The organism is Sorangium sp. So ce836 (assembly GCF_028553905.1).
Taxonomy (GTDB): Bacteria; Myxococcota_A; Polyangia; order Polyangiales; family Polyangiaceae; genus Sorangium; species Sorangium cellulosum_D.
Genome location: NZ_CP102233.1, coordinates 11,038,512 through 11,094,782, shown reverse-complemented (window position 1 = coordinate 11,094,782; position 56,271 = coordinate 11,038,512). Strand labels below are relative to the sequence as shown.

50 protein-coding genes (1 of these 50 cut by a window edge) are annotated in these 56,271 nt (G+C 71.4%); 26 read left to right on the top strand and 24 right to left on the bottom strand.

From position 1 onward, the window contains the following. Positions 1-224 carry the beginning of a M23 family metallopeptidase gene (locus NQZ70_RS40440; RefSeq protein WP_129578986.1) on the bottom strand. It extends 1,246 nt beyond the left edge of the window, so the window shows 224 of its 1,470 coding nt (coding positions 1-224); its start codon is at positions 222-224; the stop codon falls past the left edge of the window. 516 nt (positions 225-740) lie between these two features. Further along, the gene (locus NQZ70_RS40435) at positions 741-2,273 is read right to left on the bottom strand and encodes a hypothetical protein (RefSeq protein ID WP_129578985.1); all 1,533 of its coding nucleotides are present in this window, start codon (positions 2,271-2,273) and stop codon (positions 741-743) included. 234 nt (positions 2,274-2,507) lie between these two features. Here NQZ70_RS40435 and corA point away from each other — a divergent pair, with 234 nt between their 5' ends. The 3 genes from corA (at position 2,508) to NQZ70_RS40420 (ending at position 6,837) form a co-directional block, all read left to right on the top strand. Continuing rightward, positions 2,508-3,707, top strand: a complete 1,200-nt coding sequence (corA, locus tag NQZ70_RS40430) for a magnesium/cobalt transporter CorA (RefSeq protein WP_237244489.1) — start codon at positions 2,508-2,510, stop codon at positions 3,705-3,707. Between the two features lie 304 nt (positions 3,708-4,011). After that, on the top strand, positions 4,012-5,082 hold the full coding sequence (locus tag NQZ70_RS40425) for a CehA/McbA family metallohydrolase (protein WP_237244488.1): 1,071 nt from the start codon (positions 4,012-4,014) through the stop codon (positions 5,080-5,082). 393 nt (positions 5,083-5,475) lie between these two features. Further along, positions 5,476-6,837, top strand: a complete 1,362-nt coding sequence (locus tag NQZ70_RS40420; protein ID WP_129578982.1) for an MFS transporter — start codon at positions 5,476-5,478, stop codon at positions 6,835-6,837. A gap of 22 nt (positions 6,838-6,859) precedes the next feature. Here NQZ70_RS40420 and NQZ70_RS40415 read toward each other — a convergent pair whose 3' ends face one another. Genes NQZ70_RS40415 through NQZ70_RS40405 form a run of 3 tightly spaced genes read right to left on the bottom strand, consistent with a single transcriptional unit; the run spans position 6,860 to position 10,213 of the window. Next, positions 6,860-7,741, bottom strand: coding sequence for a LysR family transcriptional regulator (locus NQZ70_RS40415; protein WP_129578981.1), 882 nt, complete (start codon positions 7,739-7,741; stop codon positions 6,860-6,862). A gap of 21 nt (positions 7,742-7,762) precedes the next feature. Then, positions 7,763-9,229 carry an MATE family efflux transporter gene (locus NQZ70_RS40410; RefSeq protein ID WP_129578980.1) on the bottom strand — a complete coding sequence of 489 codons (1,467 nt, stop codon included), beginning with the start codon at positions 9,227-9,229 and terminating at the stop codon, positions 7,763-7,765. 6 nt (positions 9,230-9,235) lie between these two features. Continuing rightward, positions 9,236-10,213 (bottom strand): phosphotransferase family protein, encoded by a 978-nt coding sequence (locus tag NQZ70_RS40405; RefSeq protein WP_129578979.1) that lies wholly within the window; start codon positions 10,211-10,213, stop codon positions 9,236-9,238. A gap of 443 nt (positions 10,214-10,656) precedes the next feature. Between NQZ70_RS40405 and NQZ70_RS40400 the strand changes: the two genes are divergently transcribed. Next, on the top strand, positions 10,657-11,703 hold the full coding sequence (locus tag NQZ70_RS40400; protein WP_129578978.1) for a PEGA domain-containing protein: 1,047 nt from the start codon (positions 10,657-10,659) through the stop codon (positions 11,701-11,703). A gap of 112 nt (positions 11,704-11,815) precedes the next feature. Here the strand turns inward: NQZ70_RS40400 and NQZ70_RS40395 are convergent, their stop codons facing one another. Genes NQZ70_RS40395 through NQZ70_RS40385 form a run of 3 tightly spaced genes read right to left on the bottom strand, consistent with a single transcriptional unit; the run spans position 11,816 to position 14,975 of the window. Next, complete coding sequence (locus tag NQZ70_RS40395) at positions 11,816-13,042, bottom strand: DUF790 family protein (protein WP_129578977.1); 1,227 nt, start codon at positions 13,040-13,042, stop codon at positions 11,816-11,818. Beyond that, positions 13,029-14,510 carry a DEAD/DEAH box helicase gene (locus NQZ70_RS40390; RefSeq protein ID WP_129578976.1) on the bottom strand — a complete coding sequence of 494 codons (1,482 nt, stop codon included), beginning with the start codon at positions 14,508-14,510 and terminating at the stop codon, positions 13,029-13,031. Before NQZ70_RS40390 ends, NQZ70_RS40395 begins: the two co-directional genes overlap by 14 nt. Positions 14,511-14,564: 54 nt before the next feature. Next, entirely contained in the window at positions 14,565-14,975 is a 411-nt protein-coding gene (locus NQZ70_RS40385) for a 6-carboxytetrahydropterin synthase (RefSeq protein ID WP_129578975.1), read from the bottom strand. A 164-nt stretch (positions 14,976-15,139) separates the two neighbouring features. Between NQZ70_RS40385 and NQZ70_RS40380 the strand changes: the two genes are divergently transcribed. After that, positions 15,140-15,736, top strand: a complete 597-nt coding sequence (locus tag NQZ70_RS40380) for a YqgE/AlgH family protein (RefSeq protein WP_129578974.1) — start codon at positions 15,140-15,142, stop codon at positions 15,734-15,736. Positions 15,737-15,895: 159 nt separating this feature from the next. Then, positions 15,896-16,363, top strand: a complete 468-nt coding sequence (locus NQZ70_RS40375) for a Dps family protein (RefSeq protein WP_129578973.1) — start codon at positions 15,896-15,898, stop codon at positions 16,361-16,363. A gap of 51 nt (positions 16,364-16,414) precedes the next feature. Here the strand turns inward: NQZ70_RS40375 and NQZ70_RS40370 are convergent, their stop codons facing one another. Next, positions 16,415-17,272 carry a S1 RNA-binding domain-containing protein gene (locus NQZ70_RS40370; protein WP_237244487.1) on the bottom strand — a complete coding sequence of 286 codons (858 nt, stop codon included), beginning with the start codon at positions 17,270-17,272 and terminating at the stop codon, positions 16,415-16,417. A 421-nt stretch (positions 17,273-17,693) separates the two neighbouring features. On the opposite strand from NQZ70_RS40370, the gene NQZ70_RS40365 reads away from it, so the two are divergent. The 13 genes from NQZ70_RS40365 (at position 17,694) to NQZ70_RS40305 (ending at position 30,240) form a co-directional block, all read left to right on the top strand. Next, the gene (locus NQZ70_RS40365; RefSeq protein WP_237244486.1) at positions 17,694-19,442 is read left to right on the top strand and encodes a hypothetical protein; all 1,749 of its coding nucleotides are present in this window, start codon (positions 17,694-17,696) and stop codon (positions 19,440-19,442) included. A 196-nt stretch (positions 19,443-19,638) separates the two neighbouring features. Beyond that, the gene (locus NQZ70_RS40360; RefSeq protein ID WP_129578972.1) at positions 19,639-20,598 is read left to right on the top strand and encodes a DUF4202 family protein; all 960 of its coding nucleotides are present in this window, start codon (positions 19,639-19,641) and stop codon (positions 20,596-20,598) included. A gap of 17 nt (positions 20,599-20,615) precedes the next feature. Next, a complete protein-coding gene (locus NQZ70_RS40355; protein ID WP_129578971.1) occupies positions 20,616-21,686 on the top strand; it encodes a glycosyltransferase in 1,071 nt (356 codons plus the stop codon). Between the two features lie 16 nt (positions 21,687-21,702). Then, positions 21,703-22,431 (top strand): nucleotidyltransferase family protein, encoded by a 729-nt coding sequence (locus tag NQZ70_RS40350; RefSeq protein WP_129578970.1) that lies wholly within the window; start codon positions 21,703-21,705, stop codon positions 22,429-22,431. Between the two features lie 11 nt (positions 22,432-22,442). Then, on the top strand, positions 22,443-23,279 hold the full coding sequence (locus NQZ70_RS40345; protein ID WP_207217609.1) for a TIGR04290 family methyltransferase: 837 nt from the start codon (positions 22,443-22,445) through the stop codon (positions 23,277-23,279). After that, positions 23,276-24,163 carry a glycosyl hydrolase gene (locus NQZ70_RS40340; protein ID WP_129578969.1) on the top strand — a complete coding sequence of 296 codons (888 nt, stop codon included), beginning with the start codon at positions 23,276-23,278 and terminating at the stop codon, positions 24,161-24,163. The genes NQZ70_RS40345 and NQZ70_RS40340 overlap by 4 nt, the downstream gene beginning before the upstream one ends. Positions 24,164-24,468: 305 nt before the next feature. After that, entirely contained in the window at positions 24,469-25,335 is an 867-nt protein-coding gene (locus tag NQZ70_RS40335; protein WP_165374408.1) for a PIG-L deacetylase family protein, read from the top strand. After that, complete coding sequence (locus NQZ70_RS40330) at positions 25,326-26,381, top strand: glycosyltransferase family 4 protein (protein WP_129578967.1); 1,056 nt, start codon at positions 25,326-25,328, stop codon at positions 26,379-26,381. The genes NQZ70_RS40335 and NQZ70_RS40330 overlap by 10 nt, the downstream gene beginning before the upstream one ends. Before the next feature lie 201 nt (positions 26,382-26,582). Then, on the top strand, positions 26,583-27,218 hold the full coding sequence (locus NQZ70_RS40325) for an HD domain-containing protein (protein WP_129578966.1): 636 nt from the start codon (positions 26,583-26,585) through the stop codon (positions 27,216-27,218). A 618-nt stretch (positions 27,219-27,836) separates the two neighbouring features. Then, complete coding sequence (locus tag NQZ70_RS40320; protein ID WP_129578965.1) at positions 27,837-28,124, top strand: RNA-binding protein; 288 nt, start codon at positions 27,837-27,839, stop codon at positions 28,122-28,124. Positions 28,125-28,431: 307 nt separating this feature from the next. Beyond that, positions 28,432-28,614: a hypothetical protein gene (locus NQZ70_RS40315; RefSeq protein ID WP_061628774.1), complete on the top strand. Its 183-nt coding sequence runs from the start codon at positions 28,432-28,434 to the stop codon at positions 28,612-28,614. A gap of 422 nt (positions 28,615-29,036) precedes the next feature. Next, positions 29,037-29,654 (top strand): sugar O-acetyltransferase, encoded by a 618-nt coding sequence (locus NQZ70_RS40310; protein WP_129578964.1) that lies wholly within the window; start codon positions 29,037-29,039, stop codon positions 29,652-29,654. A 10-nt stretch (positions 29,655-29,664) separates the two neighbouring features. Beyond that, positions 29,665-30,240 (top strand): TetR/AcrR family transcriptional regulator, encoded by a 576-nt coding sequence (locus NQZ70_RS40305; RefSeq protein WP_129578963.1) that lies wholly within the window; start codon positions 29,665-29,667, stop codon positions 30,238-30,240. A gap of 182 nt (positions 30,241-30,422) precedes the next feature. Here NQZ70_RS40305 and NQZ70_RS40300 read toward each other — a convergent pair whose 3' ends face one another. Beyond that, positions 30,423-31,226 (bottom strand): trypsin-like peptidase domain-containing protein, encoded by an 804-nt coding sequence (locus NQZ70_RS40300; RefSeq protein ID WP_129578962.1) that lies wholly within the window; start codon positions 31,224-31,226, stop codon positions 30,423-30,425. A gap of 275 nt (positions 31,227-31,501) precedes the next feature. Between NQZ70_RS40300 and NQZ70_RS40295 the strand changes: the two genes are divergently transcribed. Both NQZ70_RS40295 and NQZ70_RS40290 read left to right on the top strand, forming a co-directional pair. After that, on the top strand, positions 31,502-32,857 hold the full coding sequence (locus NQZ70_RS40295) for a hypothetical protein (RefSeq protein WP_129578961.1): 1,356 nt from the start codon (positions 31,502-31,504) through the stop codon (positions 32,855-32,857). A gap of 169 nt (positions 32,858-33,026) precedes the next feature. Continuing rightward, on the top strand, positions 33,027-33,704 hold the full coding sequence (locus NQZ70_RS40290) for an SIMPL domain-containing protein (RefSeq protein WP_165374407.1): 678 nt from the start codon (positions 33,027-33,029) through the stop codon (positions 33,702-33,704). A gap of 121 nt (positions 33,705-33,825) precedes the next feature. Here NQZ70_RS40290 and NQZ70_RS40285 read toward each other — a convergent pair whose 3' ends face one another. Then, the gene (locus NQZ70_RS40285; RefSeq protein ID WP_207217608.1) at positions 33,826-34,560 is read right to left on the bottom strand and encodes a hypothetical protein; all 735 of its coding nucleotides are present in this window, start codon (positions 34,558-34,560) and stop codon (positions 33,826-33,828) included. Positions 34,561-34,730: 170 nt separating this feature from the next. Beyond that, complete coding sequence (locus NQZ70_RS40280) at positions 34,731-35,735, bottom strand: SUMF1/EgtB/PvdO family nonheme iron enzyme (RefSeq protein WP_237244485.1); 1,005 nt, start codon at positions 35,733-35,735, stop codon at positions 34,731-34,733. A gap of 160 nt (positions 35,736-35,895) precedes the next feature. Here NQZ70_RS40280 and NQZ70_RS40275 point away from each other — a divergent pair, with 160 nt between their 5' ends. Both NQZ70_RS40275 and NQZ70_RS40270 read left to right on the top strand, forming a co-directional pair. Then, complete coding sequence (locus tag NQZ70_RS40275; RefSeq protein WP_129578958.1) at positions 35,896-36,534, top strand: YdeI family protein; 639 nt, start codon at positions 35,896-35,898, stop codon at positions 36,532-36,534. 180 nt (positions 36,535-36,714) lie between these two features. Beyond that, positions 36,715-37,326: a GNAT family N-acetyltransferase gene (locus NQZ70_RS40270; RefSeq protein WP_129578957.1), complete on the top strand. Its 612-nt coding sequence runs from the start codon at positions 36,715-36,717 to the stop codon at positions 37,324-37,326. Between the two features lie 24 nt (positions 37,327-37,350). On the opposite strand, the gene NQZ70_RS40265 is transcribed toward NQZ70_RS40270, so the two are convergent. The 9 genes from NQZ70_RS40265 to NQZ70_RS40225 form a co-directional block, all read right to left on the bottom strand. Continuing rightward, positions 37,351-38,664, bottom strand: coding sequence for an inositol-3-phosphate synthase (locus tag NQZ70_RS40265; RefSeq protein ID WP_129578956.1), 1,314 nt, complete (start codon positions 38,662-38,664; stop codon positions 37,351-37,353). A gap of 76 nt (positions 38,665-38,740) precedes the next feature. Beyond that, entirely contained in the window at positions 38,741-39,751 is a 1,011-nt protein-coding gene (locus tag NQZ70_RS40260; protein WP_129578955.1) for a UDP-glucuronic acid decarboxylase family protein, read from the bottom strand. 138 nt (positions 39,752-39,889) lie between these two features. Continuing rightward, complete coding sequence (locus NQZ70_RS40255) at positions 39,890-40,990, bottom strand: glycosyltransferase (protein ID WP_129578954.1); 1,101 nt, start codon at positions 40,988-40,990, stop codon at positions 39,890-39,892. Beyond that, positions 40,987-42,123 (bottom strand): glycosyltransferase, encoded by a 1,137-nt coding sequence (locus tag NQZ70_RS40250; RefSeq protein ID WP_129578953.1) that lies wholly within the window; start codon positions 42,121-42,123, stop codon positions 40,987-40,989. The genes NQZ70_RS40255 and NQZ70_RS40250 overlap by 4 nt, the downstream gene beginning before the upstream one ends. Continuing rightward, on the bottom strand, positions 42,120-43,256 hold the full coding sequence (locus tag NQZ70_RS40245; RefSeq protein ID WP_129578952.1) for a glycosyltransferase: 1,137 nt from the start codon (positions 43,254-43,256) through the stop codon (positions 42,120-42,122). The genes NQZ70_RS40250 and NQZ70_RS40245 overlap by 4 nt, the downstream gene beginning before the upstream one ends. 3 nt (positions 43,257-43,259) lie before the next feature. Next, positions 43,260-44,438 carry a glycosyltransferase family 4 protein gene (locus tag NQZ70_RS40240; protein WP_129578951.1) on the bottom strand — a complete coding sequence of 393 codons (1,179 nt, stop codon included), beginning with the start codon at positions 44,436-44,438 and terminating at the stop codon, positions 43,260-43,262. Further along, positions 44,431-45,732, bottom strand: a complete 1,302-nt coding sequence (locus NQZ70_RS40235; protein WP_129578950.1) for a TIGR04295 family B12-binding domain-containing radical SAM protein — start codon at positions 45,730-45,732, stop codon at positions 44,431-44,433. Before NQZ70_RS40235 ends, NQZ70_RS40240 begins: the two co-directional genes overlap by 8 nt. Beyond that, a complete protein-coding gene (locus NQZ70_RS40230) occupies positions 45,729-46,847 on the bottom strand; it encodes an SDR family NAD(P)-dependent oxidoreductase (RefSeq protein WP_129578949.1) in 1,119 nt (372 codons plus the stop codon). Before NQZ70_RS40230 ends, NQZ70_RS40235 begins: the two co-directional genes overlap by 4 nt. After that, positions 46,844-47,962, bottom strand: coding sequence for an NAD-dependent epimerase/dehydratase family protein (locus tag NQZ70_RS40225; RefSeq protein ID WP_129578948.1), 1,119 nt, complete (start codon positions 47,960-47,962; stop codon positions 46,844-46,846). Before NQZ70_RS40225 ends, NQZ70_RS40230 begins: the two co-directional genes overlap by 4 nt. An 801-nt stretch (positions 47,963-48,763) precedes the next feature. Here NQZ70_RS40225 and NQZ70_RS40220 point away from each other — a divergent pair. From NQZ70_RS40220 to NQZ70_RS40210, 3 genes are all read left to right on the top strand, one after another. Then, entirely contained in the window at positions 48,764-49,120 is a 357-nt protein-coding gene (locus NQZ70_RS40220; RefSeq protein ID WP_061629153.1) for an antibiotic biosynthesis monooxygenase, read from the top strand. Between the two features lie 196 nt (positions 49,121-49,316). After that, positions 49,317-50,294, top strand: a complete 978-nt coding sequence (gene pssA, locus NQZ70_RS40215) for a CDP-diacylglycerol--serine O-phosphatidyltransferase (RefSeq protein WP_237244484.1) — start codon at positions 49,317-49,319, stop codon at positions 50,292-50,294. A gap of 154 nt (positions 50,295-50,448) precedes the next feature. Beyond that, positions 50,449-51,102, top strand: a complete 654-nt coding sequence (locus tag NQZ70_RS40210; protein ID WP_237244483.1) for a redoxin family protein — start codon at positions 50,449-50,451, stop codon at positions 51,100-51,102. A 38-nt stretch (positions 51,103-51,140) separates the two neighbouring features. Here NQZ70_RS40210 and NQZ70_RS40205 read toward each other — a convergent pair whose 3' ends face one another. From NQZ70_RS40205 to NQZ70_RS40195, 3 genes are all read right to left on the bottom strand, one after another. Beyond that, complete coding sequence (locus NQZ70_RS40205; RefSeq protein WP_165374406.1) at positions 51,141-52,757, bottom strand: glycoside hydrolase family 30 beta sandwich domain-containing protein; 1,617 nt, start codon at positions 52,755-52,757, stop codon at positions 51,141-51,143. A gap of 196 nt (positions 52,758-52,953) precedes the next feature. Next, positions 52,954-54,522: a lamin tail domain-containing protein gene (locus tag NQZ70_RS40200; RefSeq protein ID WP_272826550.1), complete on the bottom strand. Its 1,569-nt coding sequence runs from the start codon at positions 54,520-54,522 to the stop codon at positions 52,954-52,956. Between the two features lie 277 nt (positions 54,523-54,799). Next, on the bottom strand, positions 54,800-56,122 hold the full coding sequence (locus NQZ70_RS40195; protein WP_237244481.1) for an STAS domain-containing protein: 1,323 nt from the start codon (positions 56,120-56,122) through the stop codon (positions 54,800-54,802). Positions 56,123-56,271 lie beyond the last annotated feature (149 nt).

Genomic DNA, 56,271 nt, shown 5'->3' with positions numbered 1-56,271 from the left:
TCATCCCAGTTCCCCTGGTCGAGGGTGAATCCGCTGCCGGGACCGAAGGGCAATCGATAGAATGAGCTCGGCGACGGCGAGCAAGAGTTCAGCATGTCCTCGGTGCCTGTGAAGGCCTGCTGGGCGGTGGCGAGGAGCTCCTCGGACTGTTCGTCCTCGAGGGGCGCGCATGCCGCGTGCAGACATGCTCCTATGACGATCGATGACAGCATGCTCCTTGTCATGGAAAGATCCTTTCAAGCGCGCTCGAGGTAGATCGGCCTGGCCTCTCGCTTTCTTGCCGGCCAGCGCCGATCGTGGCAGCCAGCGCGCGCCCCCGTCGCCACCCGATCTTGCGGCGGCCGTCCCGTCAAGTAGCGATCATCGCCCCTGTGCGGGCCTGTTGCCGGACGGCAACGGTCGTCGTCCTGGTCGGCTCCGATGAAGCGCCGTGCTGCCACGGGTGACCGGAGGGCAATCCGTGAGCCACGGTCCTGGCGGACGTGATCTCGCCCGTTTATGCGGCGGCGTCGCTGGCGGAGAGCTCTTTCGGGCGTGACATGTCACGGTTCGAGCGCGACATGTCACGGTTCGAGCGCGGCATGTCACGGTTCGGCCTCGCCGTCCCGCTCCGCCGCTGGCCGGCTCTATCTTCTCCTGGCGTGCGTGACGCGGCGGCGGAGCCCGTCGCTCGTCCGAGCGCCGAGCCGATGGATGCTTCGCGGCGTGGCCGCCCGTCGTGGGGGCGCTGCCCGCGCCGCTCAGCGGTTCACGCTGGTGTCCGGTCCGGCGCCCTTCGGGGGCTCGTAGGGCTCGGGGCTCTTGCCGACGGTCCTGAGGTTCACGAGCTTGTTGAGCAGGTCGAACCAGAACGGCGCGCCGAGGGAGGCGGCGGCCGCGGTGATGAGAATGCCGGGGCTCAGGAGCCGGTCGAGCACCCCGCGGATCCAGGCGACGATGGCCTGGCCGAGGATGGCCGAGAGCGCGCTCCAGAACCTCGGCGCGCTCGTCTGCTCGGGGGCCTGCACGCCCCAGGCGATCTTGAGATCGAGCCCGGTGAGCTTGCCGTGCGCGCTCCCGCCCTGGGCGAGCGCGGCCATGAGGTCCTCGTCCTGGTCGAGGCCGCCCTCGTGCGGCGCGGCGCGGGGCGCCGTCTTCGCCAGCTCCTGCGCCGCGGCGATCATGTGGGCGCGGACCACGGCGTCGCGCGAGAGGGCGCCCGCGAGCTTGATGCTGTCGGCGTTGAACCCGATGCACAGGACGAGCGCCGTCGCGCTGATGATGAGCTGCGCGCGGCGCTTGTACCGCCCGGCGGCCCGGTCCATGGCGTCGTTGAACCAGCGCTCCAGCCGGATGTTGGCCTCGCGCATGTCCCGGACCGTGCTGTCGACGATCGTGGCGAGGGCGCGCCGGAGATCGCTCTCCCTGGGCATGCGCTCGATGATGCCCTTCAGCTCGTCGAGCGGCGCCTCGTCGCCGCCCGGCAGCGCGGCCCCGCCGCCCGGCGGAGCCGCCGCGGCGCCGGCCGGCGCGGGGGCGTCGCCGACCGCCGGCGGGGAAGGCGCGGCGGCGCTGTCCGGCGGTGCGGGGGCGGCGTCGCCGGCCGGCGCAAGCGCGGGGGCGGCGTCGCCCGCCGGCGCAGGCGCGGGGGCGGCGTCGCCCGCCGGCGCAGGCGCGGGGGCGGCGTCGCCGGCCGGCGAAGGCGCGGGGGCGGCGTCGCCGGCCGGCGCAGGGGTCGCGGCGATGGCGAGGGCGGCCCTCGCCAGCAGGGGCGACGAGGCGGCGCCCGCCTGGGGGAGCGACGGCGTCGCGGCGCCGGCCTGCGGGGGCGACGGCGCGTCGCTCGTGGGCCAGTCGATGTGCCGCAAGGTGTCGACGAGCGCGGCCACGAACGCGTGCGAGGGGATGTAGGACGGCCCCACCCACCCGTACTTGAGGTCCTTGATCAGCGGGTGCTGCCGGAGCGCATCGGCGAGCGGGCTCGGGGGCGGCCCCGGCATCAGCCGCACGCGCACGAGGTCGGCGGCGCGGCGGAGCACGCGCGTCGTCAACGGCTCGCCGGGGGCGGCCCCGCGCGCGGCGACGTCGCGCGCGGCGGCCTCGCGGGCGGCGAGCGACCGGAGCACGTGCGGGTCCAGCGCGTGATCGGCCAGCATGATCTCGATGCTCTGCGCGAGGTTGAGCGCGCGCAGCCGGAAGACGCCGGCGAGCGCCTCGTGGATGGCCGAGCTGAGGACGCTGAGCAGGAAGAAGACGCTGACGAGGCCGATCGCGATGTCGAGGGTCGTTCCCATGGGCACCCGGGTGGGCAGGGCGCGCGGCGGCGCGAGGCGCAGGCCGGCGCGCCTCGCGGTGCTCCCCCTGCCAGCAGGACAAGGAGGAAGACGTGGCCTTGCGAGCGCCCGGCCCCCTCCGCGGCCAGATCAGCATACGCCACGCGGCGCTGCGGAGCGAGCGCCACGCGCGCTCGGGAGAGAGCGCCAGAGCGCGCTCGATGCCGCGGGATCTTGGTCTACCATCCCGCCCCCGTGACGAGCACCACGCTACCCCCCGACTCGCAGCGCAGCAGCGACCCGCCGCTGCGCACCTCCTGGGCCCAGGAGCGGGCCGACCTCGACCGGACGCAGCGGCCGAGGCGCGATCGGCTCATGCACGAGCCGCCGCCGGCGTCGCCGCCCGGGACGCTCGTCATCGAAGACACGCGGCGGCCGAAGATCTTCGTCATCGACTACGACGCCGAGGTGGTCTCCGAGCAGGAGATCCAGACCCTCGACGAGTGCATCCCGTACCTCACGGACGACCGCCCCTCCATCACGTGGGTCGATGTCCGAGGGCTCGGGCACAAGGCCACCTTCGAGCGGCTGGGCGAGATCTTCAAGATCCACCCGCTCGCGCTGGAGGACATGGTCAACGTGCCCCAGCGGCCGAAGGCGGACGTCTACGGCGGCGAGCACGTCCTCATCATCTCCCGGATGGCGCAGGTCACCGAGCGCTGCGCGCTGCGCACCGAGCAGCTCGCGATCCTGGTCGGCAAGACGTTCGTCCTGACGGTCCAGGAAGAGGCCGACTGGGACGTGATGGAGGCCGTGCGGGAGCGCATCCGCACCGGCCGGGGCACGACGCGGATGCGGGGCGCCGACTACCTGGCCTACGCGCTGCTCGACGCGGTGGTCGACGGCTTCTTCCCGGTGCTCGAGCGGCTCGGCGAGCACATCGAGGACCTGGAGGTCGAGGTCATCGACGCGAAGCGCTCGATGTCGAAGCCGATCCACGACCTGAAGCGGGACCTGCTCACGCTGCGGCGCGCCATCTGGCCGCAGCGCGACCTCGTGAACGCGCTGCTCCGCGAGGACAACCCGATCTTCACGAAGGACACGAGGCTCTACCTGCGCGACACGTACGACCACTCGGTGCAGCTGATGGACATGGTCGAGACCTACCGCGAGCTGAGCTCGGGCCTCATGGATCTCCACCTCTCCGGGATATCGAACCGGATGAACGAGATCATGAAGGTGCTCACGATCATCTCGACCATCTTCCTGCCGGTCACCGCGATCGCGGGCATCTACGGGATGAACTTCCACCACGAGAGCTCGCCGTACAACATGCCCGAGCTCGACTGGTATTACGGCTATCCGCTCGTCTGGTGCCTGATGCTGGCGAGCGTCGTCGGGCTGCTCTCGTACTACCGCCGCAAGGGCTGGATCGGGAAGGACGACGGCCGCTGAGCGGCGGCGGCGCGGTGAGGGCGGGGCCGCGGCGTCGCGGCGGGAGAGGTCGTGGACGATGTGGGCGTCGGGGACCCGGATCCGAGGGGGGCGGCTCGCCTTCCCGGGTGAGCACCTCGTGGGTGGCGCCGACGTAGCGCCACCCGGCGGAGGCGCGCCCCTGGCGCGACGATTCGAGCAGGAATGAACGGACGGAGGACGGGCGCGCCGGAGCGCGGGTGAGGGGCGCGCGGAGGTGCGATTGCGCTGCGCCGGAGTGGTCGCGGCCGAGGCGTCCTGTATACTCTCCATCGTCGCTATGGGGATGCGCAGACGCTGGAATGCTCTCCTGGTCATCGGCGCGGCGGCCCTCCTCGCGTTCGCCTCCTGGAGGGAGCTCGCCTGGTCCTCCTCCGACCCCCCGGATCCCCCGGGCGGGCCGCCGGGGCGCTTGCGGTTCGAGCAGACGCTCGACGTGGAGGTGTTCCAGCGCGGAAATCTCCACACGCACACGTCGCTGAGCGACGGGGACAGCGCGCCGCGCAAGGTCGTCCGCTGGTACCGCGACAACGGGTATGCGTTCGTGGCCCTGACGGATCACAACCAGCGCGCCGATCCTGCGACGTTCCGGGATTTGGAGGTACCGTCGAAATTCGCCGTCCTCCCCGGTGAGGAGATCACGATGTCGGCGGAAGGGCGGCAGGTGCACGTGAACGCGCTCTGCACGCGGGCGACGATCGGGGGCGGCGATTTCCCGACCAAGGGCGAGGCGCTGAGCTGGGCGGTCGGGCGGGTGCGGGCGCAGGGGGGCGTGGCGCTCATCAACCATCCGAATTTCGACTGGGCGCTCACGGCCGGCGACCTCCTGGGGGCGCCTGCGGCGCAGCTCCTGGAGATCCACAGCGGGCACCCTTACGTGCACACCGAGGGTGACGCGGCGCGGCCGTCGCACGAGGCGCTGTGGGACACGGTGCTGACGGCGCGCGGCCTCGTGGGCGGGGGGATCGCCGGCGTGGCGGTGGACGACCTGCACCAGCTCGTGCCCGGGTCGAACGCCCCGCCCGCGGGGCCCGGCCGGGGGTTCGTCGAGGTGTTCTCGCGCGAGGTGTCGCGCACGGCGATCTGCAGCGCGCTCGCCGCGGGGCGGCTCTACGCGTCGTCGGGCGCGCGGCTGCGGCGGATCGCGATCGGCGGCGACGCGTTCTCGGTGTGGCCGGTGGCCGCGGGCGCGGTGGTCGAGTTCGTCGGGCGGGGCGGGCGCGTGCTGGAGCGGCAGCAGCCGCTGGCGGGGCGGGCGACGTACCGGCTCCGCGGCGGGGAGCGCTACGTCCGGGCGCGGATCACGCGGCCGGACGGGAAGCGGGCGTGGACGGCGGCGTACGCGACGGTGGAGTAGGGGCGGCGAGGGCGGGAGCTCGCGGCGCGGCGCCAGAGCGACCCGGGGACGATCGCCGGCGGGCTCAGGATGCCGGCGTCGGGGGGCGCCGCGTTCGGTCCAGGGTCGGGGGCCCGCCCGGCCTCGGCGGCCTTGCTGCGCCCACCTCAGCTTCCCTGAGGGCCGACCTACGAAAAGGCGATTGGATCGTTGGCGGCCCGAGGAGGCAGACTCCTTCCCATGCTAGAGCAGACCCTGCCCGACTCGAATCGACCGCCGGCCTCGCGAGGGCACGGCATGCATGGTCCCCGATCGGGCCCGTGTCGACCGCGTGGACAGAGCGATGAGGTGGTCGCTGGACGCGCTGAGCCGTCAAGCTCGGTTCGAGGGGCGCTGGCTGGCCTTTCGCTATCCATGTTGCTGTCCTCGCTCGGCACGAGCATCGCCAACGTCGGCCTGCCGACTCTGGCGCACGAGTTCTCCGCCTCTTTCCAAGAGGTCCAGTGGATCGTCCTCGCGTACCTCCTCGCCATCACCGCGCTGATCGTCACCGTCGGCCGACTGGGCGACATGACCGGACGTCGGCGGCTGCTGCTCGTCGGGATCTTCTGCTTCACGGCCGCCTCGGTCCTGTGCGGCGCCGCGTCCGCGCTGTGGCTGCTGATCGCCGCCCGAGCGGCGCAGGGCGTCGGCGCGGCCATGATGATGTCCCTCGCTGTGGCGTTCGTCGGCGAGACGGTTCCGAAGGCGAGGACCGGTAGCGCCATGGGGGTGCTTGGAACGATGTCCGCGATCGGCACCGCGCTGGGCCCTTCACTTGGCGGCGCCTTGATCGCCGCGGCGGGGTGGAGGGCAATCTTCTTCGTCCAGGTACCGCTGGGTGTCCTCGCGTTCCTCTTCGCGCATCGCTACCTGCCCCTCGACCGCCGGGGGCGGCGCGCCCGCTTCGACGTGGTTGGTACGCTGCTGCTTGCGCTGACGCTCGCTGCCTATGCGCTCGCCATGACGATGGGGCGCGGCCGTTTCGGCGCCGTCAACGTCGCGCTGCTGCTGACCGCCGCAGTCGGCGTGGGGCTCTTCGTGCTCGCCGAGGCCACCGCGACCGCGCCGCTGATCCGGCTCACGATGTTTCTCAGCGCGGGGCTGAGCGCGAGCCTCGCCATGAGCATGCTCGTCTCGACGGTGATGATGGCGACGCTGGTCGTCGGACCATTCTATCTCTCTCGTGCGCTCGGCCTCGACGCGGCGCTCGTCGGAGCCGTCATGTCGGCTGGCCCGCTCGTCGCCGCGTTGACGGGCGTGCCGGCGGGACACATCGTGGACCGCGTCGGCGCACAGCGCATGACCATCGTCGGTCTCGCCGGCATGGCCGCCGGCTCGTTCCTTCTGTCCATGATACCAGCGAGGCTCGGTGTCCCAGGCTACGTCTTCCCGACCGTCGTGAGCACCGCCAGCTATGCGCTGTTCCAGGCGGCGAACAACACCGCGGTCATGACGGACATCCACCCCGACCAGCGGGGGCTCGTCTCCGGGATGCTCAATCTGGCGCGCAACCTGGGCCTCGTCACCGGTGCATCCGCGATGGGCGCTGTGTTCGCGCTCGCCTCGGCGACGAGCGACATCACGAAGGCGAGCCCCGAGGCCGCCGCCTTCGGGATGAGGGTCACGTTCGCGGTCGGGGCGACTCTGATTGTCGTTGCGCTCGCAGTCGCGTTTGCATGCCGTGCCTTCGCGGCGCGCCCGTACGAGCCTGCTCGCCCTGGGGAGACGTCGTAAAGCGGCCGAGCGGCGAGCCCAATTACGATATCTCCCCCGCTCGAATGATCGATGCGGCGGCGGTCAGCAAGGGGTCGTGCGCACGGCTCGCCAGATGCGCGAACAGGACTCGCACCCATGTCGGGCACTCAAAGAGGAGCTCGACCTCTCCCCGGGCTTGGGCCTCCTTCGCGGTGTCGGCGTGCAGCAGGCCAACTCCGGTCCCGCCGGCGATCAGCGTCCGCGTGACGTCGTTGCGATCGACGCTGATGATCCGCTTGGGCCGGATTTGATGCATCTTGAACAGGCTCTCGGCGGCCCGCCCGCAGCAGGCGCTGAGGGTGGGATAGATCCACGGCAAATCCGCGAGAGATCTCCAGTCCGGTCGTCCGGAGATCGCGGCGAGCCCCGGAGGCGCTACGACGTAAATTCTGAATCGAGACACTTCGATGGTCGCCAGCTCCGGATCGAGCTCGCCGGATTCATTGTAGAAGCCGGCGTCCAGGCTGCCGTTGCGTATGCCGGCGAGTATATCGAGCGAAGTGCCGTGCTTGAGGACCACCTCCACTTCAGGGCAGCGCTCCGAGAGGACCGCGAGGAGCCTCCCGACCGCCTCATCGTTCGAGTTGCTGCCCGCGCCGAGGCGGAGCTTCCCAGCGAGACGCCCCTTGATGCGCGTGGCCTCGTCCATCAATTCTTGATGCGCGGCAAGCGCCTGTTCGGCCTTGGCGAGGAGCCGCTCGCCATCACGGGTCAGGCTCATGCCCCGAGCCGTGCGTTCGAACACGGCGAGGCCGAGCGCGTCCTCGATCGCCTTGATATGCGCGCTCACCGCGGGCTGGCTCAGGTGCAGCAGCGCTGAGGCGCGCGTGATGCTGCCTTCGCGAGCTACGGCGACGAAGGTCTTGAGCTGGTAGATGTCCATCTTATCCTGTTCTGGTTTCCCCTAGCCGTCCGACCGTGGGCGGTTGGGGGTCGTGGGCACGCCGCTGCCCGGTCGGGCACGCCGGCGCTCGCCGTGCCCGGTGACCATCCGGGACACCGGCGGGAGGTGCGACGGTGGAGCAGGGGCGGCGAGGGGGGAGCCCCAGGGGGGCGACTTCTTCAGCAGGAAGAAGGAGACGAGGCACAGGATCAGCTCCGAGCTCGCCTCCGCGGCCCAGATCCCGGTCAGGGAGAACAGGCGGGAGGCCAGCAGCAGCACCGGCAGCTTGACGAGGAGGATGCCCCCGAGGGTGAGCAGCAGCGCCTCCCTGGCCCGGCCGACCGACTGGAACGAGGCCGCCGTGACCATGACCACGCCGGTCAGGGGATAGGAGAGCGCCAGCAGCCGCAAGGCGGTCTGCCCTTCGGCGACGATCGCGCTTTCCTTGGAGAGCAGGGCGATGAGCACCGCCGGGTTCAGCAGGCAGACGCCGCAGACGAGCGATCCATAGACGACCGCGGCGCCCAGGGAGAGCCGGATGGTCTCCCGCACCCGCTCGAACTGCCGCTGGCCGAAGTTGTACCCCAAAAGCGGCTGCATCCCCTGGACGACGCCTGTCTGCGGCGTGATCAGCCCGGAGTAGAGCCGGCTCACGATCGCGAACACGCCGAGGGCGCTGTCGCCGCCGCTCATCCTGAGCAGGTTGTTCGTGGCGATGGCGACCAGGCTGACGCTGAAATTCTTGATGAGCGAGGGGAGCCCGATCGTCAGCACCTGGGTGATGATGGGCCAGTCCGGCTTGAAATGAGCCGCCTTGATGCGATAGGAGCGGTTCTTTCTGAAGAAGAAGAAATAGACGCTCATGCCGGCCGAGATGGTCTGGCCAGAGACCGTCGCCAGGGCGGCTCCCGAGACGCCGATCCGCAAGACGATGATGAAGAGCCAGCACAGGACGATGTTGACGCTGACGGGGATGATCCAGATGGCGGTCGAGTACCTGGCGTTGCCGTCCGCCCTGATGATGGCCGAGTAGCCGGTGCTGGTGATGGCGCCCAGGAAGATGATCCGCCCGTACTCGATGGCATAGGGGGCGATGCTGTCGGTGGCCCCGAGCAGGTAGACGATCGGCTCGATGAAGGCCGAGCCCAGGACCGTGATGGCGAGCGCCGCCGTCCAGAAGATCAGGAACGTGTTCGCGACCGTCCGGGAGGCCTTCTCCACGTCCTGCTCGCCGAGCGCCCGGGAGACCACCGAGGCGCCGCCGGCCCCGACGGTCGTGGAGACGGCGCCGAGGGCGATCAGGACCGGCGAGACGATCGAGGCCCCGGCGGCCGCCAGCGAGCCGATGCCCACCGAGAGGAAATAGATGTCCGTGATGCTGTAGGCGGCATAGACGAGCAGCGAGAGGGTCGTCTGGGAAGACATCTCCACGAGCAGCTTCCCGATCTTCTCCGTCCCCAGGCGCTCGACCCTGGAGTTGCCGACCATGATCGTTCAGCTGGCCTTCAGCCAGTCCATGCTCGCGCTGATCATCTGCCTGGAGAGGTTGTAGACGGAATCGGTGTCGTAGTTCCGGTAACAGCACTCCGTGTTCATGACCAGGGCGAGGTGCAGCGAGTACAGGCAACATCTTTGTTCCTCTTCGCGGGTGAAGGAGGTCTTGCCGTAGCCGCGCATGCTGTTGGTGATGCCGTCGCTGAAGAGCGACCGGAACTGGGACTCCATCAAGGGATCGGCCCAGAGCACCCTCTCGAAGTCGATGATGCCGGTGACCCTGCCGTTCTTGACGAACAAATTGGGATCCCATGCGTCCCAGTGGACCAGGCGGGGCGTGGTGATCTCCTCCAGCGCGGAGGCGTGCTTGAGGACGGCGGCGCGGATCTCGTCGTAGCCGTGGTCGTACGCCACGTTCTTCCTCGCGCCGTCGTCGAGCACCGACTCCATGATCTCGAGGAACGCCTCTCTCCAGGTGCTCGCGCGCAGGTCCGGGTTCCCGTCATAGCCGAAATAGGTGCCGGTGAAGCCGTTGATCTCCCGGATGATCTCGCCGACGTGCCGGTCGACGGACGCCTGCGCCTCGGGGGGCAGGCTCGACCTCACGTGCTCGAGGTTGTCCCCGGCGATCTTCTCCATGAAGAAATAGTCCGAGTCGCAGAGATCGCGGGCGTCGTCGTAGAAGTAGACCTCGGGCACCGGAATGGCAGGGTTCTGCCGGACCAGGCGCATGGCGGCGACCTCGGTGGCCATGATGTTCTCCTCGTACGACATGACCTCCGCGCCCCTCGGCGGCGCGATCTTGAGGATGACCTCGCGGCCGTCGGCGAGCCGGACGTCGTAAGCCGCGTTGAACCAGCCTTCCTTCAGCTCGCGCACGGCATCCTCGCCGTCCGCGAGCGCCGCGCCGCCAAAGGCCCTGGCGGCCATGGCCGCGATCTGCGGGCGTGTCTTCGTGTTCTTTGTCTTGCTCTCCACGGCTTTCCCTTGGTCGTCGACGGCCGGTGTGATCAGCGCAACAGTGCCCGTCGTGCTGGACTTGGGCCGCTGTCGGGGCGCGGCCGGGAGTGTACCAGGGCGCGGAGCAGGGGGACCGGCTCTTTGCGGCAAACCATGGGTGCTGCGCGTGCGCGCCGGTCGCCGGGAGGGGCTCCCGGACCCAGCCTTCTCGGTGTGGCCGGCGGCGGCGGGCGCGTGCTGGAGCGGCAGCGGCTCCTGACCGGCCGCGCGACCTACCCGCCTCCGCGGCGGCGAGCGGCGTGTGCGGGCGCGGATCACACAGCCGGAGGGGACGCGAGCGTGGACGCAGGCCTACGGGACCGTGGAGCGACGAAGCTGCCAATTGACTTGGGATCGCCGCAGCAAGTATCTCAGAGTGCGTGCGTCGCTCGATCTCCTGGCTGCTGCCATGTGCTCTCGGGATGTCCGTCGCTGGTGTCGGGAATGCGGCGAGCGCGGACGAGCCCTACGCCGATCCGGACGCGCGCGCGGCGTCGATGACGGCGGGGCTGCTGCGCCGCGCCAGGCAGGCGCAGGCGGCCGGGCGGCAGGTGGCGGCCGCGGCGACCTACGAGCGGGCGCTGGAGGCCGCGCAGGGGGCGTGGACGACCGACGCGGAGCGGGCGACGATCGCCGGTGAGCTCGGGCTGGTCGAGCTCGCGCTGGGGCGGCATCGGGACGCGGCGACCCACCTGGCGGAGTGCCTCCAGCACCGGGGCGTGATCAGCGGGTGGCTCCGCGGCCAGGTCGATGATGGCCTGCAGCGCGCCGCGAAGCGCGTGGCGACGGTCTACGTGACGACAAATCCGCCGGGCGCCGAGGTCCTGATCGACGGGCAGGCGCTCTACCCGCCGGAGCCGGTCCACGAGGTGTTCGTGGAGCCGGGAGAGCACACCGCGCGGGCGCGGCTCGAGGGGCACGAGGAGGCGGTGAGCTCGTTCACCGCCGAGGCTGGCCTGACGCACCCGATCGCCCTCAAGCTGCGGCGCCTTCCGGAGCGCGTCGCGCGCGCGCCGGAGGCGGCCCCTGCTGCGCCGCTCTCGGCGGCTCCGGCTGCGCCTCCGGGGTCGACCTTCCCGCTGGCGGAGCTGCGCATCGGCGGGGTGGCGCTCACGACGGCGACGGTGGCGGCCGGCACGGTCTTCCTCCTGCGGTCTGGCGTCCTCCGCGACGACCTCGCCGCGCAGGAGGCCGCGCTCCGCCGCGGGGGAGGGGACCCGTCCGCGTGCGGGGGGGCGGACGCGCCGCTGGCCTGCACCGAGCTCCGCGACACGGCCGAGGCGCGGGACCTGTTCCACGGGCTCGGGGTGGGGACGCTGGTGGCGGGCGGCGTCTTCGCGGCCGTGACGGTGGCCGCGTTCCTCACGGATCCGTCGTACCTGGCGAGCGAGCCGGCCCGCCAGGGCGTCCGCGTCGTGCCGGTGATGACGGCAGAGCGGGCAGGGGTCTTCCTTCAGGGCACGTGGTGACAAGGCACGTCCTGCAGGGTACGGAGCTCTGTATCGGTGACTGCGCCGTTGGCAGGCGACGTTCCACGTTGAACCATCGGAGGTTCCCCCTCGGCTCTCCCCCCGGGCCCCCTCAGCCCTCACGCCCCCCGCGCTTGCCGTCCAGCCGCGCCAGCACCGCGCGCGGCGACATCGTCGCCCGGTACACGTAGATCTCCCCCGCCTCGTCCTCCCCCAGCACCTCCTCGCTCACGCGGAGCTGCTTGCCGACCGCGAGCAGGATCCTCGCCGGAAACCCCTTCCGGATCAGCTCGACGCGCCGCCACACCGCGTCTCGGCTCCAGAAGCCGAACGCCTCCAGGTACACCTCCTCGCCGGTCTCCGCGTTCAGGAACACGAGGTCCGGGGCGCACACCACCTCTCCGGGCAGCGCGAACAGCCGCTCGTTCGGCGACACGGTCCAGGGCGATCCGAGCTTTTTGAACCCCTCGCAGAACGCGTCCAGCTCCGGCGTCGTGTCCGCGAGCTCGCGCCCGTGGAACACGAGCCCGTCCGACGGGCCCATCTCGACGGCGAGCGGCTCCTTGTCGCGCCCCCAGCGCAGCTCGGCGCGCAGCCGGAACGAGGCGCACGAGAGCACCGACGGCAGGAACATCGCGAGCCGCAGGCCGTAACGCTGCACCGCATCGAACAGGCTGAACGGGCCGTCGAGCACGATCGTGTAGCCGGAGACCGGATCGCCCTGGACCACGTGGATCAACCCGTGAAACCGGGCCGCGCGGAAGATCCGCCGGTACCGCGGGGCGCTCTCGCCCTCGATGCGGATCGTCACCTGCGTCGCCTTCAGCAGGATCGACTGCGCCAGCGACAGGTTGTACCGGTCGAGCAGGATCTCCGGCGCGTCCGCGGCCGCGCGCCGGAGGATCTCGGCGCCGCGCAGGTCGGCGTAGAGGCCCGCCTCGATCGCGGCGGGCGTCGTGCCGAGCCGGGCGGCTACCTCGTCGAGCACCGCGGCGCGGTCGAAGCGGGCGCGGACGTCGAGGGCGCGGTGCGCCGCCGCCGCGGCCAGGAACAGCTCCCGCCGGAGCGCCTCGGGGTCGACGCCCTCCTGCACCTCGTACTCGCAGCCGTCCTCGAGCACCTTCCGCAGGCCGAGCGCGGCGACGCGATCCCGCGCGGGGACCTCGACAGCGTCGAGCGCGGCCTCGACGTCGTCGCGGCGCTCGCCGACGCGCTGGGACAGGATGTCGATGTACGCGCGCGCGACCGGGAGCAGCCGCTCGGCGGCGGCCCCGCGGAGGTACTGCGGGACCAGCAGCCCGGCCCGGCGGCGGACGCGGACGAGATCACTGGTAAGCAACGTGCTCCCGGCGCTTGTCGCTCACGCGCTGCTCGCTCGTGCCGAGGGCCACGAGCTCGTAGAGGATCGCCGTCTTGTTCTCGCTCCGCCGCAGGATGCGGCCGAGCCGCTGGACGTGCTCCCGCACCGAGCCGCTGCCCGACAGGACGATCGCGACGTTCGCCTCGGGCACGTTGACCCCCTCGTTCAGCACCTTCGACGTGACCACCGCCGACAGCGCGCCGCGGTTGAACGCCTCGAGGATGGCGCTGCGCTCCTTCACCTTCGTCTGGTGCGTGATCGCCGGCAGCAGGAACTGCCGCGAGATCTGGTAGACCGTGGCGTTGTCCTCGGTGAAGACCAGCGTGCGATCCGCGCGGTGGGCGTGGAGCAGCCGCGCGAGCACGTCGATCTTGCCGGGCGCGCAGAGGGCGAGGCTCCGCTGGCGGCGGTACGCCTCGAAGGCGCGGCGGCCGGCGTCGGACTGCGAGCTCAGCAGGATGAACTGCCCCCACCCCTCGGGCATGCGGATGCCGTTCGCGCGCAGGAAGCCGATGTACACGGCGCGCGCCGCCTCGTACGCGGCGCGCTCGTCCTCCGAGAGCGGGACGTCGAGCCGGACGACGTCGTAGGCCGCGAGGTACTGCCCGGAGAGCTCGGTGATCTCCCGGCGGAAGACGATGGGACCGATGAGGTCGTCGTAGCCCCGGCCGTCCGCGCGCTCGGGGGTCGCGGTCAGGCCGAGGCGGAAGGGCGCGAGGCACATCTTGGCGGCGAGCGCGTACGACGGGCTCGGCAGGTGGTGGCACTCGTCGAAGATCACGAGGCCGAAGCGGGCGCCGAGCCGGTCCATGTGGGCGTGCGCCGAGTCGTAGGTGGTCACGGTCAGATCGAGGACGTCGTGGTAACCGCCGCCGAGCAGGCCGATCGGGACGCCGAACGCGGCGGAGAGCCCGTCGTACCACTGGTTCAGGAGATCGAGCGTCGGGACGACCACGAGCGCGCTGCGCTGCCGCGCGGCGATCGCGAGCGTCGCGACGAACGTCTTGCCCGCGCCCGTCGGGAGCACGACGACGCCGCGGCTGCGGCGCCCGGCCCACGCCTCGAGCGCCTCGCGCTGGTACGGGAAGGGGTCGTGCTTGGCGAGCGGCTCGAGCGGCAGCGCCTCGTACTTGCGGGCGGCGTCGGTGAAGGGGACCCCGCGGGCGCGGAGCCGGAGGACGAGCTCGGCGTAGTCGATGGCCGGCACCCGGTAGACGCGCTCGCGCGCGTCCCAGCGGCAGGACGCGGGCAGGCACGCGGGGTCGAGCGGCGCGCCCTCCGCGGCCGAGCCCGGCGCCCCGTCGCCGCCCGGCGCCTCCGCCGGGAGGGCGCTGCCGTCGAGCTCGCCGGCCGGCGCCAGCGCGGGGCGCGGCGCGACCCCCTCGATGCGGAGGGTGCCGCCCTGGAAGCTCAGGACGATCGGCGCTGTGCGGACCGGCTCGGTCATCGGCGCCCTCTTTTGCCGCGGGCGGGGCCGCGTGCCAAGCCCGGAGCGCGACGATCAGGCCAGCTCGGTCGGCATCATGGACGCGCCGCGGATCGGCGCGCGGTAGCGGACCCACACGAGCGGGGACTCGTGCAGCGTGATCGTGAGGGTGGTGCCGGCGTTCAGCGGGAGCCGGCGGCCGAGCTCGCGGTGGATGTGGCGCGCGATGAGCTCCGGGGTCGAGCGCTTGCCCTCGAAGGCCGGGTGCTCGTCGAGGTTGCGGTAGTCGATCTCGGCGAGCACGCCGCGCAGGCTGTCCCGCAGCACGCTCGTCTCGACCACCTGGCCGAGCGGCGACAGCTCCTCCCGGTCCACCTCCACGCTGACGGTGTAGGTCGCGCCGTGCAGGCGCTGCGCAGGGCCGAACTGCTCCCCTTTGAGGCTGTGGGCCACCATGATGTGATCGCGGACGCCGACCGTGTACATGCTCGCACTATACCCGTCGTTCCGGGGCTGGAGGGAGATCCCAATCGCCTGCCGCGGCGCGCGGGAGTAAGGTGCGGACGGGTCCCCGCTCGGCCCGGCGCGGCGGCGGGCGGGTTCGTGCGGGACGCAGTGACCGGTCGACCGTTTGCGAGGGAGGATCGCCGATGAACAGCGAAGCGAGCGTGCTGGCCCCTGGGTTCCTCATCGCGTCGCCGCCCCTGGGCGATCCGAACTTCGATAAGACGGTCGTGCTGCTGGCGGTCCACAGCGACAGCGGGGCGCTGGGGTTCGTGGTGAACCGGCCGGCGCCGATGACGCTCGGCGAGCTCCTGTCGTTCGCCGGCTACGGCAACGAGCTGAAGGACCCGGCGCCGGTCTACCTCGGCGGGCCGGTCCAGCCGAGCTCGGGGTGGATCCTGTGCCTCGATCCGGCGCTCGGGGCCGAGGAGACGGGCGTGATCCCGGTGGGCTCCCGGGTGCGGGTCACGTCGTCGCGGAGCGCGTTCGACACGCTCGCGGCCGACGCGGTGCGCGGCGCGGCCTCGACGGACCCGCGGAGGCGGACGGTGCTCCTCGGCTACAGCGGGTGGGGGCCCGGGCAGCTCGAGCGGGAGATCGCCGCGGGCGCGTGGCTGCCGGTGCCGCTCGACGAGCGGATCCTGTTCGACGTGGCCGCGGAGCAGCGCTGGGAGCAGGCGTATGGGCTGCTCGGGCTGCGCCCGATCGAGGTGCTGTCGATGCGCAGCATCGGAGAGGCGTGAACGCGGACGGCCGGAAGGCTCCTCCTGATTGACTCGGCCCCGGCGCGCACGAACCTTCCCGGTCGCGCCCCGCCCCCCGGGGAGGGCGCCGTGCGGGCCTTCACCTCCGCAGCGGCCGGCCCATCGATGCAGAGAGCACACGCCACGAGAGGAGCCATCATGGAGATCAACATCGGAATCGACGCCAAGACCCGCGAGCAGATCGGCGCTGGGCTCGGCCGTGTCCTCGCCGACACGTACACGCTTTACCTGAAGACGCACAACTTCCACTGGAACGTCACGGGTCCCATGTTCCAGACGCTGCACCTCATGTTCGAGCAGCAGTACAACGAGCTGGCGCTCGCGGTGGACCTCGTCGCCGAGCGCATCCGGGCGCTGGGCCTGCCCGCGCCGGGGACCTACAAGCAGTTCGCGGCGCTTTCCTCCATCAAGGAGGAGGACGGCGTCCCCAAGGCGACCGACATGATCAGGCGCCTCGTCGAGGGTCACGAGACCGTGGCGCGCACCGCGCGCGAGCTCTTCCCGGTGGCCGAGCAGGCCAACGATCAGCCCACCTGCGATCTGCTCACCCAGCGGCTGCAGGTCCACGAAAAGACCGCGTGGATGCTGCGCAGCCTGCTGGAGTAGCCCCCGGCCGCCCGGGCTCGGCCGGCGGCAGGGCGGGCCTGGGCGTCCGGCTCAGCGCCGGTGGGGGACGAGGAACCCCTCGGGGTCGACGGCCACCGCGCGCTGCTTCAGGAGGCGGCCCACGGCGCGCTTGAACGCCTTCTTGCTCAGGCCGAAGATCGCCCGGATCTCGTCCGGGCTCGAGCGGTCGCCGACCCGCGGCGCGCCCGGGCGGGCGAGCCGCGCGAGGATCGTCTGGGCGTCGTTCTCGAGCTCCTCGTGGGCGTGGCCGCGCAGCGAGAGCTCGACCTTGCCGTCGGACAGCACGCTCGTCACGCGGAACCGCGCCGCCTCGCCGCGCGCGAGCGCGTGCGGCTCGTCCGCGGGGACCAGGCCGACGAACCTGCGCTCGATGATGACGAACAGCCCGAGCTCCGGCTCGTTGCGCCACGCCTCGCCGTCGACCCACTCGTCCAGATCGAACTCCCCCTTGTCGCGCAGCATCTCGCTGACGCGCATGGTCCCCGCGAGGCGGCCGGTCCTGTCCAGGATGAGCCCCACCGGGTGCCGCTGACCGACCCGCAGCTCGCGGGTCTGCTCCGCGTGCGGGACGAGCAGCTCCTTCGGCAGACCCCAGTCGACGAACGCGCCGAAGCGCGTCACGTCGGTCACCTCGAGGAAGGCGACCTCGCCGAGCGCGACCTTCGGGCGGCGCGCGGTCGCGATCGGGCGATCCTCCGAGTCGAGGTGGACGAAGACCTCGATCTCGTCTCCCTCCTGCGCCCGCTCGGGCACCTCGCCGCCCGGCAGGAGGAGCACCGGCGCGTTCGGGCGCAGGTCGCCCGGGTCGGGCGAGAGGAACGCGCCGGGCGGGCCGAACCGCCGTATCGGCAGGGTGACCACGCGCCCGAGGAGATCGTCGTACGGCATCGGCGCGCAGTCTTGCACAGGCGGGGCGGCGCGTCGCCAGCGCGAGGGAGGCGAGCGGCTCGGACTCCCGATCTCCGGGGCGGGGCCTGGTGGCGTCACGACGAGCACGCGCACATCGAGCTCGCGCTCGCGGCCGGCGCCCCGCGCTGAGCGAGGCAATCGACGGGGCGAGGGAGCAATGGGGCGGCGCCGCGACAGGGCCCGAAGCGGCCGCGCTGCTGCTCGCGCCGCCGGAGGGCTCCGCGCTGCGGCACGCCCCGCTTGGCATCGGCCCCCGTCCGCCCCACGCAGGGCTGGCAGCCGGGAGACCGAGCACCATGCCGGTGCGCGGGCCGGGCTGCGCGCGCCGCTCCTCGCGGCTCGGGCGCGCTCCTGCGAGCCAGCCCGGCCCCTGCGAGCCGCTCCCCGCGGAACCTCCTCCATGACAGACAGCTCCGGATACCGCATGTACGTGTTCCGCAGCGGCCGCCGCGACGTCCCCGGGCCGCGGCTCGTCGCCGAGCTCGCGGACGACCTCCGGGCGCTCGCCGCCCCCGCGGGCGCCGATCGCGATCGCGGGGTCGTGCTCCGCGCCTTGATCCGCGCCGGCGAGCTCGAATCCATCCTCGCCGACGCCGGCGCGGTCGGCGCCTCCCTGCTGGCGCGGCTCACGGACGAGCTCGCCGTCATGCTGGTCGGCGGCGACGGCGCGGGCGCGCTCGCGATCCCGGACGGTCCGACGTCGGACCACGGACAGCCAGACGCCTGGCCACGGACGGCCAGCCGCCCGACCACGCCCGAGGCCCTCGCGGCGCTCGCGGCGATCGACGTCCCCGCGACGGTCCCGACCTCGCCGCCCGAAGGGTTCTCCTTTTACGCGCTCCACCCGCTCGATTTCGCCCGGCTCGCCGAGCGGCTCGCGTCCCCGCCGGCGCCGGTCCGGGTCGTCGGGATCCGCAGCATCGGCACCACCCTGAGCGCGGTGACGGCCGCGGCCCTGCGCCGGCGGGGGATCTCGGCCGGCCGCATCACCGTGCGCCCGTCCGGGCACCCCTACGACCGCCGCGTCGAGCTCGGCGCCCGGGAGCGCGCCTGGGTCGAGGACGGCATCGCCGAGGGGGCGCAGTTCTGGATCGCCGACGAGGGGCCGGGCCTCAGCGGCTCGTCGTTCCTCTCCGCCGGCGACGCCCTGGTCGGCGCCGGCGTCCCGCGCGGGAACATCGTTTTCCTCGGCTCTCGCGCGGCGGACCCCGACGCGCTCGTCGCGCCCGACGGCGCCCGCCGCTGGCGGTCGTTCCGCGCCGAGCGCGTCGTGGGCGGGAAACAGGTCCCGGCCGATGCTGGCGAGTTCATCGGCGCCGGGACCTGGCGCCGCCGCTTCTATGACGACGAATCGCGCTGGCCGCCCTCCTGGACGTCCATGGAGCGATTCAAATCGCTTTCCCGCGACGGCTGCCGGATTCTCAAGTTCGAGGGCATGGGTCGCTATGGGGCCGAGTGCCTGGAGCGGGCCCGCGGCGTCGCTCAGGCCGGCTTCGGTCCGGCGCCGCGCGACGAGGGCGAGGGCTTCCTCTCGTATCCATGGCTCCCCGGCCGGCCGCTCGAGGCCGGCGACCTCTCCGCCTCCGTGCTGGAGCGCCTCGCCGATTACTGCGCCTTCCGCGCCTCGGCCTTCCCCGTCCCGAGCCCCGCGACCGACGAGCTCATTGCGATGGCACGCACCAATTTCTCAGCAGAGATCGGAAATGAGCTCCCGGGGGAGCTCCACCTGGAGATCGCCCGTCCCGTGCTCGTGGATGGCAAGATGGATCCTCACGAGTGGCTCGGGTCGGCCTCGGGCGAGCTCTTCAAGGTGGACGCGGCCGGGCACGGCGACGATCACTTCCTCCCCGGCCCCACGGACATCGCCTGGGATCTCGCCGGGGCCATCGTCGAGTGGCGGATGGCGCCCGACGCCCGCCGCGCCTTCCTCGATCGCTACCGGCGCCGCTCGGGCGACGACCCCGAGCGGCGCTTGCCCGCATATCTGCTGGCCTACGCGCTCCTGCGCCTGGGATACGCCGCGATGGCCGCGGCGGTGTCGCTCCCGGACGAGGGCGAGGCGCGGCGCCTGACCGCGGCGCGGCATCGCTATCGCGCCGCCCTGCTCGAGGGCCTCGCCCCCGCGGCCTCTCGGGGCGCGCTCGGGTAGCGCCGATGGGCCGGCTACGGAACACACGTCTCTCGGTCCCTTCTTTCCTGACGCTGCTGTACGGAATTTCCGCGATGGTGCAAAGGTCGATGCGGAGATAGGTTCACGGCGCCGTATCCATGATTCGTCCGCGGCAGCCCTCGCGCGGAAGCTGGTTCGAGCTCGACGCCCGTCGCTGACCGAAGAACGCACGCTCATGCTCAAGCGCCTGATCCTCATTGCCGGCTCCTCTTCGAGCAGCGATGAACCATCGGCCCGCGGGACACCGCTGCTCTCCACTGCCGACAAGGCGGCGCTCTCCCGGGAGTTTCCCGGCGTGGAGATCGACGCGCCCTGTCCGCCCGGGAACGCGCCCCACGCCGCCGTCGACGCCCGCGCGTGGCGCGCCTCGCAGCTCGATCTGTGGGCGCTCGACACGCACCTGCACGCGCTCGACGCCCGCGGCCTCTTCGATCTCCGGCTCGAGGGGCTCGATCGCGGGAGCGCGGCGCGCACCGCCTACGAGGTCCTCACCCGCTGCCAGCGCTTCCTCCGGAGGAGGAACGTCGCCTCCGCGACCGCGGTCTTCGCCCGGGTCCTCGGGCGGCACCGGGAGCTTTACGATCTCGACAGGCCGCTCGTCCGGGCCGACTACGATCATGCGATCGACGTCTGGCAATGGATGCTCCGGCTCGATCCGCGCGCGTCGGTCGCCGCGCAGGCGGCGGCGCTGTTCCACGACGTGGAGCGGCTCGTCTCCGAGGCGAACGTCCGGATCGAGCACCGCGCCGCGGACTACCAGGCCTTCAAGGACGAGCACGCGCGGCGCGGGGCGGCCCTCGCGCGCGCCGCGCTCGCCGGGGTCGGGCTCCCGCCCGAGGTCCTCGATCGGGTCGGCGCGCTGGTGGCGTCGCACGAGCGGCCTGGGGACGACGCCGAGCTCGCGCTGCTCAACGACGCCGACGCGCTCTCGTTCTTCTCGCTGAACAGCGCCGGGTTCCTCGATTATTACGGGCCCGAGCACACCCGCGTCAAGGTGGCGTACACGCTCCGCCGCCTCCGGCCGGAGGCGCGGGCGCTCTTGCCGCGCGTCCGCTGCCGCCCCGAGGTGGAGGCGATGATCCTCGGCGAGCCGAGGCGGACGTCGGCGCCGGCCTCGGCGGAGACGCAGGCCTAGAGGAGGTCCGGTTCGCGATGAGGCTCGTCATCTTCGGTCTGACGATCAGCTCGTCCTGGGGCAACGGCCACGCCACGCTGTGGCGCGGCGTGATCAACGCCCTCGGGCGGGCCGGGCACCGCGTCACCTTCTTCGAGCGCGACGTCCCGTATTACGCCTCGCACCGGGATCTGTCGTCGCTCGCGCACGGCAACGAGCTCCGGCTCTACGGCTCGTTCGACGACCTCCTCCCCGAGGCCCGGCGCGCCGTCCGGGAGGCCGACGCGGCGATGGTGACCTCGTATTGCCCCGACGGCGGCCCCGCGACCGAGGTGGTCCTCGAGTCGCGCGGCCTCAAGGTCTTCTACGACCTCGACACGCCGGTGACGCTGGATCGGCTGAACGCCGGCCAGCCGGTCGGCTACATCGGCCCGCGGGGCCTCGTCGATTTCGACTGCGTGCTCAGCTACACGGGCGGCGCGGCGCTCGACGCGCTCCAGGCGAAGCTCGGCGCCCGGCGGGTGTTCCCGCTCTACGGCAGCGCCGACCCCGAGGTGCACCGCCCGGTCGCGCCGCGGGAGGAGCTCCGCGGGGACCTCTCGTACCTCGGGACGTACGCCGCCGACCGGCAGGAGGCGCTCTCCGCCCTGTTCCTGGAGCCGGCGAAGCGGCTGCCGCAGCGGCGGTTCGTCATCGGCGGCTCGCTCTATCCCGACGATTTCCCGTGGGCTGAGAACATCTATTACATGCGCCACGTGGCGCCGCCGGATCACCCGGCGTTCTACTGCTCCTCGCCGATGACGCTCAACATCACCCGTGGAGCGATGGCGGCGATGGGCTACTGTCCTTCCGGTCGGCTCTTCGAGGCGGCCGCGTGCGGGACGCCGATCCTGAGCGACAGCTGGGAGGGGCTCGACCGGTTCTTCACGCCGGGGGAGGAGATCCTCGTGGCGAGGACGACGGACGAGGCCGTCGCGGCGCTCTCGCTCTCGGCGGCCGAGGTCGCGGCCATCGCCCGCGCGGCGCGCGAGCGGGTGCTCGCGGAGCACACCGCGGCGCGGCGCGCGGCGGAGCTCGTGGCGATCCTCGAGTCGGTCTCGGCGCGATGAAAGGAGGCAAAGGGCGATGTGGGGAGTGATTCCGGCGGCGGGCCTGGGGAGCAGGATCCAGCCGCTCGCGTTCTCGAAGGAGCTGCTCCCGGTGGGCACGCGCCGGGACGGTGACGTGGAGCGGCCGCGCGCGGTCAGCGAGTACCTCATCGACCGGATGATCCTCGCCGGCGCGACGCGGATCTGCATGGTGATCTCGCCCGGCAAGTCGGATATCGTCGAGTATTACGGCGCGAGCGTCGGCCCGGCGCACATCTGTTATGTGGTGCAGCCGGTCGCCGCGGGGCTCTGCGACGCCATCTTCCGGGCGCTCCCCTGGATCCAGCCGGAGGAGGAGGTCCTCGTGGGGCTCCCCGACACGGTCTGGTTCCCGGAGCACGGGCTCCGCGCGCTCGACGGCGGGGGCCTCTCGTTCCTGCTCTTTCCGGTCGAGCACCCGGAGTTCTTCGACGCGGTGGTCACCGACGAGAAGGGCAGGGTGCTCGAGATCCAGGTCAAGCAGCGGGACGCGCGCTCGCAGTGGGTCTGGGGCGCCTTCAAGCTCACGGGGATGGTGATGCGCGAGCTCCACGAGCTCTGGTGCGAGCGCGGGCAGACGGACCCGTACATCGGGACGCTTGTGAACGAGTACCTCGCGCGCGGCGGCAGCGCGCGGGCGGTGCGGGCTGGCGAGGCGTACGTCGACGTGGGGACGCTGCATGGCTACCGCGAGGCCATCCAGCTCCTCAGCGGCGCGGCCGTGTGAACGGAGGAGCCATGGAGCGGAGCGTGGGGAGCGTGCGGGACGCGCGGAACGTGCAGAACGTCGATGACGCGACGAAGTTGACCCGGGAGCAGATCCAGGAGCGCGTGCGCGGGCTCGGGCAGTGGTTCCACAACATCGATCTCGGCGGGGTGAAGACGGCGCCGGATCATTTCCTGGGCGATTATCCCGCGTTCAAGTGGAAGGGCTTCGCCCACGCGATCCCGGCGGATCTCACGGGCAAGACGGTCCTCGACATCGGCTGCAACGCGGGCTTCTACTCGCTCGAGATGAAGCGGCGCGGGGCGGCGCGGGTGCTCGGGATCGACAGCGACGACGATTACCTGGCGCAGGCGCGGTTCGCCGCGGAGGTCTCCGGCGTGGACATCGAGTTCCGGAACCTCTCCGTGTACGACGTCGGGAGCCTCGGAGAGCGCTTCGATCTCGTGCTCTTCATGGGCGTCCTGTACCACCTCCGCCACCCGCTGCTCGCGCTGGATCTGCTGCATGAGCACGTGGTCGGGCACACGCTGGTCTTCCAGAGCATGCAGCGCGGGAGCGCCGAGGTGATGCCGCTGGACGGGGACTATCCGTTCTCGGAGAAGCGGATCTTCGACGAGGCGGGCTATCCTCGGCTCCACTTCGTGGAACACAGCTACTCGCACGACCCGACCAACTGGTGGGTGCCCAACCGGGCCTGCGCGGAGGCGATGCTGCGGAGCGCCGGCTTCGAGATCGTGAACCACCCCGAGCCGGAGGTCTACATCTGCCGCCGCCGCGAGCGGGCGGACGGCGTGCCCGGCGCGGTCTACCCGGCCAGGCGAGCCGGCGTGAATGGAGAGCAGGGATGATCGAAGCGGTGATGCTCTGGAACGAGCCCAACAACAAGTCGCACTGGGATTTCGAGATCGATCCCGAGTGGACGACGTACGGCGCGATGGTGAAGCTCGCCGCGGACGCGATCCGGAGCGAGCGCCCGCAGCTGCCGCGCGTGCTGGGCGGCATCTCGCCGATCGATCCTGCCTTCATCGCCAACATGGGTCGTCAGGGCGTGCTCGATCACGTCGACGTCGTCGCGGTGCACGGCTTTCCGCTCGACTGGAACCACTGGCAGATCCACGAGTGGCCGAGCAAGCTCGAGGAGATCCGCGCGGTGACCGACAAGCCGCTCTGGATCACCGAGATCGGCGTCTCCACGTTCGGCGCCGAGGAGGTGCAGGAGTTCGGCCTGAAGCGGAGCGCCGAGCTGCTCCGCGGCAAGGTCGATCGGGTCCACTGGTACAGCCTCTACGATCTGCCGCGCGCGTGGCCGGCGACGACGCGGCACCGCGAGGCCGAGGGCTCGTCGTACTACCGCCATTTCTACATGGGCCTGCTCCGCGAGGACGGGACGCCCAAGCGCGCGCTGCGGCTCTTTCCGGAGTACACGCCCGATTTCGGCGTGTGCCAGTGGTTCCATTTCGAGGACCACCGGCTGGACGACGCGGTGGAGTGGTTGAAGAAGCTCGGGGTGCGCCATCTCCGCACCGGCCTGAGCTGGGCTGACAGCTTCCGCCCTGGCGCGGACGCCTGGTTCGACCGGCAGATGAGGGCGATCGAGGCGTTCGATGTGACGCTGACCTACTGTTTCACCCCGGAGCACGCCGGGGTCCGGCCGCACCACACGAGTCCCCCGCTGCGGCTCGAGGAGTTCGCGGAGTTCTGCGCCCGCATGACGCGGCGCTATGTGGGGTAGGCGGCGGCCGTTCGGCTGCCGGAGCCATCTCTCCCTGCGCGGATGCGGCCTGTCCTGAACGCGCCGTCGAGGGGCGCCTGCTCGTCTGTCCGTGAATGACGCGCCCATCTGGCGCGCCGCGTAGCCGTTTGGTAGGCTGGATGTCGCGCGCGTTCTGTGCCCGGACGACCGGACGTCGCGCACGCCAGGTGGCTCATGTCGCACGTCACGAGCAGCCCGAAGCGAGAGAGACCCGAGGCGCACGGCGGCGCCTCGGGGGGCTCCGGCCGGCGCGGCAGGCGCGCGGAGGGGCGGGAGGCGCTGCCGTGAACCTCGCCTCGCTCCGCCGCCAGGGCCGCACCCCGCCGGACCTCGCGTGGCCGCCGTTCTCGTGGCTCTCGTCGGGCCGGCCGCCGCGCTGCCTCGTCGTGGTCGCCCATCCGGACGACGAGACCCTCGGGCTCGGCGCGCGCATCGGCCGGCTCCAGCCGATCGAGGTGGTGCACGTGACCGACGGGGCGCCCCGCGACAGCCGGTTCATGCCGGCAGAGCTCGCCGACATCGGTCGCGAGCGCTACATCGCCCTCCGGCGCGACGAGGTGACCCGCGCGCTCGCCCTGGGCAGCGTGCCGGCGTCGCGGCTCAGGTGCCTCGGCGCGGTGGACCAGGAGGCCATCGAGGAGGCGCCGAGCCTCGCCCGGAAGCTCCTCGAGCTGTTCGCCCGGACGCGGCCCGAGGTGGTGATCACCCACCCCTACGAGGGCGGTCACCCCGATCACGACGCGGCGGCGCTCGCCGTCCATGCGGCGGCGGTGCTCGCCCTCTGGAACGGCGTCACCTCGCCGCTGATCTTCGAGGCGGCCTCGTACCACGCCGCGCGGGGTCACCTCGTCACCGGCGAGTTCCTCGCGCAGCCGCGCGTCCCCGAGATCGCCCTCCGGCTCTCGGGCGACGAGGCGTCGAAGAAGCGCGCCATGCTGGCCTGCTTCTCCAGCCAGAAAGAGACGCTCGCCCCGTTCGGCGCCGAGGTCGAGCGCTTCCGGCCGGCGCCCGCCTACGATTTCCGGATGCCTCCGCACGAGGGGGCGCTCCATTACGAGCGCCTCGGCTTTCCCATCGACGGCGCGCGCTGGCGGAAGCTCGCCATCAAGACGCTGACGCTGCTCGGCCTCGATCGAGAGCGATGCCTCTGACGGTCCTGCACGTCGGCTATCCGCTCGCGCCCGTGGGTCCGGACGCCGTGGGCGGCGCCGAGCAGGTGCTCTCGATGCTCGACGAGGCGCTCTCGCGCGGCGGCCACCGGTCGATCGTTGTCGCGCCGGAGGGCTCCGCGTGCGCGGGGACGCTGGTCGCCACGCCGGCGCCGCCGCCGGGTGCCGTCCTCGATGAGGCCGCCAAGGAGCGGGCCTGGCGCCACCACCGGAGCGCCATCGCGCGGGCGCTGGATCTGTATTCGATCGATCTCGTCCACCTGCACGGCGTCGATTTCGATCGCTACCTGCCCGAGCCCGGCGTGCCCGCGCTCGCGACGCTCCATCTGCCGCCGAGCTTCTATTCGCCGGCGGTGTTCCGGATCGAGCGCCCGAGGACGTTCCTCCATTGCGTCTCCGCGACGCAGCGGCGCGCCTGCCCGCCGGGGGCGCGGCTCTTGCCCGAGATCCCGAACGGCGTCCGGCTGGAGCATTACCGGCCGAGGCGGTACCGGCGCGGCTTCGCGCTCGCGCTCGGCCGGATCTGCCCGGAGAAGGGGTACCACGTCGCCGTCGAGGCCGCGGTCCGGGCCGGGTCGCCGCTGTTCATCGCCGGACAGGCGTTCGGCTACGAGGAGCACACGCGGTATCTCCGGGAGGTCCTTTTGCCGATGCTGGGCGGCGCCGGGCCGGCGCGGCGCTTCCTGGGCCCGGTCGGCCTGGTCCGGAAGCGCCGGCTGCTCGCGGCGGCCCGGTGCCTGCTGGTGCCCAGCCTGGTCCAGGAGACCAGCTCGCTCGTTGCCATGGAGGCGCTCGCCTCGGGCGCGCCGGTGATCGCGCTCCGCGGCGCCGGCGCGCTGCCGGAGATCGTGGAGCACGGCCGGACGGGGTACCTGGTGGACGATGCCGCGGAGATGGCCGAGGCCATCGCGATGGCGGACCGGCTCGACCCGGCGGAGTGCCGCCGCGCGGCCGAGGAGCGCTTCTCGGCGGCGAGCACGGCGGCGGCGTATCTGGAGACGTACCGCCGGATCCTGCGCGAGGGGTGAGCGGGAGGCGCTGGGAGGCGCCCTGGGGTTCCTCACCTCTGTATTTCCGTTCTTCCGGCAAGGCACAGGCGGACCTGGTGAACAGCACATCGGGTGTGTCGTTGACCGCAGCTGGCGGATCCTTCCGATGGTGGTCACGCCTGGTCGCCCGCAGGTTGTTCGGCAAGACCGGGCTCGGCGCCACACGAAGGAGAGAGGACCGTGAAGAACGAGATCGCTGGCATCTGCATCCCTGACAGCCGCCTGGCCGCGGAAGCGACCGAGCTCGCGCGGGAGATGTCGGCGCCCTTCCTCTTCAACCACGTCATGCGCACGTACCTCTTCGGCGCGCTGCTCGCGAAGCGGCGCGGGCTCGAGCTCGATCTCGAGCTGTTCTACCTCGGGGCGGCGCTCCATGACCTCGGCCTGGTCGAGAGGTTCCGGGGCCCGGAGCGGTACGAGGTCGAAGGCGCAAACGCGGCGAGCGAGTTCCTGAAGCAGCACGGCGTGCCCGAGGAGGCGGTCGGCCTCGTGTGGGACGCAATCGCGCTGCACACCGTGAGGGGGGTCCCGCCCTACAAGCGGCCCGAGGTGGCGCTGCTGCACGTCGGAACCATCATGGACATCGCTGGCACGGACCTGAAGGAGCTCTCTGCGGACGAGGTGGATGAGGTGCTCCAGGCGTACCCGCGTCTCGATTTCAAGCGCGCATTTCCACAGGCGATCGCTGACATGCTCGCCAGCAAGCCTGAGACTGCCTTCTACAACTTCACGGCCGATATCGCCGAGCGCCTGATCCCGGGCTTCCATGCCCCCAATTTCTACGACGTCATCCTGGCGGCGCCGTTCAAGGAGTGACCGGACCCAGCGCGTCGAGATCTGTAGCCTCCGAGCGCCGCGCCCGCGAGCATCAGCGCCGCTGCGCGCAGATCGTGGCGCCGCTGCTGGACGCGGCGGCGGAGGGCGCCCCGTTGGGCCACACCAACCGTCGCCATCCGTCAGATCCTCCGGGATTTTGGGAGAGCCCACGCCACAGATCTCGCCGCTGCTCCCGTTCGCCAGCGGCGTCACCGTGACGTTGGGTACAAGGGAGTACTTCTGGAGCCCGGCCACGGCGGCGGGCTCATCACCGGCGGCTCGGCGCCGCCTTCTGCGAGGGCCGTCCGCGCCTTTGCCCTGACTTCTCGCAGATCATCCGGGACGCGCCGCGCATCGAAGAATCCAGCATGGTACCCCTTGCGCACCACGCCGTGCCGGAGTACCCTGCCTTCCTCACGACGTCACTGGCTCTCGACACGATGCTTTTTCTCCCTCTGCACGAGGGAGGCGTTGCTCGCGCGGATGACTGGACGACGCACCGTGTGCCTGCGCGGGATTCGCCGCGCGGCACGTCACCGTTCGATCCGCAACGGCTTCATCGAATGGCAGGCGAAGAGCGCTCACGAGCGCAGCTGCAGGCCGTGAAAGTAACGTGTCATGGGTAATCGTCTTTACGTCGGCAATCTCTCGTACAACACCACGCGCGAGTCGCTCGAGAGCGCGTTCGCCGGCAGCGGCGAGGTCCGCGAGATCTCGATGCCGACCGACCGCGAGACCGGCCAGCTGCGCGGGTTCGCGTTCGTCACGATGGGCTCGGCCCAGGATGCGAACAGCGCGATCTCGCAGCTCAACGGCTTGATGCTCGACGGGCGCGCGCTCAAGGTCAACGAGGCGCAGGAGCGCCCCGGCGGCGGGGGCGGTGGCGGCGGGCGCGGTCGTTACTGATCGCGCTGCTCGTCCAGTCGAAACAGGGCGGCGGACCCCCCAAAGGTCCGCCGCTTTTTTGCCACCCCGTGAGCCTGCGCACGAGCCAGCCGAGCTCGAGCGGGCTACCGAGCGCGCAGGAGAGGGCCTCTCCGCGTGCTCGTCTCGTCGAACGTGCCAGAGAAACCAGGCTGCTCGTGTAAAGTGTGGGACACGCTCCGGCACGACCGCAACCACATGTCGGTCTGTCCGGGCGTGCGCCGACAGATCTCACCGAGAAGCCTATTTCAGGACGCCCGATCAAAGGCGTCCTGAGGCTGGAGTCATCATGCAACGACAGACCGCGTTGAAGCGCCAGAAAGAGCGCGCCCGTATCGAGAAGCAGCGCGAGAAGACGGCGAACCGCCTCGAGCGCCGCAATGACAAGGGATCGAGCGGCGGTCTGGCGCCGGGTGAAGATCCGGACATCGCCGGCATCGTCCCAGGGCCGCAGCCGCCCGCCGTCGATTGAGCCCGGTCACCGCGCCGCGCTGCTCCGCGCGGCGCAGGTCGCGAGCCGATGCCCTGCCGGGATAGCCCTTCCTGACGGCTCACGCCCGGCTCCTCGCTCCAGCACAGGCTCTCACTTCCACCCTCTCGGCGGGTAGGAAGTCCAAGCGCTTTTGTGGAATTCATCTTCTCCAACCTCTAGGGCAGGTCGACCGGGCGACCGCCGCAAGGCTTTCGCGGGCGGCGAAGTCGTCGCGGCGCGGCTGAAGCTTCACGCCTGCGCCTGGACAAGGGTCGTGTCGACGCCCCGCCGATCGGGGTCGTTTCCTACTGGGGAATCCCGCATGTCGCCCTTGCAGCAACGGCTCGGTCGAGGCCGGTCGCGACCTCAAGGAGGGCCACGATGCGTGGACACCCGTTCCTCTCATGCGTACACTCGTCCATATGACGGACCCCGACGACACGCGATCCATGCGCGAGCGGATGCTCGCGGGAGACCCCTACATCGCCGACGATCCCGAGATCGCCGAGCGGAGCGCCGCGGCGCTGGATCTGATGGCGGCTTACAACGCGACCTCGGTGCGCCAGCGCCCGCTGCGCCGCCGGCTGCTGGAGCAGCTGCTCGGCTCGATCGGCGAGGGCACGGAGATCCGCCCGCCGTTCTATGTGGATTACGGCGCGCACATCACCATCGGGGCGCGCTGCTTCGCGAACTTCGGGCTGGTGGCGCTCGACGTCGCGCCGATCACCATCGGCGACGACGTGCAGATCGGGCCCAACGTGCAGCTGCTCACGCCGACCCACCCGCTGGACCCCGAGCCGCGGCGCCAGAAGTGGGAGGCCGCCAAGCCCATCACGATCGGAAACAACGTGTGGCTCGGCGGCGGCGCGATCGTGCTGCCCGGGGTGACGATCGGGGACAACACCGTGGTGGGCGCCGGCTCCGTCGTGACGCGCGATCTGCCGGCCAACGTCGTCGCGGTGGGCAATCCCGCGCGCGTGATCCGCACCCTCGACGGCGCCGCAGCCGCGCCGGCGGCGGCGGGCGACGCGCGCGGGTGACGGGGGCGCGATGGGCAGAGCCAGCGCGAGGCGCGCCGCGCCGGCGCGGAGGGCGCGCCGCCACGACCCGGGGCGCAGGGATCGGCTGGTGGCGACGGCGCTCGACGTCATCGCCGAACAGGGGATCGCTGGCGCCTCGCATCGCTCCATCGCGCGGGCCGCCGATGTGCCGCTCGGCTCGACCACGTACCATTTCGCGTCGATCGACGAGCTCCTCGCCGCGGCGTTCACCCGGCACGCGGAGGCCGCGGCGGCCCGCTTCGAGGCGCGGATGCGCGCCGCTTGCGACCGAGAGGCCGCGGTCGATCTCCTGGTCGAGCACCTCACGGCGGACCTGCTCGGCTCGCCGCGCGACCTCGTGCTCAGCGTCGAGCTCTACGTCGCCGCCGCCCGGCGGCCCGCGCTGCGCGCCGTCACCCAGGCCTGGATGCTGCGGAGCCGACGCGCGCTGGAGCTCCACTTCGACCCGGTGACCGCGCGGGAGCTCGACGCGCTGATCGAAGGCCTGGTGCTGCACAGCGCGCTGTCCACGGATCCGATGACGGCCGAGCAGATCCGGCACGCGATCTACCGGTTCACCCGGTGAGGACACGCATGCCGCATTCGAGGCATGGTCGCCGGAGCTCAGCGACGCACTCGATGGATCCAGGTCCCCGGCGCGCCGTCCTCACAAGCCCAGATCGCGCTCGATGCGATCTACCGCGTCGTCGATGTCAGCGCCCGGCGACTGCCCAGACAGAGCTCGACCTGCCCTTCGTTCAATCTCCGCTACTTCGCCGCCGACAGCCCTCTCGTGAGGTGGGCGCGCACGCTCTCCACGGGGTGGGCATTGCCCCACAGGATGTCGCCCTCAGGGCCGCCTGAGACATGCAAGCCGACAACCTCGCCTCCGGCGTTCACCACCGGTGCTCCGCTCGTCGCGCGCAGCTCGAGGGTGGTGTCCTCGAACTGGTAGGCGAGCAGCGTCGGCCTGGAATGGACCACCCGTGCCCGGTGCAGGCGCTGACCTGCGGACTTTCCGCCGAGGACCTCGGCCACGAGCCATACGTCCTCGCCCGGCGCCGCGTTCCTGGGCGCGAGGCGCAGCGCGCGGGCGGACAGGCTCGCGGGGGCGCGGAACGCCGCCACGTCGGTGGACCAGTCCCCGGCCTCCCGAGCATGGCCGGCCGACGGCAGCTCCACCATCGGGCCAGCCCGCAGCGGCTCCTCGTCGCCCGGGTCGATCTCGGACAGGTACACGGCCCGGACGAGCTGGCCGAGCTCCGTGGCGCTCATCTCCCGTTCGAACCCGCCGGCTGTACCAAACAGATGGTGGGCCGTGAGCCCGAGCGGGCCGGCCTGTCCTGGGATGGAGACGAAGAAGGCCGTGCCAGCGCTGATTCGCCCTTCTGCCGTGTCGAACGTGGGCCGCACGACGGAGCCCTGGGGCAGCGAGGGTGATGTCGCAGCCGCGGACAACCTGCCGGGGGCGGACGTCAGGCCCGCGTCGCTCTGCGCTGCCGGCGGGGGGGAGCTGCGGCAGGCGCCGAGGAAGGCGATGACGAGCAGCGAGAGCCAGGGCGTGGATCTCATGACCGCCCTTCTATCTCCAGGAGTCGAGCGCGCGTCAATGGCGCGTCGCTGCCCTGCGACAGGCCAGGGCGACGGCGCGGCCGTCAACCGTTCACCCCCGCCGCAGGGCCGCCTCCCGGGGCGCGCCTCGGCCCGCCGCGCCGGAGGAGGCGGGCTCGGCGGACCGCGCGGGATGTGTCCGAGGCGTCGAGATCTCCAGCGCCCACGATGACGCCGCCGTGTCAGCATGGCCGCCCGTTTGACACCCCCCCTTCGCGCGTCCAACAGATCCTCTCATGAAAACGCTCTATGCATTGCTCACGTTGCTCGTCCCGAGTCACCTCCTCGCCGAGGAGCCCGCCGCGAGCGCCCCGCCCGACAGGGCGGAGCCCGCGCGCTGCGGCTGCGCGGGCGACGGCCCTGGCCCGCTCGCAGGGCAGCTCGATCCCTCGTTCGGAGAGGCGGGGACCGGGATCGCGCGGGTGCGCTTCGGCGCCGACGACGACGGCGGCTTCTTCGATGTCGACGTCGCCGAGGATCGGATCATCGCGGCCGGATGGGGCCAGGGCGGGCTCGGCGCGACCAGGTTCCGCGTCGTCCGGCTGACCGGAGCCGGCGCGCTCGATTCCACCTTCGGCGACGGCATGGTGACCACGGGCTGGGCCAACTCGACCGGCGACCTGGCCTATCTGGCCGCCGCCGGCCGCCAGTACCGCGGCGAGGTCGTCGCCATCGGCTGGCGCGACAGGTTCCGGGGCGCCTCGGCGGACGTGGCGCTGGCGCGCTACGCGGAGGACGGCTCGCTCGACCCCGGCTTCGGCGACGGCGGCAAGAGCCTGCTCGACCTCGGCGGCGACGAGGAGATCCGGGGCGGCCTCGTCGCTCCGGACGACGGCATCGTGGCCGTGGGCCAGCGCGACGGGCGCCTGCTGATCGCGCGCGCCACCGCGGACGGGGCCCTCGACACCTCGTTCGCCAGCCCGCGCGGCTACCGGACCGTCGCGCTGGGCACGGCGTCGGTCGCCGAGGCGGTCGCTCTCGATCGCCGCGGCCGCGTCGTCGTGGCCGGCTCGGTCGAGCGGGACGGCCAGCGCGACATGATCGTGATCCGCCTGCGCCGAGACGGCGCGCTCGATCGCTCCTTCGGCCGCGGGGGCGCGATCGTCGCCGGCGATCCCGGGATCGACGAGCGCGCGGTCGCGCTCGCGGTGTCGCCCGACGGCGGCCTCGTGGTGGCCGGCGACGCGGGGGCCGAGGGGGCGCGCGACTTCCAGGTCCGCCGCTTCCACCCGGACGGCGCGCCCGACCTCGAGTTCGGCGACGGGGGCGTGGCCGCGTGGCCGACCACCGGCGGCGACGACGTGGCCGAGGACATGGCCCTGCTCCCGGGCGGCGCCGTCCTCGTCGCGGGCAACGGCGGCGAGCGCGGCGAAGGCGGCACGACCACGCCGCTGCTCGCGCGGTACACGTGCGACGGCGCGCTCGACCCGGCGTTCGGCGAGGGCGGCGTGCTCCCGGTCGATCTCGGCGAGTTCGGGCAGCTGCACACCGTGAAGGTCGTCTCGGACGACAAGGTCCTCCTCGGCGGCGGCGACGTGGGCATGTCCCCGGGGCCCGGCACCTACGGCGTCGTGGCGCGGATGTGGATGTGACGTCGCCGGCCGGCGCCGGAGAGAGCGCACCTGCGAGCCGCTCCCTCGTCCCGGATTCCACGCGTCTCCCTTTGTCCCGCCTGCCCTTGTTGCCACGGCGACGCGTCGAGCCTCCCTGAGCGAGCCTCCCGGCCTTAGGTTCTCCTCACGGAGGGGGCGGATGAACACCATGGCAAAGTCTACGGATCTGCAGGTCGTGGAGGTCGAGGGGGCCGGCACCGTCTCGCTTCCGCCCGACTCGCTTCGCACGAACGTGTCCGTGGAGGTCCGCTGCGAGAGCCTGGAGGCCGCGCGCGAGGAGGCCGCGGCCAAGACACGAGCGATCATCGAGGCGCTGGAGAGGCTCCAGATTCCGTCGCTCCAGGTCAGGAACGTGGATGTCTCGGTGAGCCCGATCTCGGAGGGCGAGACGGCGCGGGAGCGCGTCGCTCCGCCGCGGATCATCGGATACGAGGCGACGAGCACGGTCTCGGTGATCCTCGAGGGGGCGCCGATCGACGTGCTCCGCGTCGAGAGCTCGAGGATCCTCGAGGCGGCGCTGTCCGCGGGCGCCAACCAGACCAGCGGGATCCGCTTTTTCCTGCGCGCGCCGCAGGAGGCCTACCGAGCGGCGCTCAAGGCCTCGATCGCGGACGCCGAGCGCAACGCCGGCGCGATCGCCGAGGCGGCCAAGATCAAGCTCGTCGGGTGGCGATCCGTGTCGAGCGCGGGCGACGAGGACGGCGGGCGCGCCTGGCAGATGGCGGCCGGTCGCATCGGCCCGCGTTCGACCACGTTCCCGATCGAGCCCGGGGAGATCCAGGTGACAGCCACGGTGAGGGCCCGCTTCCGCTTCGCGAAGCGGTAGAGCACCCGTCGCCACCGAAGCTGATGCTCGCCGCAACATGGCCGGCCACGACCACCTTCCCGGCCGCGTCGACGGCGATGCCGGTCGCGCGCTGAGGGACATCGGAGCCGAAGCTCTTGCTTCAGAGGTGCTCCCCCCCGCAGGAGGCGTTCACGCCATCGCAGTTCTCGTCCGCCTCCGTGTGGCAGTCATCCGAGGTCGGGAGCACTTCGCCGATGCAGGGCCCGTAGCCGGTCCCCTGGGCGTTGCAGATCTTCGTGCCTCCCTTGCAGGTCCCGACGCCCGCGGTTCCGGGGGAGCCCGTATAGCACGGCGCAGCCGCGCCGGGGACACAGATACAGCCGGGGCCCTCCTCGTTGGCCTGACCATCGCAATCTTCGTCGGCCGGATCGATGCAGGTCTCAGCCGCTGGAGTGACCTCACCGATGCAGGCGCCGAGCTCCGACCCGTCAGCGCTGCAGGTCGCGACGCCCCGCCGGCAAATCCCGACATCCGCGGTGCTGGGCGCCGCCGTGTAACACGGGACTTGAGCCCCAGGCTCGCACACCGTGCCTCCCTCTCCACCGCCTCCCCCGTCGCCCGCGCCCGCGCTTCCGCCGTCGCCCGCGCCCGCGCTTCCGCCGTCGCCCGCGCCCGCGCTTCCGCCGTCTCCGCCCGCGCCCGCGCTTCCGCCGTCTCCGCCCGCGCCGAGACCTCCGCCGGATCCCGTTGTGGCGCCGCCCTCGCCGGCTCCGCTCTCGGCGCCGGCGGATCCGCCGCTCCCGCTGGGGGCACCGCCTGCGGCGCCGTGGCCGCCGCCGCCGTCGCCGTTGTCACAGGCAGAGCTCATCAGCCAGAGCAGCGCGATCCAGGCCATTCGACGAACCGTGAGCATCCCTTTACCTCCCTGAGCCGACGGCTTCCTTGGGGCCGACGCTCGAACGCTTGCCGCTCGATGCGACCCGCCGCAACCCCGTTCACCGCGCCACGTAAGATCCACCACGGCCGAGGCGAGGCGGGCGTCGCGTATCCTCGGTCCCGCGGCGCTCACGGCTCCCGCGCGCACCGGGCCCCGATGCCGGCCGCGCGGGTCGTCGGGGAGCGGTGATCGCGGGTGGAGAGGTGCAGCGCCTCCGCGGCGCTGCGCCAGCCGCCGCCGCGCATCACCCGTTCCGTGCCGCCCGTCGTGACGGCGCAGTCCACGCACTCGGGCGGGTAATCTCCATGATAATCCAGCATCCACTCCCACATGCCCCCCGCCAGATCCGCTTGCTCGAACAGCCCGTCTCCCTGCGGTGACTTCGACCCGACCGGCAGGAGGTCCTCGATCACGCACCCCGCCACGTCGCTGCCATTGCACGCATACACCGCGTGGTCCCGATCGAGCGTCTCATCGTCCGCCGAGGTGGACCACGGATACGGACGCTGCTCGGCGCCGCCGGCCGCTGCGTACCCCAGCTCCGCCTCGGTCGGCAGTCGGCCGCCGTCCCACGCGCAGAACGCAAACGCCATGTACCAGCTCAGGCAGTTCATCGGCAGGCGCTCGTTTGCGCCGGGCTCATCCGTCCACGCCCATGCAGTTTCCTCCGAATCGCAGAACAGCCCTTTCAGGAGCTCGGCCCGGTCCGGCGGCAGCCGATCTTCCCACTCCGCATCCCAACCGCTCCCCGGGATGAGCGGGTGCGCGCCGGCGCCCGCTGCCGGCCGGCTCCCGGGATACGCGTCCACGAACGCCCGGAACCGCCCCAGCGTGACCTCGAACCGGTCCAGCTGGAAGTCGCTCACCGTGGCCGGGAAGGCCGCGTCGTTGCTCCGGTTGAACGTACCCCCCACGACCAGCTCGCTCGCGCAGCAGCTCTCGTCTTCCGTGGGCCCGCACGTCGCAGGCAGCCCGGCGCAACGACTGCCTGTCTCCACGCCGCCGCCGCCGCCGCCGCCGCCGCCCTGGTCCTCCATCGGATGATAGGGCTTGTCCAACCCGACGACCGTCGTGCACCCGACGCCCGGCAGGCACAGCGCCGCCCACAGCCATCGCCCAGATCGTTGTCTCATGCTCCTCGTCTGTTACCGAGGCGAGAGTGAGGGATCAACAGAACGGCCGCTGGACGACCGGCGGAGCCCGCCGCCCGACCACATTGACGCAGCGCGGCCCCGGGGCTAGAGGGTCGAACGCCCCGGCGCTCACAGATGGACACGCTGCGAGGCAGGCTGCATGGCGCCGATCATCCCCGACAAGAAGAAGATCAAGAGCTTCCGCACCGAAGCCGAGCTCGAGGCGTGGATGGCCGCGAACCACGCGCAGGAGACGGAGCTGTGGCTGAGGATCTACAAGAAGGGCTCCGGCGTGCCGACGGTGACGCAGGCGCAAGCGCTCGACGTGGCGCTCTGCTGGGGATGGATCGACGGCATCCGAAAAGCCCTGGATGAGAGCTCGTTCTTGCAGCGGTACACGCCGCGCAAGCCGAGGAGCGTCTGGAGCCAGATCAACCGCGACAACGTCGCCCGCTTGACCGCCGCGGGGCGCATGACGCCCCACGGGCAGCGGCAGGTGGACGCGGCCAAGGCCGATGGCCGCTGGGATGCGGCGTACGCGCCGATGCGCGGCGCGACCGCGGCCACCCTCCCCGACGACCTTCGCGCCGCGATCGAGGCGAACCCACGGGCGCGTGAGACGCTCCAGCGGCTGGGGCGTCAGAACCTGTTCGCGCTGGCGTTCCGCACGAGCAACATGAAGACGCCCGCCGGCCGCGCAAAGAAGATCGCCGAGCTCGTGGCGATGCTGGCGCGCGGGGAGACCATCGTGCCGGAGCGGCGTAGAGAGCCGAAGGCGGCCCGGCCCCCCACGGAGTGAGTCGCCCTCCGCCCGATCTGGCCGCGCGCAGCCCGGCATGCCGCGCCCGGAAGGGCTCGGGTCAGCAGGTCAACCGGGGTGACGCTCGGCGCGAACGAACGGGCAGAGGCATTGTTGCGGCCGTCTTGACAAGCAGCCCCGTTGCGTGAAATGTAGTCGTTCCACCCAATAAGGAATTCCATGTCCTGGCCGGAACCCGTCACCTTGCGCGGGCGCCATGCCGCGCTCGAGCCGCTGACCCACGCCTACCATGATGATCTCGTCGACGCGGTGCGCGACGGCGAGCTGTGGGATCTCTGGTACACCTACATCCCGCGCCCCGAAGGCATGCGCGACGAGATCGAGCGTCGGTTGTCCCTCCAGCGCTCGGGTTCGATGCTGCCCTTCGTCGTGATCGACGCGCGGAGCGGACGCGCGGTCGGCATGACCACGTACATGGACATCGACGCAGCCAATCGGCGCGTGGAGATCGGCTCGACGTGGTACCGCAAGAGCGTACAGCGCACCGCGATCAACACCGAGTGCAAGCTGCTGCTGTTGCAGCACGCGTTCGAGGCGCTGGACTGCATCGCGGTGGAGTTCCGAACGCACTTCTTCAACCACCAGAGCCGGCGCGCCATCGAGCGGCTGGGCGCGAAGCTCGATGGTGTCTTGCGCAACCACCGCCGCGCGTCCGACGGCACGCTGCGCGACACGTGCGTCTACAGCATCATCGCTCCGGAGTGGCCCACGGTGCGCAGCCACCTCAATCATCAGCTCGCGAGGCCTCGCGAGCCGATGACCGCGCGCTGAGACCTCGGCCGCGGCGCCGCCGCCTCAGTCGTAGTACTCGTTCCCGAGGTGCGTGATGAGGTCTTCCCCCATCATCCACCGAAGCGTGTTCTTGAGCTTCATCGACTGGATGAACAGGTCGTGCTCCGGATAGAGCTCCGGCGCCGTCATCGGGCTCTTGAAGTAAAAGCTCAGCCACTCCTGCGTCCCGCTGAACCCCGCCCTCGCCGCGAGATCCAGGAACAGCGCCAGATCTAGCACGATCGGCGCCGCCAGGATCGAGTCCCGGCAGAGGAAGTTCACCTTCATCTGCATCGGATAGCCGAGCCACCCGAACAGATCGATGTTGTCCCACCCCTCCTTCGCGTCCCCGCGCGGCGGATAATGCTCGATCCGCACCTTGTGGTAGAGCTTCGAATACAGCTCCCTGTAGAGCTCCGGCTGGAGGATCTGCTCGAGCGCGCTGAGCTTCGAGGCCTCCTTCGTCTTGAACGAGTCCGGATCCTCCAGCACCACGCCGTCGCGGTTGCCGAGGATGTTCGTCGAGAACCACCCCGAGACGCCGAGCATCCGCGCCTTGAGCGCCGGCGCGATCACGGTCTTCATCAGGGTCTGCCCCGTCTTGAAGTCCTTGCCCGCGATCGGCACGCCGTGGCTGCGGGCGAGCTCCCAGGCGGCAGTGAAATCCACGGTCAGGTTCGGCGCCCCGTTGGCGAACGGGACCCCCTCCTTGATGCACGCCCAGGCGTAGATCTGCGAGTTCGAGATGGCCGGGTGGTTCGAGAGGAGCCCCGCCTCGAACGCGGCCGCCGACCGGTGCACCTCCGACGGCGTGATGAAGATCTCCGTCGAGCCGCACCACACCGCCACCGCCCGGCTCGCCCCGCGCGAGCGCACGAAGCCGCGGATGTCGTCCCGCACCTGCTCCACCATGTCGGCCTTGCTGCGGCCGGCCTTCACGTGCGGCCCGTGCAGCCGGCGCACGTAGTCCGGGTAGAACACCGCCTTCATCGGCGTGACGGCCGCGAGCTCCTCGCGGACGGCATCGAGGTGCGCCGCCTCGAGCACCTTCGCCTCCACCGCCGCCTCGTACGCGTCGTCGGGGAAGATGTCCCAGCCGCCGAACTCGAGATCATCGAGCGACGCCAGCGGGACGAAATCCTTGATCTTCGGAGAGCGGCTGTCCGTCCGCTTCCCCAGCCGGATCGTCCCGAGCTGCGTCAAGGCCCCCACCGGCGCGGCGACGCCCCGCCGCGCGAGCATCACGCCCGCGATCGTCGTCGTCGACACCGCCCCGAGCCCCGGGAGGAGCACGGCCAGCTTCCCCTGCGGTTTCGTCAGCTTCTGCGGCTGCTTCATCAGATCTCTCCTCACTCGCGACCAGCTCGGCCGCTCACGGCTCGTCTCGACGAACGCTCGGCGCGCGCGGCGCTGCTCAGCCGTTCGCGGCCTGAGGCAGCGGCGCGTCGCTCTCCGACGCCGCCAGCGCAGGCGCGTGCCGGCCCAGCCCGAGCACGCTCCGGAAACCCTCGATCGTCCGGCGCAGCCCCACCCGCAGCGGCACCTTCGGCTCGAACCCGAGCACCCGCTTCGCGTGATCGATGACCGGCTGCCGCTGCCGCGGATCGTCCTGCGGCAGCGGGCGGAACGCGATCCGGCTCCGGCTCCCGGTCAGGCGAATCACCTCCTCGGCGAGCTCCAGCACCGTGAACTCCTCCGGATTACCGAGGTTCACCGGCCCCGTCTCGCTGGGGTGCTCCATCAGCCGCACGATCCCCTCGACGAGATCGTCCACGTAGCAGAAGCTCCGCGTCTGCGAGCCGGCGCCGTAGACCGTCAGCTCCTCGCCCTGGAGCGCCTGGACGATGAAGTTCGACACCACGCGCCCGTCGTCGAGCGCCATCCGCGGACCGTAGGTGTTGAAGATCCGCGCCATCCGGACCTCGACGCCGCGGCGACGGTGGAAGTCCATCACCAGCGACTCGGCGCAGCGCTTCCCCTCGTCGTAACAGGAGCGGATCCCGATCGGGTTCACCGAGCCCCGGTAGCTCTCCGGCTGCGGGTGGACCTCGGGATCGCCGTAGACCTCGCTCGTCGACGCCTGGAACACCCGCGCCCCGCAGCCCTCGGCGAGCTTCAGCGCGTGGAACGTGCCGACCACGTTGATGAGCGTGGTCCGCACCGGATCGCGCTGGTAATGCGGCGGGCTCGCCGGCGAGGCGAGGTTGTAGATGCGATCGACCTTGAGATCGTACGGCTGGGTGACGTCGTGCTCCACCAGCCGGAAGCGGCGATGGTGGAGGAGGTGGGCGACGTTGCCCCGGGAGCCGGTCGAGAAATCGTCGAGCGCGATGACCTCGTGGCCGTCGCGGATCAGCCGATCACACAGGTGGGAGCCGACGAAGCCGGCGCCTCCGGTCACCAGGATGCGCAGCGCAGCGCTCATGTCTCTCTGACCTCCTCTCCAGGCGACGACGACCGGACGACCGCCCCGGCACGGGTGGGCGCGATGGGGTTCCTCCACGCCACGGTCGCTTCGTCATCCTTCATTGGCAGCACGCGGTTTCGAGCCGACACCACACGTTCACGATCCCCGGTCCCCTGGGAGCTCCCGCTCGTCGAAGAGCTCCCGGGCGTATCTCTCCAGCGCCTCGGCGCGGTGCGCCGCGGTGTGCCGGGCGAGCACGCGCTCGCGCGCCCGCTGCCCGATCGCGACCCGCTCCCGCTCGGGGAACTCGCGGAGCAGGCGCAGCGCCTCCTCCGAGGAGCGGGCCACGAGGATCTCCTTGCCCGGCTCGAAGACCTCGTCGAGCCCGGGCGAGTCGTCGCTGATCACCGGCACGCCGCAGGCCGCGGCCTCGAACAGGCGCACGCTCGGCGAGTACCCCGCCTCGATCATGTCCCGCCGGGTGACGTTGAGCGTGAAGCGCTGCGCGCCGTAAAAGGCGCGGTGCTCGCCCGGCGGGATGTGATCCGTCCGATCGACGTTCGCCGGCCATGCGATCTCCGCCGGGTACTGCGGCCCCGCGACCGCGAAGCGCCCCTGCGCCCAGCGGCGCGCCGGCTCGACCAGGAGGCGATCCAGCGTGGGCTGGCGATCGGGGCTGTAGGTGCCGAGGTAGCCGAGATCCCACCGGGGCGAGAGGCGCTCCGGGAAATACGCGTCCGGATCCACCGAGCAGTAGAGCGGGCGCGCCCGCTTCGCCCCGTAGCGGCGCTCGAGCAGGTCGAGCGTGGGGCCGCCGGTGAACGAGAGGTAGAGGTCGTAGCGCGGGATCAGCGCCGCAGACAGGTACTCGGTGTCGCCCCGCTCCAGCTTCTTGAGCGTCACCGGCGTGTCGATGTCGTAAAACGCGGTCTTCCCGCGCGCCGTCTCCGTCACCCAGGCGCCGACCTCGACCCCGTCGGGCACGTAGGACCCGACGACCACCATGTCCGCGTCGCGCACCGCGTCGCCGAAGCGCGCGCGGAGGTCGTCGAGCCCCTGATAGAGCTCGGTCCGGCCGTACGGAGGGTCCGGCAGATCGCGGTTCTCCGCGTAGAACCAGAGGTCCCGCTCGAGGAAAAGCACGCGGTGCCCGCGCTGGGCGAGCCGCTTGAGGAGCCCGCGGTACGTGGTCGCGTGGCCGTTGCCCCACGACGAGGTGATCGACAGGCCCAGGAAAACGAAGGAGATGGTCTTCACGGAGCGATCGCGGTGAGGGTTGCGTCGGCGGCGTCGTCGGGGCGGCCGAGCAGCGCCTCGACCTGCTTCGCGCGCTCCGCGTAGGTGTGCTCGGCGAGCACGCGCTGCTTCGCCGCCTTGCCGATGGCGCGGGCCCGCTCGGGGATGAGCGCCCGGAGGATCGCCGCGACCTCGTCGCCGCTGCTCGCGACGAGCACCTCGCGCTCGGGCTCGAGGAAGAGCTCGATCCCCTCCCACGCGTCGGTGATGAGGCACGCGGCCGCGCCCGCGGCCTCGAACACCCGCGTCGCCGGGGAGAAGCCGACCGACGCCATGCTGTCGCGGGCCACGTTCAGCACCGCGCGGGCGCTCGCGTTGAAGGCGTTGTGATCCGCGGTGTAGACGTGCCCGACGTACCGGACGTTCGAGGGCATCGCCTTGTCCTGCCAGCCGTTGCCGCCGAGCAGGAACCGGAGCTCGGGGAGCGCGGCCGCGGGCCGCAGGAAGAACTCCTCCACGCGCCGCTCCCGGTCCGGGAGGCGGTTGGCGAGGAGCGCAAAATCACAATGAAATCGCGGATCTGGCGCGACCTCGAAGTGGGTCTCGGGGTCGAGCGCGTTGTAGATCGGCACGCAGCGCCGGGCGCCGAGCGCCTCGTAGCCGCGCACCACGGGGTCGCCGCCGCCGTAGGTGAAGACCAGGCCGTAGCGCGGGATCTGCGCGCGGAACGGGTCCGACGGGTTGGTGCGGACCCGCTCGAGCGTGGCCGGGGCGTCGACGTCCCAGAAGATGGTGGTGAGCCCCGGCCGATCGAGCGCGGCGACCTCGGCCTCGAGGAGCTCGTCGAAGACGCCGACGCCGCTCGCCTTGACGACGACGTCGGCGCACCGCGCCTGCTGGACGAGCCGCCTCGGCTCGTCGGCGTCGGTGCCGGAGTAGACCACCACGCGGGCCCACGGCGGATCGTCGATGTCGCGGTGCTTCTGCCGGTCGTACGCGTCAGGCTCGTAGAAGGTGACGCGGTGCCCCCGCGCGGCGAGGGCGCGGATGATGCCGCGGTAATAGGTGGCCGCTCCGTTCCAGTAGGCGGAGACGAGGCTCGATCCGAAGAAGGCGATGTCGAGCGGTCGGCTCGAGGTCGGGCGTCGGTTCATGCGGTGGCTCGCTGGGTGGTGGCGGCGGGCGCCGGGCGGTCGACCTCGATGCCGAGGTCGGCCGAGATGCAGAGGAGCTCGTTGACGCGGTGGGCGCAGGTGTGGCGGGCGAGGACCGTCTTGCGCCCCCGCTCCGCCAGCTCGGCGGCCATGGCGGGCTCGGCGAGGAGCGCGCGCAGGTGCTTCTTCATCTCCTCGCCGTCCCGGGCGACGAGGTAGTCGAGCCCGGGCGAGAACAGCTCTTCCGCGTCGCTCCACGGCGAGCAGACGAGCGGGATGGCGCACGCCATGGCCTCGAACGGCCGGATGGTCGGGATGCCCGGGAGCGACGCGACGTAGGGCCGCCTCGGCACGTGGACGGTCACCCGCGCCCGCGCGAACGCGTCGGGCGCGCGGTAGTTGGGGAGCCAGCCGCGGTACTCGAGCCCGGCCGCCGCGAGCGCGGCGCGGGCGTGCTCGGGGTAGCGCACCCCGTGCACGCGGGCGGAGAGGCCGAGATCGCGCGCCGGGCCGATGAGGAACTCGTCGAGCTCGCGGGTGCGCTCCTCGTCGCCCCAGTTGCCGACCCACACGAGATCGCGCTCGGGCTGGATCTCGCGGCGCGGGCGGAAGACCCGCGCGTCGGCGGCCTCGTGCCAGACGAACGCCCGGCGGGCCCAGCGGCGCTCGAGGTAGAGGTCGCGGATCACCCGGCCGAAGGCGAGGACGCCGTCGTAGTGGGTGAGATCGTAGCGGGCCATGGCCCCGGGATCGGTGACCGACCGGTGGTGCGTGTCGTGGAAGAGCAGCCGGTACGACGCGCCGGCCCGGTGGGCGCCGACGCGGGCGACCAGCTCCGGCTCGCTCCACTCGTGGACGATCACCAGCGCGGCGCCCTCGAGCGCCTCGTCCAGGTCGAGCGAGGCGAGGTCGTAGCGGATCGGGTCGACGTGCGGGTAGACCTCGCGCACCTCGCGCAGCGGGGCCTCGCCGTGGTCGGCGACGAGGTTCTGGAGGCTCCACGCGTCGCGCGGCTCGAAGACGCGGACCTCGTGCCCGCGCTCGGCGAGCTCGGTGACCACGCCCCGGAGGAAGTGCGCGTTCCCGTGGTTCCAGTCCGACAGGAGCGAGTGGCAGAACAGGACGACGCGCATGGCTCACTCGCCTCCCACGGGGGCCGCTTCGGCGGCGCGCGGCGCCTCGCGCGCCGGCGAGCGCCTCGTTCGCGAGCTGCCCCGGAGGAGCTCGCCGTAGAGGTGCAGGTAGCTCCGGGCCATCCGCCGCGGCGAGAACTCGAAGGCGCGGGCGCGGGCGCGCGACGCCATCCCCTGCCGCCTGGCGGGGTCGTCGATGAGCGCCTTTAGCGAACGCCGGAGGGCCTCTGTGTCGCCGGGATCGACGTAGAGGGCCGCGTCCCGCCAGACCTCGCGCAGGCTGGGGATGTCGCCGAGGACGAGGGCGCAGCCGGAGAGCGCGGCCTCCAGGACCGACAGGCCGAACGGCTCGTAGCGGGCGGGGTGCGCGTAGATCGAGGCGCGGGCGAGCGCGGCGGCGACGCCGGCCGGCGAGAGCACGCCGAGGTGCTCGAGCGACGGGATGGGCCGGCTGCCCCCGCCGGGGTGGACGTCGCTCCCGGCCACCTGGATCGGCCAGGGCAGGCGAGGGGCCACCTCGCCGAGGGCCGCGATGTTCTTGGCCTGGTCCCAGAGCCGCCCGACCGCGACGATGACCTCGTCCTTCGGACCCGGGGCGAACCGGTCCGGGGCGGCCGCGTTGGGGATCACCACCGCCCGCGCGCCCCGGGAGGGCGCGAGCGCGCCGTGGTGGCGCACGAGGGCGTCGAGCATCGCCTGGGTCGGCGCCACCACCGCGGACGCGGCGGCGAGCCCGCGGGCCACCTCGCGCCGGTAGCGATCGTACTGCGGCGGCGCCTCCCCGCCGAGGACGGCGGTCCACCAGGAGAGGACGCACGAGTGGGCCACCACGAGCTTCGGGGCGCGGAAGCCGAGGGCGCCGTGCGCGTAGCCGTTCAGGTGGACCACGTCCGGGCGGACGCGCTCCTCGAGCTCGAGGAGCCAGTCCCCGGCGCGCGCGACGTCGTCCCAGGGGTCGTCCATCCACTCGAGCCGGAAGGAGCTCTCGAAGACGGCGAGCCCGGGCACGCGGCCCGCGGCCTCGCGCTGGGGCGCCGAGAGCGGCCCGCCCATGGTGGCGAGCGACGTCCGGACCCCGCGCTCCGCGAGCGCGGCCGCGAGCTCGATCGCGTACGAGAAGACGCCGCCCACCGTGTCGGCGGTCATCAACACGGAGCCGGGGGGGTGCGGGGCGTCAACCATGGCCCGGCGCCGCGACCTCGAGCTCGGAGAGCGGGAGCGGGCGGCTCTCCTGGATGTCGCTGAAGTGATCGAACTGGCCGAGGTAGTGCGCGACCGAGCGCTCCCACGCCTGATCGTCGGGGAGGCCCCAGCGCATCGTGTAATCGGGCGAGCCGGGGTAGGGGAACATCGGCACCGGCTCGTTCGCCCACACGCCGTGCTGCCGGAGCCGCTCCCGGAAGGCGGCGACGTCCGCGGGATCGTCGGTCTGCGACTGGATCAGGTTCGCCTGGACGAAGGGGACGCTCTTCTTGGCGTGGATCAGGAGATCGCTGAGCTGCTCGGTCGAGAGCTTGCAATGCTTGGCCAAAAGGCTCCTGCCCTCCTTCGTGATGCTCTCCACCCCGGCTTCGATCGAGACGCACCCCGCCTTCCCGAGCAGGTCGAGCATCTCGCGGTTCCAGTTGTCGACGCGCATCTGGACGCCGAACGACACCGGCCGATCCACGAGCGCCTCGAGCAGCGGGCGGTCCGGGAGGAAGATCTCGTCGACGAAGTAGACGTAGCGGACGCCCTGCGCGACGAGCCCGTCGAGCTCGTCGAGGAGCACGGCGAGCGGCCGCTTGCGGTAGCGATCGCGGAAGTTGTCCTTCGCGCAGAAGGTGCAGTGATAGGGGCACCCGCGGGACGCCTCGATCTCGGCGCCCGGCCCGACCGGCGCGGTGTCGAAGCGGTGGTGGTGGTGGGCGTGGCGCGCGACCATCGCCTCGTCCCAGCGGAGGGCCGGGAGCCGCGCCATGTCGGACGCGTGCGGCCCGCCCTGGACGCGCGCCTCCTCGCCTTCCACATAGGCGATCGAGGCGATCTCGCCCCAGCGCGCGCGCGGCAGATCCGCGAGCTTGACCAGGACTTCCTCGCACTCGCCCATCACCACCGCGTCGACCCCGAGCTTGTGCACGGTGGCGCGGGGGGTGGTGGAGGCGTGGGGGCCCACCGCGAACCGGAGCCCCGGCAGGTCGCGCAGGGCGTGGAGCGTCTGCTGCGGGGCCCGGAGCTCGGGCGGAGCGCAGCGCCAGAAGAGGTAGCTCGGCGCGGTGGTCACCACGATGGCGTCGGGGCGGAGCGCGGCCACCTCGTCGCGGAGGGCCTCCAGGGAGAGGTTCCGGGCCTGGGCGTCGACGATCGCCGCCTCGTGCCCCGCCGCCTCGAGCAGCGCCCTGGCGTAGCCGTACTCGAGCGGCAGGTGAGGCTCGCGGCAGCCGAAATAGATGCTCCCCTCGAAGCTCCAGGGCGGGTTGACGAGCGCGAACCTCACTCGGCGCCCTCCATGCAGAGCTCCTCGGCCGCCTGGCCTGCGGCCTTGCCGGCGCCGGTCATCTCGCGCAGCCAGCCGTACAGCTTGCGCACGCCGTCGCGGAATCGGACGCGCGGCCACCACCCCGTCGCCGCGTTGAACCGGCGGCAATCGGAGACGTAGTAGCGCTGATCGCCGGGGCGCCACGCCTCTAAGCCGGTCGCCGGGCGCTTGCCGTCGAGCTCCTCGATGAGGTCGAGCAGCTCGAGAAGACTGAGGGTGTTCTCCGGGCCCCCGCCGATGTTGAACGCCGTCGCGGAGATCTGCCGGATGTTCTTGCGGGCGAGGAGGAAGGCGTCGACGAGATCGTCGATGAACAGCACGTCCCGGACCTGCATCCCGTCGCCGTAGAGGGTGATCGGCTCGCGCCGGAGCGCCTGGAGGAGGAAATGAGCCACCCACCCCTGGTCCTCGGTCCCGAACTGGCGAGGCCCGTAGATACAGCTCATCCGGAACACCGCCGCGGGGAGCCCGAAGGTGCGGGCATAATCGATCACGTACTGATCCGCCGTGCCCTTCGAGCACCCGTAGGGGCTGTGGAAGTCGAGCGGCCGCGCCTCCGAGATGCCGGAGGCGCGGAGCCTCGGATCCTCGGGCGCGTACTGCCGAGCCCTGCACTGGAGCGCGACGTCGGGGAGGCCGCCATACACCTTGTTGGTGGACGTGAAGAGGAGCGGCGGCGGGGCGCTCTGGGCGCGGATCGCCTCGAGGACGTTGAGCGTCCCCCGGGCGTTGATCTCGAAGTCCTCCACCGGCCGGACCAGGCTGGTGGTCACCGCGACCTGGGCGGCGAAATGAAAGACGCTGGAGGCGCGCCGGACCACCTCGGCGACCGCGCCGGCGTCCCGCACGTCGCCGGTGACCAGCGTGACGCGGTCGCCGTGGACGCGCTTCAGCCAGTCCACGTTGCGCGCCACGGAGGGCCGCGAGAGGTCGTCGAAGAGGATCACCGACTCTCCCGCCTGGAGCAGGCGGTGGGCCACGTTGGACCCGATGAAGCCGGCGCCGCCGGTGATCAGCGCCGGTCGCCCCGGCTCCCCGGCCGCGCCGCGGGGATCGAGATCCGCGGCGCTCATACCGTCAGCCCCCGGGACTCCAGCTCGGCGCGGGCCTGGGCGACAGCGTCCTTGGCCACCTGGCCCTCGAGCCAGCCGGCGAGATCGCGGAGCCCCTCCTCGAGGGTGACCTGGGGCTCATACCCGATCTTGCGCTGCGCCGCGCCGATGTCCGCGAAGCAGTGCCGGATGTCGCCCAGCCGCGATTTCCCGGTGATCTCGGGGTCGATCCGGTCCTTGCCCATCAGCTTGCGGACGTGATCGGCGACCTCGCGCACGGTGTACGAGCGCCCGCTGCCGATGTTGAGCACCTGGCCCACCGCGGAGTCGGCGCCGAGGACCCGGACGCAGGCGCGGGAGATGTCGGCGACGCTCACGAAGTCGCGCCGCTGCAGGCCGTCCTCGAAGATGAGGGGCGGACGATCGTTGAGGAGCCGGGAGGCGAAGATGGCGAGGACGCCGGTGTACGGGTTGGAGAGGGCCTGGCGGCGGCCGTACACGTTGAAGAAGCGGAGGGCGACGGTCGGGATGTTGTAGGCGCGCCCGATCGTGAGGCAGAGCCGCTCCTGGTCGTACTTGGAGAGCGCATAGACCGACTCGAGCGCCGGCGTCTTGGACTCGGGGGTCGGGATCGGCACGAGCGCCTCGCCCGTCTCGCTCCGGACCTCCCAGTCGCCGCGCTTCAGCTGATCGAGCGGGCGGCTCGCGCCGGGGACCACGGCGCCCGAGGCGGTCCGGTAGAGCCCCTCGCCGTACACGCTCATGCTGGAGGCGACGATCAGCCGCGAGACCGGCCTCTCGGCGAGCTCTTCCAGGAGCACGGCGGTGCCGAGGTTGTTGACCGAGGTGTACTCCTCGATCTTGTACATGCTCTGTCCGACCCCGACCATGGCCGCGAAGTGGTAAACGACGTCCACGCCGCGCAATGCCGACTTCACCGCGTCCCGGTCCCGGACGTCACCCACGATGAGCTCGACTTCCGGGTTGAGGTACGCCGGGCGCCGGCGCTCGGGCCCGTGCACCTGCGGGATGAGGCTGTCGAGCGCCCGGACGCGATGCCCTTGGCGCAGGAGCTCGTCGGCGACGTGCGAGCCGATGAAGCCCGCTCCACCGGTGATGAGGACGTGACTGGCCATATTCCTCTGTGTCGATGGTCAATGCGTGGCAAAATGCCACGAGTCGTCAACGCGCGTGGCAAAACGCCACGCAGCTGAGCGGACGAGACTAGGCTAAATAAGAGGGAGCCTTCGCGACGGCGCCGCGCTCTGGACAGCTCACTGCGCCACCGTGTCCGGTTCTGTTCAGCGCGGACATCGTACAATCGACGCCCGGGACGCCATCCGAGTAACATGTAACTCACGATCCTGCAAGAGCGGTTCGTGAGAGATTTGACAATATCACCCGCAGTACGATCTTCGAGTCGCGCTGGCGAGCACTCGAATCCCGCCGAACCCTCCGTGATTTCCCGGACAATCTTCGGGCTCTGTCCGCGGCGCTCCGGCGCGTGGGCGCGCGGTCTGCGGACGACGGAGCGTTCGATACTCCACCTCACCATGGTATCAGGCGAAACCGGCGCTCTTCTAGGGAGAGCCCGCATTGACCACACCATCATGTTCCGCGGCGCGCGCTCGATCTCCTCCGTTGAACGGCTCGAGGCCGGGGATGACGCCCAGCCGTCTCGGAACCGTTCATGAGCGCATCTCCCGAGATGAGGGCTCCGAAAGGCCGACTTGTCAATCCGTTTTCGTCGGAGCTGCCGCACCGGCCGTGGCCGGTCGCGCGCGATGGACTGCATTACGATGAGCTCTGAGAAATTCCACGATTATCTGCAGCGAACGGGCGCAACGTGCGCGGCGCGGTCCCGGCCGGGCGGGCGCGCTGCTAAGCTCGCCGTCGCCCGCGCCGGGCGGGTCCCGGGGTACCAGCAAGGAGGAGCCATGATCGTCGTCACAAACCGCATTCCCGTCGCCGAGGGCCACGAGGCCGAGTTCGAGGACCGCTTCAAGAACCGGGTCCACCTGGTCGACCGCGCGCCCGGCTTCATCCGGAACGAGGTGCACCGGCCCAAGCCGATGAAGCTGGACCACGCGACCGGCGCGTGGAGCCCGGATCCGGACGCGCAGGGGTTCTACGAGGTCAAGACCTGGTGGAGGTCGATGGACGACTTCATCGCCTGGACGAGGAGCCCCGCGTTCGCGGAGGCGCACCGGAACCGCGCGCCGAAGGAGATGTTCGCGGGCCCGAGCAAGCTCGATATCCACGAGGTGTTCCTCAGCACCGATCTGCAGGGCTAGCGATCCTCGGCGCCGGTCGGGGGCGCCGTGCGCGCGGGGGCGCCGTGCGCGCAGCAGGCGCCTTGCGCTGCTGCGCGCGTGCGCTCCCGGCTTGAAGCCGTGTGGCCTCGTGTACTACGAGGCCGGGCGAGCGGGCCCGTCGGGCCGCGGGCCAGGGGCCGCGCGGTCGGGCGGCGCCTCGCCGACCTCGCCCATCATGTCAGCATTCACTCCAGCAAGACGGGACGCCGGCGTCGAGCGCTGGCGCCCCGCGGGCCCACGGCCAGGCCGAGGCGCGGGGCCCGAGCGGCCCCGCGTCGAGGCGGCGCGGGGGCGGCCGCGGCGGGTTCCGGGGAAGGCGCTGTTTCTCCTCCCCAACCTGATCACGCTGTCATCGATCTTCTGCGGCCTCGACGCGGTACGGCGCTCGGCCGCCGCGCGGTCGGACGACGATTTCCGGCGCGCCGCGAGCCTCATCCTCCTGGCGATGCTCCTCGACGCGCTCGACGGCCGCGTCGCGCGGGCGACCAGGACCGACAGCGCGTTCGGGCGGGAGCTCGACGCGCTGGCCGATCTCGTCTCGTTCGGCGTGGCCCCGGCCGTCCTCGTGCACCAGTGGGCGCTGCACCGCCTCGGCCTCGCCGGCGTGCTCGGCGGGTTCGTGTTCGCGGCGTGCGGCGCGATCCGGCTCGCTCGCTTCAACGTCCTCTCCCTCGCCGAGGCGGGCTGTTCGTCGGCGCCGCCGCGGTACGTCGTCGGCCTCCCCGTCACCGGCGCGGCCGGGATCCTTGTCGCGATCGTCATGACCCACGGCGTCGCGGACGGGCAGCTCGCCGGGGTCGGCGCCGCGCCGGCGGTCCTCGCGACGACGCTGCTCCTCTCGCTCCTGATGGTGTCGACCCTGCGGTTCCGCTCGTTCAAGGATGTCCGCCTCGACGCCCGCACCGCGCTGTCGATCGCGCTCGTCATCGGATCGAGCGCGCTCATCTCGGCCCGCTGGGCGCCGGGGTTCGTCCTTGTCTGGCTGATCGGCGCCTACGTCCTGCTCGGCGCTGTCGAGTCGCTCTGGCGCCTTCCGGCGCGGCGCCGCGGCGCGCCGGGCGAGCCCGAGCGGAGACGATCCGGCACGGGCGGTGGGTCGCGTGGGGGCGGTGGACGGGAGTCTTCGCGATCGGCTCCGCGACAACCTTCGTAGAGCGGTCGCGCCTACCTGCGGAAGGAGCGGTTTCAGCGTTCGCAGCGTTCTTCACGGACGGAGACCGCGGCGGCGGGACGCGGTCCGGCCCCGATTGACGCGCCCGCGCCGGGCTGCCATCGTCGCGCGCGGAGATATCGCTATGCTCGCTCGCTTGCGTTTGCTTCCTCTCGCCGCGCTCGCCCTCGCGTGCGCCGCCTCGCCGGAGCCCGTGCCCGCGGCCGCGCCCGCGCCCGCGGAGCCCGCCGCGCCTGCGCCGTCTCCGGAGAGCGCCCCCCTCACGTCGGGCGGCGACCCGGGCTTCGACCACGATGTGTCGGGCGTCGTCGGGGCGCCTCCGCCGGCCTGGGACGTGGGGCCCTGGTACAACTCACCGCCGCTCACGCCGGCGGATCTGCGTGGCAAGGTCGTGCTCGTCCGCTGGTTCATGTCGCCGAACTGCCCGTTTTGCAGCGCCACCGCCCCGGCGCTCAAGGCGCTGGACGAGCGCTATCGGTCACGAGGGCTCGTCGTCGTCGGGATGTATCACCACAAGGACGACGAGCCGCTCGATCCGGCGGCGGTCAAAGGCTACCTGTCGCATTTCGGGTACAGCTTCCCGGTCGCGATCGACCCGGACTGGCGCACGCTCAAGCGCTGGTGGATCGATGGCCATCCGAAGCGCCAGTACACGAGCGTCAGCTTCCTCCTCGATCGCGCGGGGCTGGTGCGGCACGTGCACCTCGGGGGCCAGCTTGCGCCCGATACCCCCGAGTTCGCGACCGTCGAGGGGCGCGTCCGCGCGCTGCTCGACGAGCCGGCGCGGTGACACCGCGCCGAGCATCGTCTCGACCCCCCTCGCCAGCGTCACTGCCAGTTGACGGTGGCCCACCCGTGGGCAGGGACGCTGAACTGGAGCTTCTTCCCGGCCACATCGAGGACGGTCATCTTCGCCGCACTGCCGGAGTTGTACAGGATCGTGACGATGGTCCCGTCGGGATTCTTGAACGCCAGCGCATCGCCGCCGGTCGTGGCGACGCGCATCGCCCCGGGATCGACGTACTCGGAGAGGTGGCGGAAGACGTGGTAGACGGGGGTCACGTTCAGCGTCTTCGCCGCCGTGTCCACGATGAGCAGCGCGTTCTGAGGCCAGGGCCGCTGCGAGTCCAGGTTCTTCCCCGCCGTGTCCAGCACCATGTTCCAGGCGCTGTACGAGGTCACCCCTGCCTTGATCCAGTCGCGGATGAGCCCCCAGCTCTCCTCCGCGTACGCGTGATCGTTCGGCGCCTTCTGCGCGTCGAACGGCGGTGAGCCCGCGGGGTTCCAGGGGTAGTTGCCGCACTTGTGCTCCGTCTGCACGATCGGCAGATTGCGCGATCTCAAGCCGGATACGCTGCTCAGCATGTTCCACTGCAGCCCGAAGCCCTTGACGTACCCCATCGCGGTGGCGTCGCCGGTCACGGCGCTGATGATCGCCCCGTCCTTCCCGCTTTCGTTGTTGGACATCGTGCCGAGATAGATCTGCGCCGTGAGCCCCCGGTCGGCGAACGTCGGCCCGAGGTAGGTGCCGATGAACTTGGCCATGAGCGGCCCCGTCCAGAGGCAGCTCGGGTACCTCGTCTCGTAGTTCGGCTCGTTCTGAGGGTGAACCGCCTCGATGGTGATGCCCTCTCCGGCGTACGCCTCCACGAACTTCGCGAGGTACAGGGCATACGCCTGCAAGGTGCTCGCGTCTTCCTTCATCCGGCCGCCGTCGAAGGCGCCGTTGCTCTTCATCCAGGTGGGGGGCGTCCAGGGGCTGGCCCAGAGGTGGAGGCCGGGTTTGACGGCGAGCGCCGCCTTGATGTACGGGATCAGCCGCTCCTTGTCCCGCTCGATGGAGAAGCTCGCCATCGCGGTATCGTTCGGCGTCTCGTCGAGGGTGTAGCGATCCATCGCGTAGTCGCTGGCCCCGATCGGAATGCGCCCGTAGACGAACGCCGCGCCCTCGTGCTTGTCGAAGAGGAGCTTGATGGCTCGCGCCCTCTCCGCCTCGCTGAGCATCGAGAGCACGTTCCAGCCCACCTCGTTGAAGGTGCCGCCGAACCCGTCCCAGCGCTGGTGCGTCGTCGCGTCGTCGACGGTCACGTCGGCATTGCCGCTCGTCACCTCCGTCGGCGTCCCCGTATTCCAGTAGTCGTTCGGACCGGACGTGATCAACGTGGGCTCGACCACGGGGGGCCCGCCGCCGGTGGACGAGCCGCCAGCGCCGCCGTCCCCCGTCGGATCGCCGCCGGCGCCGCCCGACCCGGTCGAGCCGCTCGCGTCTGTTCCGCCCGACCCCGTCGAACCGCCCGAGCTCGTCGAGCTGCCCGCCCCCGACCCGCTCGCCGCCGAGCCCGAGCCGCCCGAGCCCTCGGGCTCCGTCGCGCTGGTCGACGGACCGCAAGCCACGAAGAAAAATGCGAGCAAAACGGCGGTGGTCGAACCTCGTGCCCTGTTCATCACTAGAATCCTCGCTCCTGGGTGCAAACCCGCGGCGGTGCCCGAAGCACACGGCCGATCGTCGTCGGACTATATGCCCGAGAGGCCCCGCGATGATCTGAGCAGCGCCGCGGTTTCCGAGGGCGTCATTCGCGCGGGCCCCGCGGGGCCGCCAGCGGCGAGCGCGTCGACGCTTCAATGCGTTCGGTGTCCTCGGCTAGAACGGCGCGCCGCTCGCGCGCGTGCCCGGCGAAGAGCTCCTCTCGCCGAGGGCGCTGTGGAGGACGAAGGATGTGCTCCCGTCGAGATCGATGCTGCGGTTCATCGAGACACCGTCCTGATCCGAGAGCGCGGACGTGTACGTGACGCTGCTCACGGTCGCGCCCGCGGCGTTTCGCAGCGTGACCGTATCGCTGCTGTTGTTGTTGAGGCCCAGGGCTCCCGTGGAGGCGCCGACGGCTCCGAGCACGCCAGCTGGCACCGCCGAGGCGTGGCCGTACACCACGACGGCCGTGAAGGGCGCGAGCGACGCTCCGGCGGGGAAGGTGTGCCGCGTCCCCGTGCTGTCGGCGAGCTTCCACCCGCCGATCGAGGCGGTCGCCGTACCGACATTGACGATCTCGACGAACTCGCCGTCCGGATCGCTGCCCGGCTCATTGGCGAGGACCTCATTGATGATCACGTTGGCCGTGCCGCCGCCGCTGCCGCCGGCGCCACCGCTGCCGCCGGCGCCGCCGCTGCCGCCGGCGCCACCGCTGCCGCTGCCGCTGCTGCTACTGCTGCTGCTGCTGCTGCTGCTGCTGCTGCTGCTGCTGCTGCTGCTGCTGCTGCTGCTGCTGACGCTGGTGCTGCTGCTGCCGCTGCCGTCGGGGATCATGAAATCGCGCACGACGCCCATGTGCTGCATGTTCGAGGCGCCGCTGTCCGACGAGTGCGCGGGGCTGATCTCCGAGAGCGGAGAATAGACGCGCGTGTCCACCACGAGGCCGTTCGCGAAGCTGCTCCCGCCGATGACGACGGCGGTCTCGAGCGGCTCCAGATCGCTGTCGACGAGCACCCAGTCGTAGGGCTTGGTCCTGCCGGCGTTGGTCTTGTCGTTCCCGTTCTTGTCGGCGGGATGGGGGCCGGACGTGACGACGACGCTCGAGAGCGTCGTGACGCACGCCTCGGTCCGGCTCCCGGTGTTGAAGTCGCCGCCGATCACCAGGTAATCGTCCTCGTCGACGTGCGTCTGGATGAACGAGACGAGCTGCGCTGCCTCCGTGTTGCGCGCCCCCGCGCTCGACGTCAGCAAATGGACGCTGATGGCCCAGAGGTCGGCGGGACCGGGGATGTCGATCTGCGCCCAGGCGAAATCCCGGTTGCCGACCGACGCGTCGTCCCACTCGCCAGACGCGACGATCGGCCACCGGCTCACGATCCCGTTCGGGATCTGCGCCCCACTCTCCCGGTAATAACTGAACCCGGTGCCGAACGTGACGTCCACGAAGCCTTGAATGTCGGACGTGGAGTTGCTGCCGTAGTTGAATTCTTGCAGCAGGACGATATCGGGCTCGATCCCCTGCATGATGCGCTGGCCGTGCCCCGGATCGTAGCTCTGGTTCGTGCCGCTCGTGAGGTTCGCGGCCATGAGCCGGATGCGCGTCGAGAGCGCGTCGCCGTGCTCGCCGAGGAGGGCCGCCTCCGGGCCTACCTCCGCGTCGAGCGGCGGCTCGGCCGCGCACGCGGCCGCGGTCAGCGCCCACACGAGCAAAGGGACCCGAACCCACACGAACCGAGCCAGCATGGAAGATATCGATCGCATATCGCTGCACCGGACCTTTCTCGGGATCGTCGCATTACACCATGAAACAGGGGCAAAGCGGGGTCATGCTCGCCCGTGTCCCATGCTGCGATCGTGCAGTTCCGGTTGAGAACGAACGACATCGGGCTCGGGCGTGGCCGCCGGAGGCCCCGGGGCGTTCAGGGCGGCCGCGCTCGATTCCGCTCGTCTACGCTCGATTCCGCTCGTCTACGCTCGTCTACGCTCGATTCCAGCGATCCGCCGCGCCCGGCTCCGGGGCTCAGCGGCTCCTCATGGCGAACGCGATCCCGCTCTGCAGGGAGCTCTTCACGGCGAGCCGACCGAGGTCCACGCCGCTCTCCGCGAGGCGGTGGGCGACCTCGGGGCGGATCCCGGTGAGCACCGCCCGCGCGCCGAGCAGGCCCACGACCCGCACCACCTCGAGCAGCGCCTCGATCGCCGCCAGATCGAGCGCGTCCACGCCGGTCAGATCGAGGATCGCGGTGCGCGTGCGGCGTTCCGCGATGCCGCGCGCCAGCGCCTCGGCCACGCGGCGCACGCGCCCGGCCTCGAGCGGGCCGATGAGCGGCAAGACCACCACGTCGTCGCAGATGGGGATGAGCGGCATGGTGAGCTTCGCCAGCGCCGCTTCCTGGGCCAGGATCACCTCGTCCTGCAGCCGCGCGCGCTCCTGCTCGGCGCGCTTGCGCTCCGTCAGGTCGATGCCGGTCATGATGACGAACCGGAGCCCCTCGTCCTTGCCGCGCAGGACCGCGCCCGACCAGGCCGTCACCCGGCGGGCGCCGTCCCTCGCCGTCCACGGGACCTCCACTTGCTTCCGCGGCGCGCCGGCGCCGAGCTCCTCGAACAGGCCCTTGAGCTGCGCCGACGCCCCCGGATCGGGCGTGAGCTCCCAGAGATAGCGCGGCTCCAGAGGCCCGCGCCCGCTGCCCAGCGCCCGCTCGGCGGCGCTGTTCATGCGCACGATGCGCCCGCGCGCGTCGAGCACCACGATGAGGCCGTCGACGAGATCCATGACGCCGGCCATGAAGTCCCGCTCCCGGCTCAGCATCTCCTGCGCGTGCTTGCGCTCGAACAGGCGGCCGAGCTGCCGCGCGATGCGGCCGATGGTCGCGGTGAACTTCCCGTCGTCCGCGTACTCGGCGTCGGAGAAGAACTCCAGCACGGCCACCACCTCGGCCCCGACCACCACGGGGAACGCGAACCCCGCCTTGACGCCGAGGTTCTTCGCGAGCCGGGCGCGCGGGAAGTTGGCGTCTTCCGTCACGTTGCGCACCCAGACCGGCTGCTTGCTGGCGAGCACCCGCCCGGGCAGCCCGACCTCCGGGGTGAACTGCGTCGCCTCTGTGACCGCCTTGAAGGTCGCGAACTTCACCTCGTCGTTGAGGTACCAGAGCGCCGTCGGCAGGAGCAGCGAGGGATCGTCCGCCGCCGGCACGTAGGCGTGCCCGACCGGCCAGCTCAGGTGATCGCAGATGTGCGCGATGGTGCGATGCAGCGCCTCCTCGACGCTCGCCGCCTCGTGCACGTCGACGGTGACCACCCGGAGCAGCTCCACGAGCGAGCGCTCATCGGTCAACACGCTGTCGAGCCTCCATCGTGCTCTCGTCGAGGTCTCCTCCGACCGTTTGATGAGACCGGTCATGATTGAAGGAGTACCACGCCCAATGTATCCAATCGGTTTCCGCGGCGAGGCGATCTCGGAGGTGACGCGCCGAGCCGCCGCGTGGT

What these genes read in the sequence shown, in the direction of transcription:
- NQZ70_RS40435 (WP_129578985.1), bottom strand. Translation starts at nt 2,273, where the DNA reads ATGGGAACGACCCTCGACATCGCGATCGGCCTCGTCAGCGTCTTCTTC.
- NQZ70_RS40425 (WP_237244488.1), top strand. Translation starts at nt 4,012, where the DNA reads ATGCGCAGACGCTGGAATGCTCTCCTGGTCATCGGCGCGGCGGCCCTC.
- NQZ70_RS40420 (WP_129578982.1), top strand. Translation starts at nt 5,476, where the DNA reads ATGTTGCTGTCCTCGCTCGGCACGAGCATCGCCAACGTCGGCCTGCCG.
- NQZ70_RS40415 (WP_129578981.1), bottom strand. Translation starts at nt 7,741, where the DNA reads ATGGACATCTACCAGCTCAAGACCTTCGTCGCCGTAGCTCGCGAAGGC.
- NQZ70_RS40410 (WP_129578980.1), bottom strand. Translation starts at nt 9,229, where the DNA reads ATGGTCGGCAACTCCAGGGTCGAGCGCCTGGGGACGGAGAAGATCGGG.
- NQZ70_RS40400 (WP_129578978.1), top strand. Translation starts at nt 10,657, where the DNA reads ATGTCCGTCGCTGGTGTCGGGAATGCGGCGAGCGCGGACGAGCCCTAC.
- NQZ70_RS40390 (WP_129578976.1), bottom strand. Translation starts at nt 14,510, where the DNA reads ATGACCGAGCCGGTCCGCACAGCGCCGATCGTCCTGAGCTTCCAGGGC.
- NQZ70_RS40385 (WP_129578975.1), bottom strand. Translation starts at nt 14,975, where the DNA reads ATGTACACGGTCGGCGTCCGCGATCACATCATGGTGGCCCACAGCCTC.
- NQZ70_RS40380 (WP_129578974.1), top strand. Translation starts at nt 15,140, where the DNA reads ATGAACAGCGAAGCGAGCGTGCTGGCCCCTGGGTTCCTCATCGCGTCG.
- NQZ70_RS40375 (WP_129578973.1), top strand. Translation starts at nt 15,896, where the DNA reads ATGGAGATCAACATCGGAATCGACGCCAAGACCCGCGAGCAGATCGGC.
- NQZ70_RS40370 (WP_237244487.1), bottom strand. Translation starts at nt 17,272, where the DNA reads ATGCCGTACGACGATCTCCTCGGGCGCGTGGTCACCCTGCCGATACGG.
- NQZ70_RS40365 (WP_237244486.1), top strand. Translation starts at nt 17,694, where the DNA reads ATGACAGACAGCTCCGGATACCGCATGTACGTGTTCCGCAGCGGCCGC.
- NQZ70_RS40360 (WP_129578972.1), top strand. Translation starts at nt 19,639, where the DNA reads ATGCTCAAGCGCCTGATCCTCATTGCCGGCTCCTCTTCGAGCAGCGAT.
- NQZ70_RS40355 (WP_129578971.1), top strand. Translation starts at nt 20,616, where the DNA reads ATGAGGCTCGTCATCTTCGGTCTGACGATCAGCTCGTCCTGGGGCAAC.
- NQZ70_RS40350 (WP_129578970.1), top strand. Translation starts at nt 21,703, where the DNA reads ATGTGGGGAGTGATTCCGGCGGCGGGCCTGGGGAGCAGGATCCAGCCG.
- NQZ70_RS40345 (WP_207217609.1), top strand. Translation starts at nt 22,443, where the DNA reads ATGGAGCGGAGCGTGGGGAGCGTGCGGGACGCGCGGAACGTGCAGAAC.
- NQZ70_RS40340 (WP_129578969.1), top strand. Translation starts at nt 23,276, where the DNA reads ATGATCGAAGCGGTGATGCTCTGGAACGAGCCCAACAACAAGTCGCAC.
- NQZ70_RS40330 (WP_129578967.1), top strand. Translation starts at nt 25,326, where the DNA reads ATGCCTCTGACGGTCCTGCACGTCGGCTATCCGCTCGCGCCCGTGGGT.
- NQZ70_RS40320 (WP_129578965.1), top strand. Translation starts at nt 27,837, where the DNA reads ATGGGTAATCGTCTTTACGTCGGCAATCTCTCGTACAACACCACGCGC.
- NQZ70_RS40315 (WP_061628774.1), top strand. Translation starts at nt 28,432, where the DNA reads ATGCAACGACAGACCGCGTTGAAGCGCCAGAAAGAGCGCGCCCGTATC.
- NQZ70_RS40310 (WP_129578964.1), top strand. Translation starts at nt 29,037, where the DNA reads ATGACGGACCCCGACGACACGCGATCCATGCGCGAGCGGATGCTCGCG.
- NQZ70_RS40305 (WP_129578963.1), top strand. Translation starts at nt 29,665, where the DNA reads ATGGGCAGAGCCAGCGCGAGGCGCGCCGCGCCGGCGCGGAGGGCGCGC.
- NQZ70_RS40300 (WP_129578962.1), bottom strand. Translation starts at nt 31,226, where the DNA reads ATGAGATCCACGCCCTGGCTCTCGCTGCTCGTCATCGCCTTCCTCGGC.
- NQZ70_RS40295 (WP_129578961.1), top strand. Translation starts at nt 31,502, where the DNA reads ATGAAAACGCTCTATGCATTGCTCACGTTGCTCGTCCCGAGTCACCTC.
- NQZ70_RS40290 (WP_165374407.1), top strand. Translation starts at nt 33,027, where the DNA reads ATGGCAAAGTCTACGGATCTGCAGGTCGTGGAGGTCGAGGGGGCCGGC.
- NQZ70_RS40285 (WP_207217608.1), bottom strand. Translation starts at nt 34,560, where the DNA reads ATGGCCTGGATCGCGCTGCTCTGGCTGATGAGCTCTGCCTGTGACAAC.
- NQZ70_RS40280 (WP_237244485.1), bottom strand. Translation starts at nt 35,735, where the DNA reads ATGAGACAACGATCTGGGCGATGGCTGTGGGCGGCGCTGTGCCTGCCG.
- NQZ70_RS40275 (WP_129578958.1), top strand. Translation starts at nt 35,896, where the DNA reads ATGGCGCCGATCATCCCCGACAAGAAGAAGATCAAGAGCTTCCGCACC.
- NQZ70_RS40270 (WP_129578957.1), top strand. Translation starts at nt 36,715, where the DNA reads ATGTCCTGGCCGGAACCCGTCACCTTGCGCGGGCGCCATGCCGCGCTC.
- NQZ70_RS40265 (WP_129578956.1), bottom strand. Translation starts at nt 38,664, where the DNA reads ATGAAGCAGCCGCAGAAGCTGACGAAACCGCAGGGGAAGCTGGCCGTG.
- NQZ70_RS40260 (WP_129578955.1), bottom strand. Translation starts at nt 39,751, where the DNA reads ATGAGCGCTGCGCTGCGCATCCTGGTGACCGGAGGCGCCGGCTTCGTC.
- NQZ70_RS40250 (WP_129578953.1), bottom strand. Translation starts at nt 42,123, where the DNA reads ATGAACCGACGCCCGACCTCGAGCCGACCGCTCGACATCGCCTTCTTC.
- NQZ70_RS40245 (WP_129578952.1), bottom strand. Translation starts at nt 43,256, where the DNA reads ATGCGCGTCGTCCTGTTCTGCCACTCGCTCCTGTCGGACTGGAACCAC.
- NQZ70_RS40240 (WP_129578951.1), bottom strand. Translation starts at nt 44,438, where the DNA reads ATGGTTGACGCCCCGCACCCCCCCGGCTCCGTGTTGATGACCGCCGAC.
- NQZ70_RS40230 (WP_129578949.1), bottom strand. Translation starts at nt 46,847, where the DNA reads ATGAGCGCCGCGGATCTCGATCCCCGCGGCGCGGCCGGGGAGCCGGGG.
- NQZ70_RS40225 (WP_129578948.1), bottom strand. Translation starts at nt 47,962, where the DNA reads ATGGCCAGTCACGTCCTCATCACCGGTGGAGCGGGCTTCATCGGCTCG.
- NQZ70_RS40220 (WP_061629153.1), top strand. Translation starts at nt 48,764, where the DNA reads ATGATCGTCGTCACAAACCGCATTCCCGTCGCCGAGGGCCACGAGGCC.
- pssA (WP_237244484.1), top strand. Translation starts at nt 49,317, where the DNA reads ATGTCAGCATTCACTCCAGCAAGACGGGACGCCGGCGTCGAGCGCTGG.
- NQZ70_RS40205 (WP_165374406.1), bottom strand. Translation starts at nt 52,757, where the DNA reads ATGAACAGGGCACGAGGTTCGACCACCGCCGTTTTGCTCGCATTTTTC.
- NQZ70_RS40200 (WP_272826550.1), bottom strand. Translation starts at nt 54,522, where the DNA reads ATGCTGGCTCGGTTCGTGTGGGTTCGGGTCCCTTTGCTCGTGTGGGCG.